The organism is Sphaerotilus sp. (assembly GCF_034519685.1).
In the GTDB taxonomy this organism is placed as follows: domain Bacteria; phylum Pseudomonadota; class Gammaproteobacteria; order Burkholderiales; family Burkholderiaceae_C; genus Sphaerotilus.
Window position 1 is genome coordinate 565,892 of sequence record NZ_JAXHOF010000002.1, and the last position, 54,502, is coordinate 620,393.

56 protein-coding genes, 1 other RNA gene and 1 pseudogene (2 of these 58 cut by a window edge) are annotated in these 54,502 nt (G+C 69.3%); 25 read left to right on the forward strand and 33 right to left on the reverse strand.

Annotation, left to right across the window (positions count from 1 at the left end; translation table 11 throughout):
• The 4 genes in view from hutF to hutC are tightly spaced (at most 13 nt apart) and all read right to left on the reverse strand, a layout consistent with a single transcriptional unit that may run on beyond the window.
• Positions 1–867: the 5' portion of a formimidoylglutamate deiminase gene (hutF, locus tag U5O44_RS03055; RefSeq protein ID WP_322586982.1), read on the reverse strand. Its footprint begins 552 nt before the window's first position; only the first 867 of its 1,419 coding nucleotides appear in the window; its start codon is at positions 865–867; the stop codon falls past the left edge of the window.
• On the reverse strand, positions 864–1,676 hold the full coding sequence (gene hutG / locus U5O44_RS03060; protein ID WP_322587109.1) for an N-formylglutamate deformylase: 813 nt from the start codon (positions 1,674–1,676) through the stop codon (positions 864–866). Before hutG ends, hutF begins: the two co-directional genes overlap by 4 nt.
• A gap of 13 nt (positions 1,677–1,689) precedes the next feature.
• On the reverse strand, positions 1,690–2,952 hold the full coding sequence (hutI, locus tag U5O44_RS03065) for an imidazolonepropionase (RefSeq protein ID WP_322586983.1): 1,263 nt from the start codon (positions 2,950–2,952) through the stop codon (positions 1,690–1,692).
• A complete protein-coding gene (gene hutC, locus U5O44_RS03070) occupies positions 2,949–3,695 on the reverse strand; it encodes a histidine utilization repressor (protein WP_322586984.1) in 747 nt (248 codons plus the stop codon). Before hutC ends, hutI begins: the two co-directional genes overlap by 4 nt.
• A gap of 67 nt (positions 3,696–3,762) precedes the next feature.
• Between hutC and hutU the strand changes: the two genes are divergently transcribed.
• From hutU to U5O44_RS03095, 5 genes are all read left to right on the forward strand, one after another.
• Positions 3,763–5,466 carry a urocanate hydratase gene (gene hutU / locus U5O44_RS03075; RefSeq protein WP_322586985.1) on the forward strand — a complete coding sequence of 568 codons (1,704 nt, stop codon included), beginning with the start codon at positions 3,763–3,765 and terminating at the stop codon, positions 5,464–5,466.
• Positions 5,467–5,474: 8 nt separating this feature from the next.
• Positions 5,475–7,037, forward strand: coding sequence for a histidine ammonia-lyase (gene hutH / locus U5O44_RS03080; RefSeq protein ID WP_322586986.1), 1,563 nt, complete (start codon positions 5,475–5,477; stop codon positions 7,035–7,037).
• Between the two features lie 64 nt (positions 7,038–7,101).
• The gene (locus U5O44_RS03085) at positions 7,102–7,353 is read left to right on the forward strand and encodes a FitA-like ribbon-helix-helix domain-containing protein (RefSeq protein WP_322586987.1); all 252 of its coding nucleotides are present in this window, start codon (positions 7,102–7,104) and stop codon (positions 7,351–7,353) included.
• Positions 7,353–7,793: a type II toxin-antitoxin system VapC family toxin gene (locus U5O44_RS03090; RefSeq protein WP_322586988.1), complete on the forward strand. Its 441-nt coding sequence runs from the start codon at positions 7,353–7,355 to the stop codon at positions 7,791–7,793. The genes U5O44_RS03085 and U5O44_RS03090 overlap by 1 nt, the downstream gene beginning before the upstream one ends.
• A 140-nt stretch (positions 7,794–7,933) precedes the next feature.
• On the forward strand, positions 7,934–8,458 hold the full coding sequence (locus U5O44_RS03095) for a hypothetical protein (RefSeq protein WP_322586989.1): 525 nt from the start codon (positions 7,934–7,936) through the stop codon (positions 8,456–8,458).
• Here the strand turns inward: U5O44_RS03095 and U5O44_RS03100 are convergent.
• From U5O44_RS03100 to U5O44_RS03130, 7 genes are all read right to left on the reverse strand, one after another.
• Complete coding sequence (locus U5O44_RS03100; protein ID WP_322586990.1) at positions 8,436–8,744, reverse strand: copper-binding protein; 309 nt, start codon at positions 8,742–8,744, stop codon at positions 8,436–8,438. The genes U5O44_RS03095 and U5O44_RS03100 overlap by 23 nt on opposite strands.
• Before the next feature lie 30 nt (positions 8,745–8,774).
• Positions 8,775–9,245 carry a DUF411 domain-containing protein gene (locus U5O44_RS03105; protein WP_322586991.1) on the reverse strand — a complete coding sequence of 157 codons (471 nt, stop codon included), beginning with the start codon at positions 9,243–9,245 and terminating at the stop codon, positions 8,775–8,777.
• On the reverse strand, positions 9,242–9,763 hold the full coding sequence (locus tag U5O44_RS03110; RefSeq protein WP_322586992.1) for a cupredoxin domain-containing protein: 522 nt from the start codon (positions 9,761–9,763) through the stop codon (positions 9,242–9,244). Before U5O44_RS03110 ends, U5O44_RS03105 begins: the two co-directional genes overlap by 4 nt.
• A gap of 21 nt (positions 9,764–9,784) precedes the next feature.
• Positions 9,785–11,176 carry a multicopper oxidase family protein gene (locus tag U5O44_RS03115; RefSeq protein ID WP_322586993.1) on the reverse strand — a complete coding sequence of 464 codons (1,392 nt, stop codon included), beginning with the start codon at positions 11,174–11,176 and terminating at the stop codon, positions 9,785–9,787.
• Positions 11,177–11,193: 17 nt separating this feature from the next.
• The gene (locus U5O44_RS03120; RefSeq protein ID WP_322586994.1) at positions 11,194–12,606 is read right to left on the reverse strand and encodes a TolC family protein; all 1,413 of its coding nucleotides are present in this window, start codon (positions 12,604–12,606) and stop codon (positions 11,194–11,196) included.
• Positions 12,603–12,842, reverse strand: coding sequence for a hypothetical protein (locus U5O44_RS03125; protein WP_322586995.1), 240 nt, complete (start codon positions 12,840–12,842; stop codon positions 12,603–12,605). The genes U5O44_RS03120 and U5O44_RS03125 overlap by 4 nt, the downstream gene beginning before the upstream one ends.
• A 79-nt stretch (positions 12,843–12,921) precedes the next feature.
• Positions 12,922–13,287 carry a hypothetical protein gene (locus U5O44_RS03130; RefSeq protein WP_322586996.1) on the reverse strand — a complete coding sequence of 122 codons (366 nt, stop codon included), beginning with the start codon at positions 13,285–13,287 and terminating at the stop codon, positions 12,922–12,924.
• A 74-nt stretch (positions 13,288–13,361) separates the two neighbouring features.
• Between U5O44_RS03130 and argB the strand changes: the two genes are divergently transcribed.
• Genes argB through U5O44_RS03160 form a run of 6 tightly spaced genes read left to right on the forward strand, consistent with a single transcriptional unit; the run spans position 13,362 to position 17,653 of the window.
• Positions 13,362–14,264: an acetylglutamate kinase gene (argB, locus tag U5O44_RS03135; RefSeq protein WP_322586997.1), complete on the forward strand. Its 903-nt coding sequence runs from the start codon at positions 13,362–13,364 to the stop codon at positions 14,262–14,264.
• Positions 14,265–14,284: 20 nt separating this feature from the next.
• Positions 14,285–14,863, forward strand: a complete 579-nt coding sequence (locus U5O44_RS03140; RefSeq protein ID WP_322586998.1) for a Uma2 family endonuclease — start codon at positions 14,285–14,287, stop codon at positions 14,861–14,863.
• On the forward strand, positions 14,860–15,561 hold the full coding sequence (locus U5O44_RS03145; RefSeq protein ID WP_322586999.1) for an HAD-IA family hydrolase: 702 nt from the start codon (positions 14,860–14,862) through the stop codon (positions 15,559–15,561). The genes U5O44_RS03140 and U5O44_RS03145 overlap by 4 nt, the downstream gene beginning before the upstream one ends.
• Positions 15,562–15,606: 45 nt before the next feature.
• On the forward strand, positions 15,607–16,248 hold the full coding sequence (slmA, locus tag U5O44_RS03150; RefSeq protein WP_322587000.1) for a nucleoid occlusion factor SlmA: 642 nt from the start codon (positions 15,607–15,609) through the stop codon (positions 16,246–16,248).
• Positions 16,249–16,269: 21 nt separating this feature from the next.
• The gene (locus tag U5O44_RS03155; RefSeq protein WP_322587001.1) at positions 16,270–17,199 is read left to right on the forward strand and encodes an ATP-binding protein; all 930 of its coding nucleotides are present in this window, start codon (positions 16,270–16,272) and stop codon (positions 17,197–17,199) included.
• On the forward strand, positions 17,192–17,653 hold the full coding sequence (locus U5O44_RS03160; RefSeq protein ID WP_322587002.1) for an NUDIX domain-containing protein: 462 nt from the start codon (positions 17,192–17,194) through the stop codon (positions 17,651–17,653). The genes U5O44_RS03155 and U5O44_RS03160 overlap by 8 nt, the downstream gene beginning before the upstream one ends.
• Positions 17,654–17,669: 16 nt before the next feature.
• Here U5O44_RS03160 and U5O44_RS03165 read toward each other — a convergent pair whose 3' ends face one another.
• From U5O44_RS03165 to pilB, 6 genes are all read right to left on the reverse strand, one after another.
• Positions 17,670–17,873: a DNA gyrase inhibitor YacG gene (locus U5O44_RS03165; protein WP_322587003.1), complete on the reverse strand. Its 204-nt coding sequence runs from the start codon at positions 17,871–17,873 to the stop codon at positions 17,670–17,672.
• 4 nt (positions 17,874–17,877) lie between these two features.
• On the reverse strand, positions 17,878–18,633 hold the full coding sequence (gene zapD / locus U5O44_RS03170; RefSeq protein WP_322587110.1) for a cell division protein ZapD: 756 nt from the start codon (positions 18,631–18,633) through the stop codon (positions 17,878–17,880).
• A 54-nt stretch (positions 18,634–18,687) separates the two neighbouring features.
• Entirely contained in the window at positions 18,688–19,296 is a 609-nt protein-coding gene (gene coaE / locus U5O44_RS03175; RefSeq protein WP_322587004.1) for a dephospho-CoA kinase, read from the reverse strand.
• Positions 19,293–20,168 (reverse strand): prepilin peptidase, encoded by an 876-nt coding sequence (locus U5O44_RS03180; protein ID WP_322587005.1) that lies wholly within the window; start codon positions 20,166–20,168, stop codon positions 19,293–19,295. Before U5O44_RS03180 ends, coaE begins: the two co-directional genes overlap by 4 nt.
• A gap of 4 nt (positions 20,169–20,172) precedes the next feature.
• The gene (locus U5O44_RS03185) at positions 20,173–21,405 is read right to left on the reverse strand and encodes a type II secretion system F family protein (RefSeq protein WP_322587006.1); all 1,233 of its coding nucleotides are present in this window, start codon (positions 21,403–21,405) and stop codon (positions 20,173–20,175) included.
• A gap of 70 nt (positions 21,406–21,475) precedes the next feature.
• Positions 21,476–23,200, reverse strand: coding sequence for a type IV-A pilus assembly ATPase PilB (gene pilB / locus U5O44_RS03190; protein WP_322587007.1), 1,725 nt, complete (start codon positions 23,198–23,200; stop codon positions 21,476–21,478).
• 301 nt (positions 23,201–23,501) lie between these two features.
• Between pilB and htpG the strand changes: the two genes are divergently transcribed.
• Complete coding sequence (gene htpG / locus U5O44_RS03195; RefSeq protein ID WP_322587008.1) at positions 23,502–25,406, forward strand: molecular chaperone HtpG; 1,905 nt, start codon at positions 23,502–23,504, stop codon at positions 25,404–25,406.
• 27 nt (positions 25,407–25,433) lie between these two features.
• Here htpG and U5O44_RS03200 read toward each other — a convergent pair whose 3' ends face one another.
• From U5O44_RS03200 to U5O44_RS03210, 3 genes are all read right to left on the reverse strand, one after another.
• Positions 25,434–26,522 carry a serine/threonine protein kinase gene (locus U5O44_RS03200; RefSeq protein WP_322587009.1) on the reverse strand — a complete coding sequence of 363 codons (1,089 nt, stop codon included), beginning with the start codon at positions 26,520–26,522 and terminating at the stop codon, positions 25,434–25,436.
• A gap of 35 nt (positions 26,523–26,557) precedes the next feature.
• Positions 26,558–27,427 carry a DUF2726 domain-containing protein gene (locus U5O44_RS03205; protein ID WP_322587010.1) on the reverse strand — a complete coding sequence of 290 codons (870 nt, stop codon included), beginning with the start codon at positions 27,425–27,427 and terminating at the stop codon, positions 26,558–26,560.
• A gap of 255 nt (positions 27,428–27,682) precedes the next feature.
• Positions 27,683–28,360 (reverse strand): GNAT family N-acetyltransferase, encoded by a 678-nt coding sequence (locus U5O44_RS03210; RefSeq protein WP_322587011.1) that lies wholly within the window; start codon positions 28,358–28,360, stop codon positions 27,683–27,685.
• Positions 28,361–28,462: 102 nt separating this feature from the next.
• Between U5O44_RS03210 and U5O44_RS03215 the strand changes: the two genes are divergently transcribed.
• On the forward strand, positions 28,463–29,926 hold the full coding sequence (locus U5O44_RS03215) for a DUF1800 domain-containing protein (RefSeq protein WP_322587012.1): 1,464 nt from the start codon (positions 28,463–28,465) through the stop codon (positions 29,924–29,926).
• A gap of 43 nt (positions 29,927–29,969) precedes the next feature.
• Positions 29,970–31,172, forward strand: a complete 1,203-nt coding sequence (locus tag U5O44_RS03220; RefSeq protein ID WP_322587111.1) for a DUF1501 domain-containing protein — start codon at positions 29,970–29,972, stop codon at positions 31,170–31,172.
• Positions 31,173–31,191: 19 nt separating this feature from the next.
• On the opposite strand, the gene U5O44_RS03225 is transcribed toward U5O44_RS03220, so the two are convergent.
• The 3 genes from U5O44_RS03225 to U5O44_RS03235 all read right to left on the reverse strand — a co-directional run bounded on the left by U5O44_RS03225 (position 31,192) and on the right by U5O44_RS03235 (position 35,021).
• Positions 31,192–32,952 (reverse strand): methyl-accepting chemotaxis protein, encoded by a 1,761-nt coding sequence (locus tag U5O44_RS03225; RefSeq protein ID WP_322587013.1) that lies wholly within the window; start codon positions 32,950–32,952, stop codon positions 31,192–31,194.
• Positions 32,953–33,118: 166 nt separating this feature from the next.
• Positions 33,119–34,060 carry a 4,5-DOPA-extradiol-dioxygenase gene (ygiD, locus tag U5O44_RS03230; RefSeq protein ID WP_322587014.1) on the reverse strand — a complete coding sequence of 314 codons (942 nt, stop codon included), beginning with the start codon at positions 34,058–34,060 and terminating at the stop codon, positions 33,119–33,121.
• 25 nt (positions 34,061–34,085) lie between these two features.
• Positions 34,086–35,021 (reverse strand): AraC family transcriptional regulator, encoded by a 936-nt coding sequence (locus U5O44_RS03235; protein ID WP_322587015.1) that lies wholly within the window; start codon positions 35,019–35,021, stop codon positions 34,086–34,088.
• A 132-nt stretch (positions 35,022–35,153) separates the two neighbouring features.
• Here U5O44_RS03235 and U5O44_RS03240 point away from each other — a divergent pair, with 132 nt between their 5' ends.
• Complete coding sequence (locus U5O44_RS03240) at positions 35,154–35,582, forward strand: putative quinol monooxygenase (protein WP_322587016.1); 429 nt, start codon at positions 35,154–35,156, stop codon at positions 35,580–35,582.
• A 58-nt stretch (positions 35,583–35,640) separates the two neighbouring features.
• Here U5O44_RS03240 and U5O44_RS03245 read toward each other — a convergent pair whose 3' ends face one another.
• The 5 genes and pseudogenes from U5O44_RS03245 to U5O44_RS03265 all read right to left on the reverse strand — a co-directional run bounded on the left by U5O44_RS03245 (position 35,641) and on the right by U5O44_RS03265 (position 38,570).
• Positions 35,641–35,913 carry an AAA family ATPase gene (locus U5O44_RS03245; protein ID WP_322587017.1) on the reverse strand — a complete coding sequence of 91 codons (273 nt, stop codon included), beginning with the start codon at positions 35,911–35,913 and terminating at the stop codon, positions 35,641–35,643.
• A 152-nt stretch (positions 35,914–36,065) separates the two neighbouring features.
• Positions 36,066–36,344, reverse strand: a complete 279-nt coding sequence (locus U5O44_RS03250; RefSeq protein ID WP_322587018.1) for a hypothetical protein — start codon at positions 36,342–36,344, stop codon at positions 36,066–36,068.
• A gap of 40 nt (positions 36,345–36,384) precedes the next feature.
• Positions 36,385–37,321, reverse strand: a pseudogene (locus tag U5O44_RS03255) (IS5 family transposase).
• 14 nt (positions 37,322–37,335) lie between these two features.
• Positions 37,336–37,698: a hypothetical protein gene (locus U5O44_RS03260; protein ID WP_322587019.1), complete on the reverse strand. Its 363-nt coding sequence runs from the start codon at positions 37,696–37,698 to the stop codon at positions 37,336–37,338.
• A 296-nt stretch (positions 37,699–37,994) separates the two neighbouring features.
• Positions 37,995–38,570, reverse strand: a complete 576-nt coding sequence (locus U5O44_RS03265; RefSeq protein WP_322587020.1) for a single-stranded DNA-binding protein — start codon at positions 38,568–38,570, stop codon at positions 37,995–37,997.
• 129 nt (positions 38,571–38,699) lie between these two features.
• Here U5O44_RS03265 and U5O44_RS03270 point away from each other — a divergent pair, with 129 nt between their 5' ends.
• Both U5O44_RS03270 and recQ read left to right on the forward strand, forming a co-directional pair.
• Positions 38,700–40,049, forward strand: a complete 1,350-nt coding sequence (locus U5O44_RS03270) for a chloride channel protein (RefSeq protein ID WP_322587021.1) — start codon at positions 38,700–38,702, stop codon at positions 40,047–40,049.
• A gap of 40 nt (positions 40,050–40,089) precedes the next feature.
• The gene (recQ, locus tag U5O44_RS03275) at positions 40,090–42,003 is read left to right on the forward strand and encodes a DNA helicase RecQ (protein WP_322587022.1); all 1,914 of its coding nucleotides are present in this window, start codon (positions 40,090–40,092) and stop codon (positions 42,001–42,003) included.
• On the opposite strand, the gene U5O44_RS03280 is transcribed toward recQ, so the two are convergent.
• From U5O44_RS03280 to U5O44_RS03295, 4 genes are all read right to left on the reverse strand, one after another.
• Positions 41,990–43,327, reverse strand: a complete 1,338-nt coding sequence (locus U5O44_RS03280) for a carboxylate--amine ligase (RefSeq protein WP_322587023.1) — start codon at positions 43,325–43,327, stop codon at positions 41,990–41,992. The two genes, recQ and U5O44_RS03280, sit on opposite strands and share 14 nt — an antisense overlap.
• 117 nt (positions 43,328–43,444) lie before the next feature.
• A complete protein-coding gene (locus U5O44_RS03285; RefSeq protein WP_322587024.1) occupies positions 43,445–43,912 on the reverse strand; it encodes a hypothetical protein in 468 nt (155 codons plus the stop codon).
• Between the two features lie 59 nt (positions 43,913–43,971).
• A complete protein-coding gene (locus U5O44_RS03290) occupies positions 43,972–45,237 on the reverse strand; it encodes an acetate/propionate family kinase (protein ID WP_322587025.1) in 1,266 nt (421 codons plus the stop codon).
• A complete protein-coding gene (locus U5O44_RS03295) occupies positions 45,234–46,676 on the reverse strand; it encodes a bifunctional enoyl-CoA hydratase/phosphate acetyltransferase (protein ID WP_322587026.1) in 1,443 nt (480 codons plus the stop codon). Before U5O44_RS03295 ends, U5O44_RS03290 begins: the two co-directional genes overlap by 4 nt.
• Before the next feature lie 354 nt (positions 46,677–47,030).
• Here U5O44_RS03295 and U5O44_RS03300 point away from each other — a divergent pair, with 354 nt between their 5' ends.
• From U5O44_RS03300 to U5O44_RS03330, 7 genes are all read left to right on the forward strand, one after another.
• Entirely contained in the window at positions 47,031–47,780 is a 750-nt protein-coding gene (locus U5O44_RS03300) for a formylglycine-generating enzyme family protein (protein ID WP_322587027.1), read from the forward strand.
• A gap of 47 nt (positions 47,781–47,827) precedes the next feature.
• Complete coding sequence (locus U5O44_RS03305; protein WP_322587028.1) at positions 47,828–48,361, forward strand: hypothetical protein; 534 nt, start codon at positions 47,828–47,830, stop codon at positions 48,359–48,361.
• Positions 48,362–48,378: 17 nt separating this feature from the next.
• Positions 48,379–48,699 carry an Rz1-like lysis system protein LysC gene (gene lysC, locus U5O44_RS03310; RefSeq protein ID WP_322587029.1) on the forward strand — a complete coding sequence of 107 codons (321 nt, stop codon included), beginning with the start codon at positions 48,379–48,381 and terminating at the stop codon, positions 48,697–48,699.
• 42 nt (positions 48,700–48,741) lie between these two features.
• Entirely contained in the window at positions 48,742–50,004 is a 1,263-nt protein-coding gene (locus U5O44_RS03315; protein WP_322587030.1) for an SUMF1/EgtB/PvdO family nonheme iron enzyme, read from the forward strand.
• Positions 50,005–50,079: 75 nt separating this feature from the next.
• An RNA gene (rnpB, locus tag U5O44_RS03320) (RNase P RNA component class A) lies at positions 50,080–50,397 on the forward strand.
• Between the two features lie 19 nt (positions 50,398–50,416).
• The gene (locus tag U5O44_RS03325) at positions 50,417–51,316 is read left to right on the forward strand and encodes a DMT family transporter (RefSeq protein ID WP_322587031.1); all 900 of its coding nucleotides are present in this window, start codon (positions 50,417–50,419) and stop codon (positions 51,314–51,316) included.
• Positions 51,317–51,493: 177 nt separating this feature from the next.
• The gene (locus tag U5O44_RS03330; RefSeq protein WP_322587032.1) at positions 51,494–53,602 is read left to right on the forward strand and encodes a putative bifunctional diguanylate cyclase/phosphodiesterase; all 2,109 of its coding nucleotides are present in this window, start codon (positions 51,494–51,496) and stop codon (positions 53,600–53,602) included.
• Here the strand turns inward: U5O44_RS03330 and U5O44_RS03335 are convergent.
• Complete coding sequence (locus U5O44_RS03335; protein ID WP_322587033.1) at positions 53,588–54,217, reverse strand: RNA pyrophosphohydrolase; 630 nt, start codon at positions 54,215–54,217, stop codon at positions 53,588–53,590. The genes U5O44_RS03330 and U5O44_RS03335 overlap by 15 nt on opposite strands.
• A gap of 123 nt (positions 54,218–54,340) precedes the next feature.
• On the opposite strand from U5O44_RS03335, the gene U5O44_RS03340 reads away from it, so the two are divergent.
• On the forward strand, positions 54,341–54,502 hold the beginning of the coding sequence (locus U5O44_RS03340) for a proline--tRNA ligase (RefSeq protein ID WP_322587034.1). It continues 1,584 nt past the right edge of the window; the window shows 162 of its 1,746 coding nt (coding positions 1–162); the start codon lies at positions 54,341–54,343; its stop codon lies off the right edge, out of view.

Sequence of the window (54,502 nt, forward strand, 5' to 3'; positions counted from 1 at the left end):
CGGGACCGTGTGGGTCGCGTGGACGAGCTGCCAGCGTGGGTCGAGCAGGCCCTCGGCGGCCAGCCACTCGATCGGGCGCCGGCCGGTGGCGGTCAGGCAGTCCTCGACCTCGGCGGTCTGTTCGGCGACGTGGATGTGGACCGGGCCGTCCATGCCGCGTGCGAGCTGCGCGAGCCGGTGGACCGACGCGGGCGCCGCCGCCCGCAGCGAATGCACGGCCACCCCGGCGTTGAACGTGGCGTGCGACTGCGCAGCCAGCGTTCGGTGCGCAGCCCAGACCCCGTCGGCATCCAGGTGAAAGCGGCGCTGGTCCTCGCGCAGCGCGGGCTGCGTGAACCCGGCGCGCTCGTAGAGCACCGGCAGCAGCGTCAGGCCGATGCCCACCGCCTCGGCGGCGGCCTTCAGCGCGTGGCCCATCGCGAGCGGGTCGGCGTAGGGTGTGCCGTCGGGCTGGTGCTGCAGGTAGTGGAACTCGCAGACCTGCGTGTAGCCGCCGGCCAGCAGCTCGCGGTAGAGGTGCGCGGCGATGGCCTGTACGTCGTCGGGCGTCACGGCGCCGGCCACGCGGTACATGCGGTCGCGCCAGCCCCAGAAGTCGTCGCCCGCGTGTTCACGCCGCTCGGACAGGCCGGCGAAGGCGCGCTGGAAGGCGTGGCTGTGCGCGTTCACCAGCCCTGGCAGCACTGGTCCGGCCAGCCTCTGCGCGTCCAGCGGACACGGCACGCCAGCCTGTACGGTCGCCCAGCGCCCGCCGCTGTCGCTGACCAGCAGCACGTCGTCCTGCCAGCGGCCGTCGAGCCAGGCATGGGGCGCCCACCAGCGATTGGCGCGACCGGCACCGTGGGCGTGGTTCACGGCGGCACTCATTCGGCGGCTCCCGGGGTCCAGTCGCGCAGCGTCTGCAGCAGAGCGTGCAGCACCGGCTGCACCCGCGCCGCGCGGGTGGGGTCGATGGCCGGCGGGGCGCCTGGGGTGTCATCCATGTAGCAGTGCCAGCCCATTTCGAGCTGTACGGCGTGGATTTGCGCGGCCGGCTGGCCGTAGTGGCGCGTGATGTAGCCGCCCTTGAAGCGGCCATCGACCACCTGCGTGAACGCCGACTGGCTCGCCAGCACGCCCGATAGCGCCGCCCGCAGCGACGGCGCACAGCTCGTGCCGCTCGCGGTGCCGAGGTTCAGGTCGGGCAGCCGGCCCTCGAACAGCCACGGCAGCTCGGCCCGGATGCTGTGGCCGTCGAACAGCACGGCGTGGCCGTGCAGGGCGCGCAGCCGGGCGAGTTCGGCGGCCAGCGCATCGTGGTACGGCTGCCAGTACACGGCGCGGCGGCGGTCGATCTCGGCTGCATCGGGCGCGCAGCCGTCGCGGTAGATCAGCTCGCCGGTGAAGCTGCGCGTCGGGCACAGCTCGGTGTTGTTCGCGCCCGGGTACATCGGCGTGTTCTCCGGCGGCCGGTTCAGGTCGATGACGTAGCGCGAGCAGCGTGGCATCAGCAGCCCCGCGCCCAGCTCGCGGGCGAAGTCATAGAGCGCGTCCAGGTGCCAGTCGGTGTCCTCGACCGCCAGCGCGCGCTCGGTGTACGCCGAGCGCAGCGTCTCCGGGATGAAGGTGCCGGCGTGCGGCAGGCTGACCAGCAGCGGCGTGCGGCCGGGCAGCAGGGTGAAGGTGTCGGTGGGCATCACGGTGCAGGACTCAGGCGGAGTAGGGGTGGTGGGTGTCGCCGGCGGGTTGTCCACCCAGCCAGACGCGGCAGCCGGGCCGCTGCCCGAAGGCGTAGGCGAGTTCGTTCGGATGGTCGACCGCCCAGTGGACGAGGTCGGCCCGGCGCCCCGGCGTCAACTGGCCGTGGCGGGCGCCGAGGCCGAGCGCGGTGGCGGCGTGGCGGGTCATGCCGGCGAAGGCTTCCTCGGGCGTCAGCCGCAGCAGCGTGCAGGCCATGTTCAGCATCAGCAGCGGCGACAGCGTCGGCGACGAGCCCGGGTTGTGGTCGGTGGCGATGGCGATCGGCACACCCGCCGCGCGCAGCGCGTCCACCGGCGGCACCCGCGTCTCGCGCAGGAAGTAGAACGCCCCGGGCAGCAGCACCGCCACCGTGCCCGCCGCCGCCATCGCCTGCACGCCTGCGTCCGACAGGTATTCGAGGTGGTCGCAGCTCAGCGCGCCGAAGCGGGCCGCCAGCGCTGCGCCGCCGCTGTCGCTGAGCTGCTCGGCGTGCAGCTTGACGGGCAGGCCGAGCGCGCGGGCGGCGGTGAACACGCGCGCGATCTGCGCCGGCGTGAAGGCGATCGACTCGCAGAAACCGTCCACCGCGTCGACCAGTCCCTGCGCGTGCCAGCCCGGCAGCCACTGGCAGACGGCGTCGATGTAGTCGTCCGGGCGGCCCTCAAATTCGGGTGGCAGCGCGTGGGCGGCCAGCGCGGTGGTGCGCACGGTCTGGCCGGTGGCGGCGCCGACCTCGCGGGCGATGCGCAGGCAGCGTGCCTCGTCCACGTCGCTCAGGCCGTAGCCGGACTTGATCTCCAGCGCCGTCACGCCCTCGGCGAGCAGGGCGCGGGCGCGTTGCACGGCGCGGTGGCGCAGCGTGTCGTCGGAGGCGGCGCGGGTGGCGGCCACGGTCGAGCGGATACCGCCGCCCGCGCGGGCGATCTGCTCATAGCTCGCACCCTGCAGCCGCAGCTCGAACTCGCGGGCGCGGTGGCCGCCGTAGACGAGGTGGGTGTGCGCGTCGATCAGGCCGGGCGTGAGTACCCCGCCGCCGAGGTCGTGTTCCACATCGGCTGTCGCATCGGCCGGCAGGTCGCGCGCCGGGCCGACCCAGGTGATGCGCTCCCCCTCGGCCAGCACGGCGCCGTCGTCGATCCAGCCCCAGGGGCGGTCGGGGGTCATCGTGGCGAGGGCGGCGCCGCGCCAGAGGGTGCGGCGCGTGCGGTGGCTGGTGTGCGTCGGGAGACTCATGGCGTGAACTGCCCGTCGAGCTGGAAGCGGTGGCCGGGGTGGACCAGCCGGGCGGTGGTGATCGGCGCGTCGCGGCTGAAGGTGCGGCGGTGGACGATCAGGCAGGCGTCGGTGCGCGCGATGCCCAGCAGCTTCGCTTCCTGCGCGGTCGGCTGCGCCGCGACGATCGCGTACTGCGCCCGCCACAGGGTGGTGGCCTGGAACAGGTAGTGCGTCGGCGTGGTGCGGGTGAAGTCCTGCGCGAGGTAGTCGGGTGCCTCGGCCGGGTTGACGAACCGGTCTTCGCACTGCAGCGCCACGCCGTTCTCGAAATGCACGATCAGCGTGCGGAACACCGGCGCGCCCGGCGCCAGACCCCACTCGGCGGCGAGTTCGGCGCTGGCCGGCTCGGCGCGCTGCAGGTGGACCTCGGCGCTGTGGCGGTGGCCGCGTTCGGCGATCTCCTCGTGCAGGTCGCGCAGCGTCAGCGTGGCCGAGACGCGGTGCAGTGGCGCGGCGAAGGTGCCCACGCCCTGCACCCGCTGCACCAGCCCGTCCGCCTGCAGCTCGCGCAATGCGCGGTTGGCGGTCATGCGGCTGATGCCGAACTGCGCGACCAGCTCGGCCTCGGAGGGCAGTTGTGCGCCCGGCGCCCATTCGCCGGCGGTGAGGCGCTCCTTGAGGTGCTGCTTGACGCGGGCGTAGGGGGCCATCGCGGCGGGTGAAGACGATGAGGGCGGCTTGGGGGAGGGCGGCGTGGACATGGGTGTGATGCTACTTGCATGAGCTTGTCTAGACAAGTAGAGTGCGCAGCATTCTCAGGAGCCCGACATGACCGACCTGTCCACCCCCCGCGCCACGGCCCAGGCCCGCCCGGTCCACGCCCCGACCGGCACCACGCTGCACTGCCGCAACTGGCTGACCGAGGCGGCGTACCGCATGCTGCAGAACAACCTCGACCCGGCCGTGGCCGAACACCCCGACACGCTGGTCGTCTACGGCGGCATCGGCAAGGCGGCGCGCGACTGGGACTGCTTCGAGCAGATCCTGCAGAGCCTGCGCGAACTGAAGGAGGACGAGACGCTGCTGATCCAGTCTGGCAAGCCGGTCGGCGTGTTCCGCACGCACGCCGACGCGCCGCGCGTGCTGCTGGCCAACTCGAACCTGGTGCCGAAGTGGGCGACGTGGGAGCACTTCCACGCACTCGACCGCAAGGGTTTGATGATGTACGGCCAGATGACCGCAGGCTCGTGGATCTACATCGGCAGCCAGGGCATCGTGCAGGGCACCTACGAGACCTTCGTCGAAGCGGGCCGGCAGCATTTTGGCGGCGACCTGACCGGGCGCTGGATCCTGACCGCCGGGCTGGGCGGCATGGGCGGCGCGCAGCCGCTGGCCGCCACGTTCGCGGGCGCGTGTTCGCTCAACATCGAGTGCCAGCAGAGCCGCATCGACTTCCGCCTGCGCTCGCGCTACCTCGACGAGCAGGCCGATGACCTCGACGACGCGCTCGCCCGCATCGCCCGCCACACCGCCGCCGGGCGCGCGGTGTCGGTCGGGCTGCTGGGCAATGCGGCGGAGGTGCTGCCGGAGCTGGTGCGCCGCGCCCGGGCGGGCGGGCCGCGGCCGGACCTGGTGACCGACCAGACCTCGGCGCACGACCTCGTCCACGGCTACCTGCCGCCGGGCTGGACGGTGGCGCGGTGGCGCGCCGCACAGGCCGATGACACGCAGCACGCGGCCTTGCGCGACGCGGCGGCCAAGGGCTGCGCAGTGCATGTGCAGGCGATGCTCGACTTCCAGGCGATGGGCGTGCCGACGGTGGACTACGGCAACAACATCCGCCAGGTCGCGTTCGACCAGGGCGTGGCGAACGCCTTCGACTTTCCTGGCTTCGTGCCCGCCTACATCCGGCCGCTGTTCTGCCGCGGCAAGGGGCCGTTCCGCTGGGTGGCGCTTTCTGGCGATCCGGAAGACATCCGCAAGACCGACGCCAAGATGAAGGAGCTGTTCCCTGAGGACGCCCACCTGCACCGCTGGCTCGACATGGCCGGCGAGCGCATCGCCTTCCAGGGCCTGCCGGCGCGCATCTGCTGGATCGGCCTGGGCGAGCGGCACCGGGCGGGGCTGGCGTTCAACGAGATGGTCCGCACCGGCGAGCTGAAGGCGCCGATCGTCATCGGCCGCGACCACCTCGACAGCGGCAGCGTCGCCAGCCCGAACCGCGAGACCGAATCGATGCAGGACGGCTCGGACGCGGTCAGCGACTGGCCGTTGCTCAACGCGCTGCTGAACACCGCGGGCGGGGCGACCTGGGTCAGCCTGCACCACGGCGGCGGGGTGGGCATGGGTTACTCGCAGCACAGCGGCGTGGTGATCGTCTGCGATGGCACCGAGGCCGCCGACCGGCGCATCGAGCGCGTGCTGTGGAACGACCCGGCCACCGGCGTGATGCGCCACGCCGACGCCGGCTACGAGATCGCCCGCCAGTGCGCCCGCGACCAGGGCCTGAACCTGCCGATGCTGAAAGACTGAACACCGCCATGACCACGACCATGACGACGACCCTCACCCTGATCCCGGGCGCACTGACGCTGGAGCACCTGCAGGCGATCCACGCCGCTCCGATCTGCCTCGACCTTCACCCCGACGCCCAGCCCGCCATCCTCGCCAGCGCGGCGGTGGTGCAGGCTGCCGCCGCCGGTGACGCGCCCGTCTACGGCGTCAACACCGGCTTCGGCAAGCTCGCCAACCAGCGCATCAGCGCCGACGACCTCGCGACGCTGCAGCTCAACCTGATCCGCTCGCACTCGGTCGGCGTCGGCGCGCCGCTGCAGCCCGAGGTGGTGCGGCTGATGCTGGCGCTGAAGGCGGCGAGTCTGGCGCGGGGCTTTTCCGGCGTGCGCCCGGTGGTGATCGACACGCTGCTGGCGGTCCACAACGCCGGGCTGGTGCCGTATGTGCCGAGCCAGGGCTCGGTCGGCGCGTCGGGCGATCTGGCGCCGCTGTCGCACATGACGCTGGCGCTGCTCGGCGAAGGCGAGATGCTGCACGACGGCCAGCGCGTGCCCGCCGCGCCGCTGCTCGCCGCCCACGGCATCGCGCCGCTGCAGCTCGCCGCGAAGGAGGGCCTCGCGCTCATCAACGGCACGCAGACCTCGACCGCGCTGGCGCTGCATGCCTTCCTGAGCTTCGAGCCGGTGCTGGAGTCGGCGCTGGTGATCGGCGCGCTGACGGTGGACGCCGCGCGTGGCAGCGACGGCCCGTTCGACCCGCGCATCCACGCGCTGCGCGGCCAGCCGGGCCAGATCGACGTGGCGCAGTACTACCGCGCCTTGCTGGCCGGCAGCGCCATCCGTGCCTCGCACACCGACGGCGACGACCGGGTGCAGGATCCCTACTGCCTGCGCTGCCAGCCGCAGGTGGTCGGCGCCTGCCTCGACCAGTTGCGCCACGCCTCGCTCGTGCTGGTGCGCGAGGCCAACGCCGTCACCGACAACCCGCTCGTCTTCGCCGAGGACGGCGCGATGGTGTCGGGCGGCAACTTCCACGCCGAGCCGGTGGCACTCGCCGCTGACGCGATGGCGGTGGCGATCGCCGAAGTAGGCGCCATCGCCGAGCGCCGCATCGCGATGCTGATCGACGCCAGCGTCTCGCGCCTGCCGCCGTTCCTCACCGCCAACGCCGGCCTGAACAGCGGCTTCATGATCGCCCACGTCACGGCGGCGTCCGTCGCCAGCGAGAACAAGTCGCTCGCGCATCCGGCCAGCGTGGACAGCCTGCCGACCTCGGCCAACCAGGAAGACCACGTCTCGATGGCCACCTTCGCTGCGCGCCGGCTGCAGCCGATGATCGCCAATGTGGCCACCATCCTCGGCATCGAGTGGCTGGCGTCGGCGCAGGGCATCGAGTTCCTGCGCCCGCTGACCAGCTCGCCCGCGCTGGAGCAGGCGCACGCGCTGCTGCGCCGCGAATGCCCGGCGATGCCGACTGACCGTTACCTGGCGCCGGACATCGAGCGCGCCACCGAACTGGTGCGCAGCGGGGCGCTGTCGGGGGTGTTCCGGGCGCTGGCGGGGTTGCCGGCGCTGTGGACCTTGGGGTAATTCGAGTTCAGGGAACCGAGGCAGCGTTGCTATCATTGACAGCATTGCCTGCTGAGGAAATGCCATGGCCACGCTCACGATCCGCAACCTCGACGACACCCTGAAAACCCGACTCCGGGTGGTGGCTGCCCTGCACGGGCGTTCGATGGAAGAGGAGGTGCGCCAGATCCTGCGTGGGGCGCTGCTGCCGGAAGAAGGCACTGCGCCGACGCACCTGGCGGACCTCGCCGTGTCGATCTTCGGGCCGGAACACGGGGTTGAACTCGCGATTCCGGCGCGCACCGAGGCGCGGCCTCTGCCGGATTTCAGCGCGTGATGCTGCTCGACACGAACGTGTTGTCGGAGCTGATGCGGCCGGCGCCCTCGTCTGCTGTGCTGCACTGGCTGCAGGCGCAGCGCCATGAGGATCTCTACACCTCGGCCATCACGGTGGCCGAGCTGCGTGCAGGGGTGGCGGTGTTGCCCGAGGGCGCACGGCGTCGCGACCTGAACCAGCGCCTCACGGACCTGCTCCACCGTGGTTTCGGGACGCGGGTCGCTGGGTTCGAGGCAGCGACCGCAGAGGTCTATGCCGAGCTGCGGGCGGGGCGACAGCGCATGGGGCGGCCAGCCGTGGGGCTGGATCTGCTGATCGCGGCCATCGCCAAAGAGCGCGGATGGCCTGTGGTCACGCGGAATGTGGCGGATTTCGAGGGATGTGGTCTGGCATTGGTCAACCCTTGGGAAGCCGACCCGGCGATACCGCCGGTCCAGTGACACGGCACCGAACCCTTGGCATTTGCCTCGGGCGCTCACGCTGCGCAGGATGCGGACTCCTCCACTGACCCCGAGGGGTTCGCGATGACGCTGTCCTTGTCCTTCCTGTCCTCTCCGCGGGACCGCCGACCCTCTGGAACGTGCTGAGCAACCTGCCGTTTGCGCTGGTCGGTGGCTGGGCGCTGTGGCGGTGGCGGCGCACGCCGCCGGTCGGTGCGCGCGCTTGGGTGGTGTTTGCGGTCGCGCTGGTGCTGACGGCATTCGGTTCGTCGCACTACCACTGGGCGCCAGACAACGCGCGGCTCGTGTTCGACCGGCTGCCGATCGCGTGGGCCTGCGCGGCGCTGACCTGCGGGTTTCTGGCGCAGCGGGTCGATGCCCGCTGGGCGGGAGTCGTTCCGCTGTTGACGGCCTGGGGCGTGGCGACCGCGTCGGTGCTGTACTGGTGGTTCACCGAGCAGGGCGGTGTCGGCGACCTGCGGCCTTACCTGCTGGTGCAGTTCCTGCCGATGGTGCTGGTGCCGGCGGCGCTGCTGATGCGGATGGCGCCAGTGGAGTCGGCGCCGTGGCCTTGCGTGTCGGACCGGGCGTGGTGGACGGTACTGGCGCTCTACGGACTCGCCGCCGCAGCGGCGGTCGTGGTCACTTCGCCGGGGCGAGCTTGACCACGGTGTACTGCCCGCCCACCTTGTCGGCGTCGAACTTCACCTTGTCGCCGACCTTCACGCTGTCGAGCATCGCGGCGTCCTGGGCGCGGAACACCATCGTCATCGGGGGCATGTCGAGGTTCTTGATCTCGCCGTGCTTGAGCGTGATCTTCTGCTGGGCCTTGTCGATCTTCATCACCTCGGCATCGCTGCTCTGGGCGTGGGCGGGCAGGCCGACCAGGGCCAGGGTGGCCAGACCGAGGGCTGCGAGGCGGCGGGACAACGTCATCGTCGTGGTGTTCATCAGTGGGGCTCCTTGTAGGGGGTCAACGGTTCACGGGTAACGCTGGTAGACAGACGTGCGGCCATCGGCAGCGACGAGCAGCACGTCGTGCGGATCGCGCCGGCCGCCGTACTCCGGTCCGTCCATCCCCGGCGAGCCGATCGGCATGGCCGGGACCGCCAGCCCGAGCGCCTTGGGCCGCTCGCGCAGCAGGCGGTGGATCTCGCGGGCGGGCACATGGCCTTCGATCACGAACCCCTCGACCCGCGCCGTGTGGCAGGAGCCCAGGCGCTCCGGCATGCCCAGGCGTGCCCGCGCTTCTGCATTGCCGGTGTCGAAGGTGCGGGTGCGAAAACCGTTGCGCTCCAGATACTGGACCCAGTCCTGGCAGCAGCCACAGGTCGGGCTCTTCCAGACCTCGACCAGCGGCGCCGTGCGGGGCGACGCGGCCCGCGCCGGCCAGGCCAGCGCGGCCAGCGCCGCAGCCGCGCCGGTGCGCAACAGCGTGCGGCGGGCGCTCATTTCGCCACCACCCGGAGTGCGCCGACCATGCCGGACTGGAAATGCCCGGCGATCAGGCAGGCGAACTGGAAGTCCCCGGGGCGGTTGAAGGTCCACACGATCGTGCCGGACTGGCCCGGCGGCACATGCGCCATGTAGGGCTCGTCGTGTTCCATGTCGGGGAACTTCTTCATCTGCTCGGCGTGTGCGGCCAGCTCCTCGGGCGTGCCGAGCACGAACTCGTGCATCACGCGGCCGGTGTTGCGGATGACGAGCCGCACCGTCTCGCCCTCGCGCACCTCGATGCGGTCAGGCCGGAAGCGCATGTCGTCGCCCATCGCGACGGTGACCGTGCGGCGCGCGGTGCGCGGCTCGCCGGCGATGCCCCAGGGCTTCTGTTCCTTGCGCACGGGGCCGGCGGCGGCGTGGGCCTTGTCGCCGTGGGCTTGGGCCTCCGGGCTGAGCGCGAGGCCGCTGACGCACAGGGCGCAGCAGGCGGCGATGACATGGCGTCGGGACGGGATGTTCTGCAGGGTCATGGCGTCGGTGCTCCGGGGGGCTCAGTGGTGCTTGTGGTCGCTCGGCTTGCGGGCGCGCACGGTGGTGTCGGTCGGCGCAGGCTGTGCGGGGGCGGCCTTGACGGGCTCCGGCAGCGGTTCGCCCGTCCATTCATAGGCCACGGTGCCCTTGGGATGTTTGAACCAGCCGGGATCGCTGTAGTCGCCAGGCTTCTGGTCATGCCGCACCTTGAGCACGCTGAACATCCCGCCCATCTCCACGCCGCCGAACGGCCCTTCGCCGGTCATCATCGGCGCGGTGTTGTCCGGCAGCGGCATCTCCATCTCGCCCATGTCGGCCATGCCGCGCTCGCCCATGACCATGTAGTCGGGGATGAGCTGGGTGATCTTCCTGGCCAGCCCACTGTGGTCGACGCCGATCATCGTCGGCACGTTGTGGCCCATCGCGTTCATCGTGTGGTGGCTCTTGTGGCAGTGGAAGGCCCAGTCGCCTTCCTCGCTGGCGATGAACTCGACCTGGCGCATCTGCCCGACCGCGATGTCGGTCGTCACCTCCGGCCAGCGCGCCGATTTCGGCACCGGCCCGCCGTCCGTGCCGGTGACCTCGAACTCGTGGCCGTGCAGGTGGATCGGGTGGTTGGTCATCGTCAGGTTGCCCACCCGGATGCGCACCCGGTCGTTCAGTCGCACGTTCAGCGTGTCCAGCCCGGGGAAGATCCTGCTGTTCCAGGCCCACAGGTTGAAGTCGAGCATGGTCATGATCTTGGGTGTCGCGCTGCCCGGCTCGATGTCGAAGGCGTTGAGCAGGAAGCAGAAATCGCGGTCGACGTTCTCGATCAGCGGGTGGCGGCCCCGGGCGTCGAGCTTCGGGTGGGTGATCCACATCCCCATCATCCCCATCGCCATCTGCGTCATCTCGTCGGCGTGCGGGTGGTACATGAAGGTGCCGGGGCGGCGGGCCTCGAACTCGTAGACGAAGGTCTTGCCCGGCGGGATCGGCGGCTGCGTCAGGCCGCTGACGCCGTCCATGCCACACGGCAGGCGCTGGGCGTGCCAGTGGACGGCGTGGTGCTCGGGCAGCTTGTTGGTGACGAAGATGCGCACGCGGTCGCCTTCGACCACCTCGATCGTCGGCCCCGGCGACTGGCCGTTGTAGCCCCACAGGTGGGCGTTGAAGCCGGGCGTCATCTCGCGCACGACCGGCTCGGCGACGAGGTGGAACTCCTTGACGCCGTTGTTCAGGCGCCAGGGTAGGCTCCAGCCGTTGAGCGTCACCACCGGGTGGTACGGGCGACCGTCGGGCGGCATCAGCGGCTTGGCGGTCTGCGCGCTGGTCTGGATCACGGGTTCGGGCAGCGCGGCCATCGCCACGCGGCTCACGGAGGCGGCGGCCACGGCAGCGCCCGCAGAGAAGAAGGTGCGTCGGGAAAGCATGGAAGGAGATTCCTGTGTCAGTGACCGCCGCCGGCGTCGGCGGCGGTGGACGAAGCGGGTGCCGCGCCGGCGGACAGCGTGGGCCGGCCGAGCATGGCCATCTGCAGATCCGCGTCGGCGAGCCAGAACTCGCGCCGTGCGTCGATGGCGCTGTTGACGCTGGCGATCTGGGCGCGCGCATCGGCGAGCAGCTCGAACACGCCGATCAGCATGCCGTTGTAGCGCAGCAGGTTTTCATCGTGGATGCGCTTCTTCAGCGGCACGACGGCGGTCTGCACATGGCGGGCGATGTCCCAGGCGTGGCGCCAGTGGCGGTAGGCCTCGCGGACTTCGGAGCGGGCGTCGATGGCGATGGCGGCGGTGCGGTGCAGGCTGGCGGTGTAGGTCGCCTCGGCGCGTGCCACCTTGGCATCGCCCCAGTCGAACAGTGGCAGCTCCAGCCCGACCTCCCAGGCGCGGCTGCGGTGGCCGTCGTTCGTGACCGAGCGGGTGGCGCCGACTTCCAGCACGTTCAGGAAGCGCGTCGTGCGCGTCAGGCCGAGGGCACGGGCGGTCTGCGCCGTGGCGGTCTTGGCGGCCTGCACGTCCAGCCGCTGCGCGAGGGCGCGGCTTTCGATGTCGGGCTGCTCGGTCGGCGTGGCGGGCAGGTCCGGCAGGCGCTCAGGCAGCGTGTAGCCGAGCTGATCGCCCCAGAGGCCCAGGGCGCGGTTCAGGCGCTCGCGGCTGGCGTCGCGGGCGCGTTCGCCCCGGGCGACGTTGAGCAGCGCGTCGGCCTCGAACGACTGCTCGCGGGCCAGCGCCAGCTTGTTGAAGTTGCCGGCCTGCGCCATGCGCCGCGCCAGCTCGGCCCCGGCCTCGGCGGCGTCGTGGACCTGCCGCAGGTAGCGCAGGCTTTCCTCGGCCGCCACCGCCTCGACCCAGGCGCGGCGCACGCCGGCGATCTGGGTCACCACGGCCAGCGTCGTCTGTGCCTGCTGCTGGGCGAGGCGGTGGTCCTCCAGCGTGCGGGTGAGCGGCATCAGCAGCAGGCGGCCGAGGTTGAGGTGCAGGCCGCGCTCCCACTCGATCTCCTCGCCGCTGGTGGTGCGGCTGAAGGTGAAGCCGGGGTTGGGCAGGCGCGTGACCTGCGCCAGCTCGGCCTGCGTCACGCCGAGGTCGGCCAGCGACGCCTGCAGCCCGCGGTGGTGGAGCAGCGCGACCTCGACCGCGCCGTCCAGCGTCAGCGGCGCCGCGAGCAGGGTGCGCAGGCGCTCCCGGGCCTCGGGGGAGGGCGCCTGTGCGTCGGGCCAGCGGGCCAGCGTGGCGCCGGTGTGCTGGCGGAGCTGCTGCTGCACGGGCGCGATCGCCGTGTCGGGCGAGGAGGTGGCGCAGCCGGCGAGCACGGCGGTGGCCGCGAGCGCCGCCCAGGCCAGTGAACGAGGGGGCCTCATCTTGCGGACTCCCTCAGATACGCCTTCCAGCCGCCGACCGCCCGCACCCGGTCGTTGACGGCGCGCCAGTCGGCGAGTTCAGGGTGGTCGGGTGGGATGCGACCGGCCAGGGTGGCGCGGTGGACCAGCGGGGCGACGGTGGCCTGCGGATCGGCGGGGTCGGCCGGGGTGGCGGGCTGGGCCACTGCCGACAGGGCCACCAGCGCCAGCGCGGTGGCCGTGACAAGACGGAACATGGGGGAACCTCATCGGACGGAACAGGACGGATCGGCACGGCACGCGACCTGCCACGCAGGTCACGCACCACGGCTCGGATCAGGCCTGGTGACGAGGCGGTCGGAAGAGTTCGCCGGGCGGACCGTCGCACACGCCGGTGATCGGCGTGATGGCGGGCGCCGCGTGAGGCAGGTCGGGCAGGTGCAGCCCGTTCACCATCGGCAGGCCCAGGCTGGCGTGGCAGACCTCGCACAGCGAGCAGCCGGCGTGCTGCACGGCGGGCTTGTCGGTGGCGGCAGTGGAGTGGCAGGGCGGCAGCGCGGTGTCCTCGGCCGTGGCCGTGGTTTGCGTGTCGTGCATCGCCACCGCTGGCACGGACACCGCCATCGCCGCCATCGCCCACCCGCGCAGCGGCAGCAGCGCGATCACCAGCCAGAGCAGCCAGTGCAGGGTGGGGCGGGACATCGGGCGGGCCATCGGTCGATTGTAGGGGCACGGGCATTCCCTAGAATCCCCGTATTCATCGACCGGAGTCCCCCATGTCCCATGCGCCCGCTGACCTGTCGCACATCGCCTCGCACGACAAGGCCGAGATCCTCGCCCAGGCCCTGCCCTACATCCGCAAGTTCCATGGCAAGACCATGGTCATCAAGTACGGCGGCAACGCGATGACCGACCCGGCGTTGCAGCAGGCGTTCGCCGAGGACGTGGTGCTGCTCAAGCTGGTCGGCATCAACCCGATCGTCGTCCACGGCGGCGGCCCGCAGATCGACGCCGCGCTGGCCAAGATCGGCAAGAAGGGCACCTTCATCCAGGGCATGCGCGTCACCGACCAGGAGACGATGGACGTGGTCGAGTGGGTGCTCGGCGGCGAGGTGCAGCAGGACATCGTCGGCCTCATCAACGCCGCTGGCGGCAAGGCGGTGGGCCTGACCGGGCGCGACGGCGCGATGATCCGCGCCCGCAAGCTCAAGCTGCTCGACAAGCACGACCCGAGCGTCGAGCACGACGTCGGCCAGGTCGGCGAGATCGAGTCGATCGATCCGAGCGTGGTCAAGGCGCTGCAGGACGACCAGTTCATCCCCGTCATCAGCCCGATCGGCTTCGGTGAGCGCAACGAGAGCTACAACATCAATGCCGACCTGGTGGCGTCCAAGCTGGCCGAGATCCTCAAGGCCGAGAAGCTGATGATGCTGACGAACATCAAGGGCGTGCTCGACAAGGCCGGCAACCTGCTGACCGAGCTGACCTCGCGCCGCATCGACGAGCTGGTCGAGGACGGCACGATCTCGGGCGGGATGCTGCCGAAGATCGCGGGCGCGATCGACGCGGCCAAGTGCGGCGTGAACGCGGTCCACATCATCGACGGCCGCGTGCCGCATGTGCTGCTGCTGGAGATCCTGACGGACCAGGCGTTCGGGACGATGATCCGGGCTCGGTAACCAGCAACGGGGCGCACACCATGGGACTGCCACAACCACAGCCGCGTTTCAGCCGGGCCGAATACTTTGGCTGGGAGGCGCAGCAGCCCGACAAGCACGAGTACCTGACCGGGGAGGTCTTTCCGGTCCAGGCGATGGGCGGGGCGCGGCAGTCCCATGTGCTGGTGTCCGGTGCCCTGTTTGCCCGGTTTCGCGAGCACCTGCGTGGCACGCGCAGCCGGACCTACATCGCTGACATGAAGCTGGAGGTCGAGGCCGCCGACGCGGTGTTCTACCCGGATGTCATGGTCAGTTGTGACGAGGCGGATCGCCAGCAGGAGATGGCGATCCATGTCCCGCTGTTGATCGCCGAGGTGCTGTCGGATTCGACCGCTGGCTTTGACCGGGGCGACAAGTTCGCCGCCTACCGCAAGCTGTCGTCGCTGCAGGAGTACCTGCTGGTCAACGTCAAGGCGCGCCGGCTGGAGCTGTTCCGCCGCGAGCCGGTCGGCTGGGTCTTGCACGAGCCGGTGGGCGAGGGGGAGGCGGCGGTGCTGCGGCTGGACAGCCTCGCGCTGGACCTGACCTTGGCGGACGCTTTTGGTGACCTGAACCCGTGAGCGCGCCACGTCCGCTCCGGGCCCCCGTCTGGCTCTTCGACCTCGACAACACCCTGCACGACGCCGGCCGCGCTGCGTTCGCGCAGATCACCGAGTCGATGACGGTCTACATGGAGCGCGAACTCGCGCTGACCCGCGCCGAGGCCGAGTACCTGCGCGGGCGCTACTGGCAGCGCTACGGCGCCACGCTGCTCGGACTGGTGCGCCACCACGGCGTCAAGGCGTCGCACTTCCTGCATGACACCCACGCGCTGCCGGGGCTCGAAGCGCGCCTGCGCAGCCACCCGCACGACCTCGCCGCGCTGGGTCGGCTGCGTGGCCCCAAGTTCATCCTGACCAACGCGCCGCAGGCCTACGCCGAGCGGGTGATGGCCGCACTCGGCCTCGGCCGCTACTTCGACGGCGTGATCGGCATCGAGCAGATGGCGATGTTCGGCCACCTGCGCCCCAAGCCGGATGCGCGGATGCTGCGGGCGATCGCCGTGCGGCTGAAGGTGCCGGTCCACCGCTGCGTGCTGGTCGAGGACACGGTCGGCCACCAGAAGGCGGCGCGGCGCATCGGCATGCGCACGGTGTGGATGCAGCGCTGGCTGCGCGACGGGATCCATGGACCGGAAGCGGGGCTGGCGCTGGCGCGGCGGCCGGTGTACGTGTGTGCCAGAATCCGCAGCCTTCAGGCGCTGGCCCGCTGGCGCTGAGGCCCGCCGATCCACCTCTGACGCTCCGATCCCGTGCTCGATCCGATGCCCGACACCCCCGATTCCGCCAGCCCGTCCACTGAAGCGCCCGCCGCGGCGCCCGTGCGCAAGCGGCCCAAGCCGGGGGAGCGCCGCGTCCAGATCCTGCACACCCTGGCGCAGATGCTGGAGCAGCCCGGCGGCGAGCGCATCACCACGGCCGCGCTGGCCAGCCGCCTGGACGTGAGCGAGGCGGCGCTCTACCGCCACTTCGCCAGCAAGGCGCAGATGTTCGAGGGCCTGATCGAGTTCATCGAGTCCAGCGTCTTCACCCTCGTCAACCAGATCGTCGAGCGCGAGCCGGACCCGCGGGTGCAGGCCGCGCACAGTGTCGCCGTGCTGCTGCAGTTCGCCGAGAAGAATCCGGGCATGGCGCGGGTGATGGTGGGCGACGCGCTGGTGCTCGAACACGAGCGGCTGCAGGTGCGCATGAACCAGTTCTTCGACCGCATCGAGTCGCTGCTGCGCCAGAGCCTGCGCCAGGCCGCCGACGCCCGCGGCTCGCTCGCCCCGACGGCCGAGGCCGCCGCGCAGGCGTCGATGCTGACCAGCTACTGCCTCGGGCGGCTGCAGCGCTTTGCCCGTTCCGATTTCAAGCGCAGCCCGGTCGAGCACCTCGACGCGTCGCTGCAGATGATGATCCACTGACGCGCCCGCGTCCCCAAGCCCATGAGCGATTTCACCAGCCTGATCCAACGGGCCGAGGCGCTGCTGGCGCGTCTTGAAGCCGTGCTGCCCCACCCGCTGAGCGCGCCCGACTGGAGCGCGTCCATCGCCTTCCGCTACCGCAAGCGCGGCCAGGGCGGCGTGCTGGAGCCGGTGCGCCACATCGCGCCGCTCAAGCTCGCCGACCTCAAGGAAGTGGACACGCAGAAGGAGCGCCTGCTGCGCAACACCGCGCAGTTCGTCGCCGGTCGCCCCGCCAACAACGTGCTGCTCACCGGCGCGCGCGGCACGGGCAAAAGCTCGCTCATCAAGGCCTGCCTGAACACCTTCGCCGACCAGGGCCTGCGCCTGATCGAGGTGGACAAGGCCGATCTCACCGACCTGCCCGACCTCGTGGACCTGATCGCCGAGCGGCCGGAGCGCTTCATCGTCTACTGCGACGACCTGAGCTTCGACGAGGGCGAGTCCGGCTACAAGGCGCTGAAGTCCATCCTCGACGGCACGGTCGCGCAGACCAGCGACAACGTGCTGATCTACGCCACCAGCAACCGCCGCCACCTGCTGCCCGAGCAGATGAAGGACAACCTGAGCGCCACCTACACCGACGAGGGCGAACTGCACCCGGGCGAGGCGGTGGAGGAGAAGGTGTCGCTGTCCGAGCGCTTCGGGCTGTGGGTGAGCTTCTACCCGTTCAGCCAGCGCGAGTACCTGACCATCGTCGGCCAGTGGCTGCGCCATTTTGGCGTGGCCGAGGCGGCGATCGAGGCGGCACGCCAGCCGGCGCTGCTGTGGGCGCTGGAGCGGGGTTCGCGGTCTGGCCGCGTCGCCTACCAGTTTGCCCGCGACTACGCCGGCAGCCATGCGCCGGTCGATCTGGCCATCGCCCCGACCGCCATCAGCGACGACGTGCCGGACGGCCTTGACCATGTCTGAGCGTACGCCCGTGGAAGTCGCCGTCGGCGTGCTGATCGAGCGCGACAGCGCGGGCCACGAAGGCCGTTTCCTGCTCACCTCGCGCCCCGAGGGCAAGGTCTACGCCGGCTACTGGGAATTCCCGGGCGGCAAGCTCGAAGCCGGCGAGTCGGTCGAAGACGCGCTGCGCCGTGAATTGCAAGAGGAGCTTGGCATCACGATCGGCCACGGCCCGGACGTGGTGCAGCCGTGGCAGCAGCTCGTCATGGACTACCCGCACGCGCGGGTGCGGCTGCATTTCTGCAAGGTGTTCGCCTGGACCGGCGCCTTCGAGATGCGCGAGGCGCAGCAGATGGCGTGGCAGACGCTGCCGGTGGCGGTGGTGCCGGTGTTGCCGGGCACGGTTCCGGTGCTGCAGTGGTTCGCCGCAGAGCGCGGCCACAGCGGACCGACCCACCACGAGGCTGGCGCCTGAGCTTGTCCGACCAGGGTCAGGGACTGCCCTGATCGTCCGGCGGCTCGACCGCCGCGACCCGGAACGACTCGCTCGCCCAGGCGCCGAAGTCGCGCTGGCGGCAGCGCTCGCTGCAGAACGGGCGCCACGGGTTGCTGCGCGCAAAGAGGGTCTTCTCGCGGCAGGTCGGGCAGGCGACCTGCGGGACAGGGCGGGCGGCTGGAGGGTCGATCTGGGGCATGGGGTCAGGCGCAGAGCGTCAGCGGGAGCTGGGTGCTTTCGGTCATCGGGCGCAGCTTGCCTTCGTGGTCGGCGCGGGTCAGCCGGATCGCCAGCAGCACCCGGTTGCCGCTGATTTCCGGGATCAGGTGGGTGCCTGGCTCGACCTGCAGCCGGGCCAGCAGCAGCGGGCGGCTGCCCGTCAGGTTCTGCTGGAACAGGCCGCTGCGGAACGGCACCATCTGGGTGATGCCCGCCTCGCGCAGCAGGCCCAGGTTCACCTCCAGCGCTTCTGCCAGCGGATCGAGCACACCGACCCAGCGCAGCAGGTCGTGCCGACGCCGGTTGGCCGGCTCCTGTTGCCAGGCGAAATAGGCGGGCAGGTCGAACTCGCAGGTGCCGCCGGGAATGTTGATCCGGCTGCGCACGCCCATCAGCCATTCGTTGGACGCCAGAGCCTGTTCGGGCTTGGGCGGCGTGGCCTGCAGGCGGCGGTGGGCGCTGCTGATGCGGTCGATGGCGAGGTTGAGGGCGCCTTCCGAGATCGACGGGTTGCCGCGGTAGCCCTCGAAGAGGGTGTGCTGGCGGGCCAGTTCCTGCAGCAGGTCGGAGCGGAAATCGGTGCGCGAGGTCACGTCCATGATCTCGAACAGGGTGGCCAGCGCGTAGTGGTGGTCGGTGGCGGTGTCGCGTGGCACGAGTTGCGCCAGGCGCGTGAACAGGCGCTCCAGCCGCAGCATCGTGCGGACACCTTCAGTGAACGGGTATTCGTAGTAGATCAAGGCCATGCGCTCCCACGGTCCAGGCGCTGGCGCGGCCCGGTCGAGACGATTGTTTCACAGCCAGCCTGACCAGATCCTTTGAACTTCGCTGGCCAATTCTTCCAGTTCAAGGCCGTCGTTGACGATCACGTCATCGGCCACCGCCAGCCGCTGTGCCCGGCTGGCCTGCTGGTCGATGATGCGCTGCACCGCGTCGGCGGTCCAGCCATTGCGCTGCATGACACGGGCGATCTGTGTCTCCACAGCACAGTCGACCACCAGGATCCGGTCCACCTGCGCCCGCCAGCGGCCAGACTCGACCAGCAGCGGCACGTCGAACACCACGATCGCGCCGTCCGGTGCGGCGGCGGCCTCGGCGCGGGTGTCCTCGCCGATCATCGGGTGCAGGATGGCTTCCAGCGCGCGGCGCTGCGCCGGGTCGGCGAAGACCCGCTCGCGCATCCGGGCGCGGTCCATGGCGCCGCTCTCGGCGATCACGTCGGCACCGAACTGCGCGGCGATGGCGGGGATGGCACGTCCGCCGGGGGCGGTCAGGCGGTGGGCGATGGCGTCGGTGTCGACGAGCCAGGCGCCCCGCTCGCGCAGGAAGCGGCCCACGGTGCTCTTGCCGCTGCCGATGCCGCCGGTCAGACCGACCCGGCGCACCGGCTTGGGGGGCGTCATGCCCAGCCCATCCACTGCATCACCCGCTCGCTGCCGGCCAGCAGCACCACCGCGCCGCCGCCCGCCAGGAACGGCCCGAACGGCACATAGCGGCCCTCGCGCAGCTTGGCGCTCAGCTTCATGCCGATGCCCACCACTGCGCCAAGCAGCGATGCGCCCAGCACGATCGGCAGCAGCATCGCCGGCCCCAGCCACGCGCCCAGCGCGGCCAGCAGCTTGAAGTCGCCCGCGCCCATGCCGTCCTTGCCGGTGGCGAGCTTGAAGAGCCAGAAGATGCTCCACAGGCTCAGATACCCCGCCACCGCACCCCATAGCGACTGGCTCAGCGTCAGCGGAATCCAGCCCATCGCCGCGGCGATCAGCCCGGCCCAGGCCAGCGGCTGGGTCATCGAGTCGGGCAGCAGTGTCGTGTCCCAGTCGATCAGCGACATCGCCAGCAGCATGGCCGCGAAGGCGCACCACAGCAGCGTCACCGGCTCGGCCCCGAAGCGCCAGCCGATCGCGGCGAACAGCAGTCCGCAGCCGGCCTCGACCAGCGGATAGCGCTTGCTGATCGGCGCGCGGCAGGCCGAGCAGCGCCCGCCCAGCTTCAGCCAGCCCAGCAGCGGGATGTTCTCGTGCCAGCGCAGCACATGGCCGCAGTGCGGACAGCGCGAGCGCGGACGCGCCAGGCTCAGCGGCGAGCCGTCGTCGCCGGGCGGGTGCGCCGCCTCGACGCCCAGCAGCTCGGCGCTTTCGGCGCGCCACTGGCGCTCCATCATCAGCGGCAGCCGGTGCACCACCACATTGAGAAAGCTGCCGATGCACAGACCGAACAGCCCCAGGGCGACCGGCGACAGCAGCCAGCCCACGGCCACGGGATCGAAGACCATGCGTTCAGACCACCTGACCGAGCTTGAAGATCGGCAGGTACATCGCGACCACGATGCCGCCGATGATGGTGCCCAGGACCACGATGATGATCGGCTCCATCAGCGTGGACAGGCCCTTGACCGCCTCGTCCACTTCCTGCTCGTAGAAGTCGGCGACCTTGCCGAGCATCTGGTCGAGCGAGCCGGACTCCTCGCCGATGGCGCTCATCTGCAGCACCATGCTCGGGAAGATGCCGGCCGACTGCATCGACGAGGTCAGCGCCGCGCCGGTGGCCACATCGCGCTGGATCTGCTCGGTTGCCAGGGCGAACACGGCATTGCCGGACGCGCCGCCCACCGAATCCAGCGCCTCCACCAGCGGCACGCCGGCGGCGAACATGGTGGACAGGGTGCGGCACCAGCGCGCCACCGTCGCCTTGTGGACGAGATCCCCGAACACAGGCAGCTTCAGCAGCAGCCGGTCCATGGCGACCTGCATCTTGGGCGACCGGCGCCAGCTTTCGATGAAAAAGTAGACCGCGCCGATGATGCTGCCGAAGATCAGCCACCAGTAGTCGACGAAGAACTCCGACATCGCGATCACGATCAGCGTCGGCGTGGGCAGGTCGGCGCCGAAGGAGCTGAAGATCTCCTTGAACGACGGGATCACGAAGATCATGATCACCGCGACCACGACGAAGGCGACGACCAGCACCGCCACCGGATACACCAGCGCCGACTTGATCTTCTGCTTCAGCGCCATCGTCTTTTCCTGGTAGGTGGCCAGGCGATCGAGCAGCGTCTCCAGGATGCCGGCGGCTTCACCGGCTTCGACGAGGTTGCAGTAGAGCGCGTCGAAATGCAGCGGATGGCGGCGCAGCGCGGCCGACAGGCTGGTGCCCGTCTCCACGTCGCCGCGGATGTCGTTGAGCATGCGCGTCAGGCGCGGGTTCGGGCTGCCGCGCGCCACGATGTCGAAGGCCTGCAGCAGCGGAACGCCCGACCTCAGCATCGTCGAGAGCTGGCGCGTGAAGATGGCGATGTCCTTGCCCTTGATCGCCTTGCCGCCGGACATGCGGCGCTTCTTGACCTTGTTGACGAGGACACCCTGTCGGCGCAGGCTGGCGTTCACCATGGCCTCGCCGCCGGCGCGCATCTCGCCGCGCACGGCCTTGCCGTTGCGGTCACGCCCTTCCCATTCAAAGACGAAGTCCTTGACCTTCTTCGATGCTGATCTGGATGCAGCCGCTGTGGCCATTGCGTCTCCGTGCGCCGCTCACCGGCTCGTTCGATCGTTCATGGGTTCGTCGGTTCGTCGGTTCGACGGGTCACTGGTTGGTGACCGAGATCACTTCTTCCAGTGTCGTCACCCCCACGCGAACCTTGAGGAGCCCCGAGGTCCGCAGGTCGCGCACGCCATCGCGCTGGGCTTGTGTGGCGATGTCGATCGCGTTGCCCTGGGCCAGGATGATGCGCTGGATCGCCTCGGTGATCGGCATGACCTGGTACAGACCCACACGTCCGCGGTAACCGTTGTTGCAGGCCGAACAGCCGACCGCCTTGTACGGCCGCCAGCTGCCATCGAGTTCCTCGCTCTTGTAGCCCGCGCGCAGCAGGGCTTCGCGTGGGAAGTCGGCGGGTGCCTTGCAGTTCTCGCACAGCCGCCGCGCCAGCCGCTGTGCGGTGATCAGGATCACGCTGGCGGCGATGTTGAACGGTGGCACGCCCATGTTCAGCAGCCGCGTCAGCGTGGTCGGCGCGTCGTTGGTGTGCAGCGTGGACAGCACGAGGTGACCCGTCTGGGCCGCCTTCATGGCGATGTCGGCGGTGTCGAGGTCGCGGATTTCGCCGACCATGATGACGTCCGGATCCTGGCGCAGGAAGGCCTTCAGCGCGGTGGCGAAGTTCATCCCCGCCTTGTCGTTGACGTTGACCTGGTTGACGCCGGGCAGGTTGATTTCGGCCGGGTCTTCCACGGTCGAGATGTTGATGCCGGGCTGGTTCAGGATGTTCAGGCAGGTGTAGAGGGAGACGGTCTTGCCCGAGCCGGTCGGGCCGGTGACCAGGATCATCCCGTACGGCCGCTTGATCGCCGACAGCAGCCGCTCCTTCTCGTCGCGCTCATAGCCCAGCGCATCGACGCCGAGCTTGGCCGAGGACGGGTCGAGGATCCGGATCACGATCTTCTCGCCGAACAGCGTCGGCAGCGTCGAGATCCGGAAGTCGATCGCCTTGTTGCCGAACTTCAGCTTCATGCGGCCGTCCTGCGGCACGCGCTTCTCGGCGATGTCCAGCCGGCTGATGACCTTGATGCGCGAGGCCAGCTTGTCCTTGATGGCGATCGGCGGCTGCGTGATCTCGCGCAACTCGCCGTCGATGCGGAAGCGCACGCGGTAGGTGTTCTCGTAAGGCTCGAAGTGCAGGTCGGAGGCGCGCATGTTGATCGCGTCGATCAGCATCTTCTGCAGGAAGCGCACGACCGGCGCATCCTCGACCTCGGCGGTGACTTCCTCGTCGGGCTTGGCGTTCGGATCCTGTTCCTCGACGTCGAAGTCGAACTCGCCCGAGACGATCGAGTCCAGCGCGTCGTTGGCCGAGGTGGTCTTGGCGTCGACGATGCGGGCGAGCTTGTCGTATTCGACGATGACCCATTCGGGCGTGAGCTGGGTGGCGAACTTGATGCGGTCGACCGCTTCCTGGTCGGTGGGATCGGCGCCGCCGATGAACAGCCGGTTGCCGCGCTTGCCCAGCACCAGCACCTGGTACTGCGACAGGGTGCGCGAGTCGACCAGGTTCTGCGGCAGACGGGTGACGTCGACCACGTCCAGGTCCAGCAGCGGAATGGCCAGCGCCGTCGACAGCGAATGCGCCAGATCGGCCGGGCTCAGCGCCTGTGCGGCCACCGCGGCCGAGACGAAGCTGCGCCGCTGTTCCCTGGCCTTGCTCGCCAGCTCCTCCGCAGTCCGCGAGGTGATCTTTCCTGCATGCACCAGCACGCGCGCGACCCCGGACAGGGTGCTCTGGGGTCCATCGTTGAGGGTGTCGGTTGCCACGGGGTCGGTTGGATCGGCGGAAATTGAAAATCGGACTGTGGATGATCGGTGATCCCGCCCGTGCTGTAAATCACGGCAGGCAAGGGCTGTCGCTGGAGCATGCCACCTGTTCATCCGCGGGTCCGCTTGTAACGCAGGCACCGTGCCTGCGGGAAGCCGCGTGCAAGCCTGCAGGCCTCCTCGTATCAATTTCTTTCAATTCAGCGAGAAAAATCACGTCCTTGAAAACCTGGCATCAGCCCCCATTCTGCTGCCCATCTGACAACCTCTGACCCTCTGCACACAAGAGAACCGACCGACCATGGACAAGCAAACCCTGTCATTCCAGGCCGAAGTGAAGCAGCTGCTGCACCTCGTCACGCATTCGATGTATTCGAACAAGGAGATCTTCCTGCGCGAACTCGTCTCCAATGCGTCGGACGCCTGCGACAAGCTGCGCTTCGAGGCCCTGAACAACACCGCGCTGTTCGAGGACCAGCCCAACCTGGAAGTCCGCGTCAGCTTCGACAAGGCTGCCCGCCGCATCGTCATCAGCGACAACGGCATCGGCCTGTCGGCGCAGGAAGCCATCGAGCACCTCGGCACGATCGCCAAGAGCGGCACCCGCGAGTTCATGGGCAAGCTCGAAGGCGAGCAGGCCAAGGACGCCAACCTGATCGGCCAGTTCGGTGTCGGCTTCTACTCGGGCTACATCGTCGCCGACCGCATCACGGTGGAGTCGCGCCGCGCTGGCGTGGCCATCACCGAAGGCGTGCGCTGGTCGAGCGAAGGCACGGGCGACTTCGAGGTCGAGACCATCACCCGCGAGACGCGCGGCACCGACGTCATCCTGCACCTGCGCGAAGGCGAGGACGAGTTCCTCTCCACCTGGAAGCTCAAGTCCATCATCAGCAAGTACAGCGACCACATCTCGCTGCCCGTGCTGATGCGCAAGGAAAGCTGGGACGCCGAGAAGGGCGAGAACGTCATCGCGGACGAGTGGGAGCCGGTCAACAAGGCGGCGGCCCTGTGGGCGCGCTCGAAGTCGGACATCACCGACGCCGAGTACAAGTCGTTCTACGAGCAGCTCACCTACGACACCACCGCCCCGCTGGCCTACACGCACAACCGCGTCGAAGGCCGCACCGAGTACACCCAGCTCCTCTACATCCCGGCCAAGGCGCCGATGGACCTGTGGAACCGCGACAAGCGCGGCGGCGTGAAGCTCTACGTCAAGCGCGTCTTCATCATGGACGACGCCGAGGCGCTGATGCCGACCTACTTGCGCTTCGTCAAGGGCGTGATCGACTCGGCTGATCTGCCGCTGAACGTCAGCCGCGAGTTGCTGCAGGAAAGCCGCGACGTGAAGGCGATCCGCGAAGGCTCGACCAAGCGCGTGCTGTCGATGCTCGAATCGCTGGCCGACAGCAGCGACGAGCAGACCGCCGCCGAGGACAAGGCCAAGTACGCCGCCTTCTACAAGGAGTTCGGCGCGGTGCTGAAGGAAGGCGTCGGCGAAGACCACGCCAACCAGGAGCGCCTGGCCAAGCTGCTGCGCTTCGCGTCCACGCACGCCGATGAAGGCGTCTCCTTCGCCGACTACGTGGCGCGCATGAAGGACGGCCAGGAGGCGATCTACTACATCACCGCCGACACGCTGGCCGCCGCCAAGAACAGCCCGCAGCTCGAGATCTTCAAGAAGAAGGGCATCGAGGTGCTGCTGTTCACCGACCGTGTGGACGAGTGGATGCTGAGCCACCTCTACGAGTTCGAGGGCAAGAACCTGCAGAGCGTCGCCAAGGGCGCGGTCGACCTGGGTTCGCTCCAGGACGAGGAAGAGAAGAAGCAGGCCGAAGTCGCCGCCGAAGGCTTCAAGCCGACGCTGGACCGCCTGAAGACCGCCCTGGGTGAGCGTGCCAAGGACGTGCGCGTGACGACCCGCCTGGTCGATTCGCCCGCCTGTCTGGTGACCGAGGAAGGCGACATGAGCGGCCACCTGGCGCGCCTGCTCAAGCAGGCCGGTCAGGCCGCGCCGTCGTCCAAGCCGGTGCTGGAGGTCAACGCCGACCACGCGCTGGTGAAGAAGCTCGCTGCGCTGCCCGACGGCTCGGGCACCTTCGACGACCTCGCGCAGGTGCTGTTCGACAACGCGCTGCTGGCCGAAGGCGGTCAGCTCGATGACCCGGCTGCGCATGTCAAGCGCATCCAGGCGCTGATCCTGGGCTGATCCGGACAGCGCCCTTCGGGTGGCAGGTCAGGCGATGAGCGGCTCCTCCGCCATCGCCTCGATCTGCTCGTGCAACTGGGTCGTCTGCTGCGCCCAGTACGACGGGCTCTCGAAGTTCGGGAACGCGATCGGAAAGGCCGGGTCGTTCCAGCGGCGGGCGATCCAGGCGCTGTGCTGGACGATGCGCAGCGTGCGCAGCGGCTCGATCAGCGCCAGCTCGCGGCGATCGAACTCGCGGAAGGTCTCGTAGCCGTCGAGCAGCGCGCCGAGCTGGGCCTGCATCTCGTGGCGCTCGCCGCCGAGCAGCATCCACAGATCCTGCACCGCCGGGCCGTTGACCGCGTCGTCCAGATCGACGAAGTGCGGGCCGTGCGAGGTCCACAGCACATTGCCGGCGTGGCAGTCGCCGTGGATGCGCATCAGCTCCAGCGCGCCGTGCCGCGCAAAGCGCACATCCACCGCATCCAGCGCCCGCAGGCAGGCGCTGTGCCAGCCGCCGAGCGCACCCATCGGCAGCAGGTCGCTGTCCACCAGCCACTGCACTGAGGCGCGCGCCGCGGCACTGCCGTCCAGCGTCACGCGGTGTTCGAAGCGGCGCTGCTGGCCGACCAGGTGCAACCGCGCCAGGAAACGGCCGATCCACTCCAGCGTCAGCGGGTCTTCGAGTTCAGGCGAGCGTCCGCCGCAGCGCGGGCTCACGCCGTAGCGCCAGCCGCCCAGGCGGGCGAGCGTGGGCGGCTGGCCCAGCAGCGTGATGTCGGCGGCTTCCGGGCGCAGATCGGCGGCGATCGTCAGGGCCAGCGCCGGCACCGCCGGCACCTCGGCCTCGGCCAGTTCGCGGGCGAAGGCGTGTTCTTCGAGGATCTGCGCGTCGCTCCAGCGGCCGGCGCGGTAGAACTTGGCGACCACTACCCCCGGCAGCGGTGTCGCCGGGTCGAGGCTTTCCTCCAGATGGACCTGGAAGACGCGGTTCTCGTAGGAGTTGAGCTGCAGGATGCGGCCATCGCCGCGCAGGCCGGCGGCGTCGAGCGCGTCGAGCACCGCGTGCGGGGTCAGCCCCGCATAGGGCTGTTCGTCAGGGGTCGGGGCAACGGCGGGAGCGGGGGATGCGGTCATGCCGCATCCTAGACCAGCCCTGGACCCGCGACCGTTCAGCGCCGCCCGATGATGTCGCCGCCCGCGTCGCCCGGCGGGCCGAAGTCGCCCGGCTGGAACTTGCTGGTGGACGGGCCAGCCCAGTTCTTCGGGCCGGGGGTCGGGGCGGCGGGGCTGCGGACCGGGGTGTCGTCGAAGGGATCGCGCTGGGTTTCCGGGGCGAAGAAGGAATCCTGCGAGAAGCCGGATTCATACCACTGCCCGCTCGCCGCCGCGGCAGCCGCTGCGCCGGGCGTGGTGGGTGCGTCAGGGGCGCCCGGCGTGGCGGTGGGCCGGGCTGTGCGGGACGCTGCGGTCGCATGGCTGGGCGCCGTGCGGGCCGGCGTCTCCGGGACATTGCCCGGCACGGCCGGACGCTGGCCCTGGCCTTCACCGTTGACCGGCACCAGCAGCTGCAGCTCGGTGGCGGTCGGCAGCTGGTCCGAGCGGCAGCGCACATAGCGGATGCGGCAGGCTTCCAGCACCGCCAGCTTGATCGCCGAGACGCGCTTGGCCGGCGGGCGGTTCGGGCGCTCGATGTCGACGGCGGCCAGCACACGGCCATTTTCCGCACACACCACGAAGCTCACATGGATCGGCCCGAGCAGGTTGAACCAGTAGCGCAGCTCTTCGCGGTCCTCCGGCTGGCAGAAGCGCACCAGCGGCAGCTTGGCCAGGATGGTGTGGTGTGGCAGCGCGGTGCGCAGCTGGCGGTAGAGGGCGCGTTCCTCGGGCGAGAAGATCGGACGCTGGGTCAACGGCCATTCGGTCGGCAGGTCGACGGTCTTGGCGGAGGTCGCGCTGCCCGAGCGGCGCAGCACCAGCACCGCCAGTCCGACGATGCCAGCGATCGCGGCGAGGGCAAGGATCCAGACTTGGGTGGGCATGGTGCTTTCCGGCAATGAAGTGAACAACAGGGAACGGGTCAGGTCTGTACGGAATCGGCAGAAGCGGCCAGTACTTGGGCGTCATCCTATGCAATTATGTAAGTTGTTGTGAATACCTTGTCTGAGTGAAACAAAATCCTGAAAAAATCCGGTTCAGGAACCGCAAACGAAATCGGCAGACACCAGGTCTGCCGACGTTCCCTGCCGAGGTCGTTTCCGGACCGGCGGCATGGGCTTTGCGTGGAGATCGCGCCGCTATCGCGGGCCAACGCCCGTCATCCGGAGCACCCGGTGCTGGAAGTGGCGGTAGCGGGCCCAGAGGTACTGCATGTGCCGGATCTGGCCCTTGGCGACGTAGTTGACCTCTGCTGCGTGGTTGGCGAACAACTCCTCCATCTGGCTCAGCACGCTGTCCGGCGGCAGCTGCAGCCAGGCTTCCGATTCGCCGCCATCGCGCTGCATGTCGGCACCGGCCTTGCGCGCGATGCGCAGCATGGCGGTGTTTTCGCTCAGGGCGTGGATGAACAGGCGGTCGACGCCGCGGTTGCGCGCATGGCGCACGGCATAGCCGAACAGCCGTCCGCCATAGCCCTTGCCACGCGCCCGGTGGTCGACCGACACCGCGAATTCCGCCATCCGGCTCAGGCCGTGGTTGGCGCTGGCGAGCTGGCTGTAGGCGAGGTGGGCGATGGCCACCAGCTGCAGGCGCTGGTTGAAGATGCCGACCACATCGTCGTGGGAGAAGTCCAGCGATGTGGCGTACGCACGGATGCGCTCATCATTGGCCGTGTAGCCGAACCGCAGGTAGCGGTCGCGGTCGCTGAGCCCCAGCAAGTGCTGAAGAATCCGTGCCCGATGGGCTTCTCCCAGTGGCCGGATCGGAACCCAGCCCACCGGGGACGGCGCCTTGAGGTGGTTAGTTGCAGTACCCATGGCGCTGAATGTAGGGGTAAACCCTTAACCATTGCCATCCCTAAGTCGAGAGTCCTTCATGTTCGTGTTGCATTGCAGCATTTTTTCTTTTGGAGCCACCCGGTGTCTCAGCGCAGAGCGTTCCTGACCGTCGCTGGCAGCGGCGCGCTCTGGCTGGCGGGCTGTGCGTCCGGTGTCCGGCGCAGTGCGGCGCGGGCGCTGGACCCCGCCGATCTCGCTTGGCTGGACCGCCTCACCTGGGGCGCCAGTGCGGCCAGCGCCGACGACTGGGCCGCGCGCGGGCGCCGCTCTGCCATGCAGACGCTGCTGCACCCGCCCGCGCAGGCGGCGCTGCCCGAGCCCGTGCAGCGTGCTGTCGATGCACTGTCTGTCTCGCGGCTGGCCCATCCGGCGCTGGTGGCCGAGCTGGAGACATTGCGCCGCGGCGACGACCGCCAGGCCTACCGGCAGCGCCTGGTCGCGGTCTCCCGCGAGGCCGCGGTCCGCTCGCTGCTGCACGCCCTCCATTCGCCCCACGGCCTGCGCGAGCAGATGGTCTGGTTCTGGTTCAACCACTTCAATGTCGGGCAGACCAAGGCCAACCTGCGCCTGCTGGTCGGTGACTATGAACAGGCCTTGCGGCCGCATGCGCTGGGCCGCTTCCGCGATCTGCTGGTGGCCAGCGCGACCCATGCCGCCATGCTGCGCTACCTCGACAACGAGCAGAACGCCGTCGGCCGGATCAACGAGAACCATGCCCGCGAACTGCTGGAGCTGCACACGCTGGGGGTGGACGGCGGCTACAGCCAGCGCGACGTGCAGGAACTCGCCCGCGTGCTCACCGGTCTGGGCGTGAACTTCAGCGACACGCCGGCCCGGGTGGCGCCCCGGCTGCAGCCGCTCTACCACCGGGAGGGGTTCACCGAGTTCCACCCCGGCCGCCACGACCTGGGCGACAAGACCGTGCTCGGGCAGTGGGTCAAGGGCGGGCGCGGCTGGGACGAGATCCTGGCGCAGCTCGGCGCACTGGCCCGCCACCCCTCCACCGCGCGCCATGTCTGCCGCCGGCTGGCGGTGTTCCTGGTCGCGGACGAGCCACCGCCTGCGCTGGTCGACCGGCTGAGTCAGCGCTTCCTGGCCACTGATGGCGACATCGCGCAGACGCTGGAGACGCTGATCGCCGCGCCCGAGTTCACGGCCTCGCTGGGGCGCAAGTTCAAGGATCCCGTGCATTACGTGCTCTCGGCGCTGCGCCTGGTGGACGATCCGCAGGCTCCGCTGACCGACATGGCCCCCGTGATGGCCGCGCTCAACCGGCTCGGTCAGCCGCTGTTCGGCCGGACCACACCGGACGGCTATCCGCTCGACGCCAGCGCCTGGAACGGCTCCGGTCAGATGGCGGCCCGCTTCGAGGTGGCGCGCACGCTCAGCCGGCTGCCCGCCACGCCGCCCCGTCCGGCCATCGCCCCGGATGAGCGCCTGCTGCGGCCACTGAGCGAGCGCACCCGCGCGGTGCTCGCCCAGGCCACCACGCCACAGGACCGCCATGCGCTCCTGCTGTCGTCTCCCGAATTCATGTTGCGCTGACCCTGCCGGGCTGGCCGAGGAGCTGCTGATGACGATGCCGACGATGTCGAGACGCGATTTCCTGCAGCGGGCTGCGGCTGCCGTGCCGCTGGTGGGGGGCGCCGGGCGGCTGTGGGCTGCGCCGGCCTCGACGCCTCGGCTGCTGGTGGTCTTCCTGCGGGGGGCCTACGACGCGGCCAGCGTGCTGGTGCCCGTGGGCAGCGACGATTACTACGCCGCCCGTCCGCGCATTGCCATTGCCCGTCCTGGCAGTGGTCCGGATGCTGCGCTGACCCTGCCGGACCAGTCGGACTGGGGCCTGGCGCCCGCCTGGGCCGGGTCGATGCTGCCGCTGTATGAACGCGGCGAGCTGGTGGCGATCCCGTTTGCCGGCACGCATGAACTCTCGCGCAGCCACTTCGAGACGCAGGACCACATCGAGCTTGGCCAGTCCGATGATCCGGCGGCGGGGCGTGATTTCCGCTCCGGCTTCCTGAACCGGCTGGCCGAGGTGCTCGGCGCGCGGGACGCCATCGCGCTGACCAGCGACCTGCCGCTGATCCTGCGCGGCGCGGTGAAGGTGCCGAATCTGGCGCTGGGCTCGGTGGGCCGCAGCGGCGTCGATGCGCGCCAGGCGGCGCTGATCCGCCAGATGTACGCCGGCACGCCGCTGGCTGCGCCGGTCAACGACGGTTTCGATGTGCGCCAGGCCGCGCAGCGCGAGCTGATGGGTGGCATGGAAGCCGCCAGCCGCGACGCCATCACCGCGCGTGGTTTCGAGGGTGAGGCGCGCCGCATCGGCCGCCTGATGCGCGAGCGCTACCGCCTCGGCTTCGTCGATGTCGGTGGCTGGGACACGCATGTGGGGCAGGGCGCTGGTGCCGGCGCGCTGGCCACCCGCGTCGGCGAACTCGGCAACGGGCTGGCCGCGCTGGCGCAGGAGCTGGGTGAGGCCGCGTGGCGCGACACCGTCGTCGTCGTGATGAGCGAGTTCGGCCGCACCTTCCGCGAAAACGGCAACCGCGGCACCGACCACGGGCATGGCTCGACCTGGTGGGTGCTGGGCGGGTCGGTACGGGGCGGGCGGATCGCTGGAGAACAGGTCGCGGTGCGCCTGGACACGCTGCACCAGAAACGCGACTGGCCCGTGCTCAATGAATACCGCGGCGTGTTCGCGGGCTTGTTCCAGGGGATGTACGGGCTGTCGGCGGCGCAGCTCGGGCGGGTGTTCGAGGGGGTGACGCCGCAGGGGCTCGGACTGGTCTGAGTCCGGTGCCGGGACCGCGTCAGAAGCGTTCCCAGTCGTCCGTTCCCGTGCGCGAGGCCGGTGGCTGCGCGGAGGGTGTCGCCGCCGCCGGGGCCTCTGCCGTGGGTGCGGTTCTGGCTGCGCCGAACTTGGGGCGCGTGACGTTGACGGCCCGGTTGGGGCCGCGGCGCTCGACACCGGGTGCCCGCGCCGAGGCGGACGGGCTGGCGGCCGGGCGGTGGCCAGCGGAGCTGCTGTCGATCTTGAACACGGCGACCGCATGGACCAGCTGCAGCGCCTGCTGCTTCAGGCTTTCGGCGGCGGCGGCGCTTTCTTCCACCAGTGCCGCGTTCTGCTGGGTGACCTGGTCCATCTGGCGCACGGCATCGCCCACCTGCGTGACACCCCGGCTCTGTTCGGCGCTGGCGGTGCTGATCTCGCCCATGATGTCGGTGACGCGGCGGATGGAACTCACCACGTCCTGCATCGTCACGCCCGCCTGATCGACCAGCGCGCTGCCCTGCTCGACACGCGCCACGCTGGCCGCGATCAGGGTCTTGATCTGCTTGGCTGCTTCAGCGCTGCGCTGCGCCAGACTGCGCACCTCGCTGGCCACGACGGCAAAGCCGCGGCCCTGTTCCCCCGCACGTGCCGCCTCCACCGCGGCGTTCAACGCCAGGATGTTGGTCTGGAACGCGATGCCGTCGATGACGCTGATGATGTCGACGATCTGCTTGCTGCTGTCGTTGATGTCGCGCATGGTGCCGACCACCTGGCCCACCACCTGGCCTCCCTGCGAGGCCACCGCGCTGGCGCTCAGGGCCAGCGCGTTGGCCTGGCGCGCATGGTCGGCGTTCTGCTTGACGGTGGTGCCCAGCTCCTCCATGGATGAGGCGGTTTCTTCGAGCGCGCTGGCCTGTTCTTCGGTGCGCTGGCTCAGGTCGGTGTTGCCGCTGGCGATCTGCGCCGAGCCGGCGGCGATGCTGTCGCTGCTGGAGCGCACGGTCGAGACGATGCCCACCAGGCTGTCGTTCATCGCCTTCAGGGCGGCCAGCAAGCGGCCGGCTTCATCCTGGCCGCTGGCGTCGATGTGGGAGCTGAGGTCGCCTTCGGCCACCCGCTCGGCCACGCCGATGGCGTCGTGGATCGGGCCGGTGATCGAGCGGGTGATCCACCAGCCCATCAGGGCGCCGATGGCGGCCATGCCGGCCAGCAGGGAAAACATCACCAGCTTGGCTTCGCTGTACTGCGTGCTGCCGTTGTCCACCGCCCGCGTGACGAGCGCAATCTGCAGATCCTTCAGGCTGTCCAGTGACTTGATGTAGGCCAGCTGGGCATCTCGCAGGCGCTCGCTCAACAGCGTTGTGGCCTCTTCCTTCTTGCCGGCCTGCACGAGGTCCACGAACTGCTGCTGCAAGGGCAGGTAGGCCGCCCGCGCGCTGTTCAGCGACGCCAGACGCTCCTTGCCTTCTTCGCTGGTGATGTTGGCGGCCAGGGACTCCAGGTTCCGGTTGGCACGCTCACGTGCTTCGGCGGCGGCGTCCAGGGCCTTCTTGATCTTGTCCTGGTCGTCCCACATCAGCGCGTTGCGCAGCTCTCGGGCGATGAGGTTCACATCGTCGGTGATGTCGGCGGCGAACTGCACCTTGGGCACCCGGTCGCTGCCGATGAGCGCGAGCGAGGTGTTCAGCTCCGACAGGCGGTTGATGCCGATGCTGCCCACCAGCAGGGCCAGCGCGACCAGGGCGCCGAACGCCAGGGCCAGACGGGTTCCGATCTTGAGGTTGCGGAACGTGTTCATGATCGGATCCTTCGGAAAATGGATGGCAGAGCGACGCCTGACCGGCACCGTCAGCTGGGAGGAGGGCTGGTCGCCTTGTGGCGATGCGCCTTGCCCGATGCGCTGGCGAGTTGTTGTCGGCACTGGGTGGACATGCTTGAGGCCATCCCGGCGCGCACGGCCTTCTTCAGGACCACTGCACGCAGCGCATGCTCAACGTCCCGCTCTGGAATCCCTCGAACACATGGCGCGGGCGCTCGTCGGACTGCGCCGCGCCCATCGCGTAGAGCAGCGGAAAGTAGTGGTCGGGGAACGGCACCGCGTGCAGCGCCTCGGCGGTCAGCTGCTCGTAGCCGGCCAGCGCCCGGGTGTCGCCCGCGTCGATCGCCTGCTTGACGCGCTGGTCAAACGCATCGGCCCACGGCGCCAGCCCGCGCGGTGTGGCGGGGGCGCCGCGCACCGTGTCGCCGAGGTTGTGGACCACGTTGCCGCTGCCCAGGATCAGCACACCCTCGTCGCGCAGCGCTGCCAGCGCCCGGCCGATGCCGAGGTGGTAGGCGCCGTCGCGGGTGATGTCGATCGACCACTGGAACACCGGCACGTTCGCCGACGGGTAGAGGTGGCGCAGCACGGTCCACGCGCCGTGGTCCAGCCCGCGCTCGGCCAGCCCGATGCGCTGCGGGCCGAGCCGGGCGGCGGCGCGCTGGGCGATCTCGGGCGCGCCGGCGGCGGGGTAGCGCTGTGCGTGCAGCTCGGCCGGGAAGCCGCCGAAGTCGTGGATCGTTTCCGGCTGCGGCGCCACCGACACCTGGACGCCGCGCTCGGTCAGCCAGTGCGCCGACACCACCAGGATCGCCTTGGGCAAGCCGAGGTCACGGCCCCACTGGCGCAGCGCGCGGGTGAAGTCGTTGTCCTGTATCGCGTTCATCGGGCTGCCGTGGCCGATGAAGATGGCCGGCGCGCGGCCGGTCATCCGCGGGCGGTCGTCGGGCGGCTCGGGCATCACCTGCGCGGCGCTGGCATAGCGCCACCAGCTCGCCAGCCCCGACGCGACGGCCAGCGCCGAGCCGCCGAGGAACACCTGGCGGCGCGTGGCGAGGGACTTGGGGTGGGGGTGGTGGTCGGACATGGGCGGGTTCGGATGTGGATGGCGGTTACCGGCCATCGTAGGAGCGCCCGGGCGCAGGACTGTTCAGGGGGTTTGAATGCAGTGCGGACAGCTCACGCCGCGCAGACGCCGCCCGCTTGTCTTTGGTCGGTGGCCGTCCGTACATCCGCGCGTATTCGCGGCTGAACTGTGATGTGCTCTCGTACCCCACCTCAAACGCGATCTGGCTGAGGATCTTGCCGCTGGAAACGAGCAAGCGACGGGCCTCGATCAAGCGCAGCTGTTTCTGAAACTGCAGTGGCGACAGTGATGTGATGGCACGAAAGTGCTGATGAAAGCCTGAGCGGCTCATGCCGGCTGCTGCCGCCAAGCGCTCGATCGGTACCGGTTTGGCATAGTGGGCACGCAAGATCGCCACCGCGCGGGCGACGCGCCTTGCCTGGCTGTCCGGCGAGCCCAATTGTCGGACGGCCAAGCCCTGATGGCCCAGCAGCAACCAGTGGTGAATTTCCCGGACCAGGCCGTCCTTGAGCACCGCGAGGGAATCCGGGCGATCCAGGAGCAGCACCAGCCGACGCAAGGCGTCGCGCAGTTCATCCTGTGTGTCCTGTCCGGACGGACGCGAATGGACTTCAGGCGCGTTCATGACCAGGTCGGCGATCACGGAGAGATCCAGGTCAAACGCCAACGCCAGATAGGGGTCGGCGACGCTGGCTTTGCTGATGCGACTCACCATCGGCACGTTGCCGGTGACGACCATCGTGTCTCCAGGGGCATAGGTCGATGTGCCGCTGCCCAAGCTGACGTGTTTGCAGCCCTGCAGCACCAAGCACACCAAAGGCTGCACCACCGTGTGCTCCAGTTCGCTTGGCGATGTGCGTCTGACCAGGTAGAGGCCGCGTACCGGCATGACGACGTCAACAGCCGCGTCGTTCTGCCGTTCCGTGTGGCGCTGAACAGTTTGCTTGAGGTCGTGGGCCATGGCGCATTCTGGCGGGTGCGACAGGCAAGACAGCATCGGCTTGGACAATCAGGCAAGGAACATCGACGTTCCCGCATGTGCTGGGCTGGGCTGGAATCCACAGTGGAAAACCTAGATTCAGGAGATGTCCACATGCCCCACATGCCCCACGTTCCCGCGCCGGAAGCCCTGCCGTCGAGCAATCAGCCTCTCACCCTTCACCGAGGGGTACAGGTTCTTGGCGACCAAGGCGTGGAAGGCCGAAAGGCCTTCTTCATCCAGATCGAAGCGCGTCCAGGGCAGGAGGAGGCCGTGGTGCAGATGCTGCAGGACATCCGGGCCAGCGTTGAAATGGAACCCGCGACTGGCCCGTGGTTCGCTGTCAGGTTCTCACAGACAAGCTTCGGCATCTTCGAGGCCTTCCCCGACCTGGCGGGGCGTCAGGCCCATGTCGAGGGCGGTGGTGGCGACATCTTCCGGGATGTTGCGCGCATGAACGCCCTCCTGGCTCACCCTGCAAAGGTGCACCGCGTTGACGTGCTCATGAGCAAAGACCACTTTTCCCATCGACTGGAAGACTGATCCGATGGGCAGGGTTGTGCGGGTCAGTGCTCAGGCTCTGGTTCGGCCATGCAGCCCTTCAAGCACGTGAAGTCACAGGGAACCTTGCGCTGCGTTTGTGTTGACGCAGTGCGCGGTGGCCCTCGAAGAGTTCCTTGAAGGTGTCCACCAGCAGGCTCTTGCCGAAGCGGCGGGGGCGGCTGTGGAAGTAGGCCTTGCCCGACGCGATCAGGTCGATGCACAGCCCCGACTTATCCACGTAGTAATGGCCTTGCTCGCGGATCTCCTCGCGCAGGTTCTGGATGCCGATGGGCAGCTTGCGGCGGGGCTGGGTGATTACGGTGGGGCTCATGGGGCAGTCTGGTGGCGAGCGCGCTGGGGAGTCATTTGATGATCGCCCGGTTCTCGACGCGGGGGGGCTCGTTCTTCGATTCGCTGGAGATTTTTCACTGGTTTAGACCGGATAACCAGATGCGCTGATGAGAGTCCGTTTGATTTTGTTGTTCAGAAAATAACAAGACCATCAGGAGAATTTTGGTTGCGTCGCCAAATGTGCTTTTTGAAGGGTTGAATGGCGCTTTCTGAATTCCCAATGATATGTACCATGGCTTGAGATGCGACTTTGATGTTTAGTTCTGAAGCGATACTCTCATTAATCACATTCTTTCCCGGTGCGAATCGATGCGAGTCGCAGATGATGTAGGCGACTTGTGGCGAGATCGGGTAGTAAAAGTCAGAATTTTGAGGTACGGCGGATTCTGCCTCGGAGAGGCTTTGTTGCACAACTCCGCCGAAGCCGAGTTTCCCCTGACCCCAGACGGAGTTACGCCACAGCCTGCGTCACCGGGGTGCCCAGGTGGGTGAAGCGGTTGAGCACCGCAGCCCGCACCTGCAGCTCCACCACCTGACGCTCGAAGGTGCGCGCCATCACCCGCTCGCCCAGCAGCTTGAAGCAGCGCATCTTCGTCTCCACCAGCGAGCGCCGGTGGTAGCCGCTCCACTTCTTCCAGATCCCCCGGCCCAGCCGGTTCGTCGCCCGCAGTATCTCGTTGCGCGCCGCCGCCCCCGGCCGCTTGGCCTTCCACGGCTGGGCGTTCTTGCGCGTCGGTATCACCGCCTCGGCTCCCCGCTCGGCGATCGCGTCGTGGCAGCCCTGCGTGTCATACGCCCCGTCCCCGCTCACCGACAGCACCGCCTCCTCGTGCCGGAATCTGGCTGAGCAGCTCCGGCAGCATCGGCGCATCCCCCACGCTGTTGTCCGTCACCTCGATCGCCCGGATCTCCAGCGTCTGGGCGTCGATCCCCAGGTGAACCTTGCGCCACTGCCTGCGGTACTCCGCCCCGTGTTTCTTGGTCTTCCACTCGCCCTCGCCCAGCATCTTGATCCCCGTGGAATCCACCAGCAGGTGCAGCCCGCCCCGGCTCGGCCGCGCCGTGATCTCCACCGTCAGCCGCTTCTCGCGCCGGCTCATCGTGCTGTAGTCCGGTGCCTGCCAGTCCAGCCCCGACAGCCCCAGCACGCTCTGCACGAACCCCTGCGTCTGGCGCAGCGCCAGTCCGAACAGCACCTTCATCGTCAGGCAGCACTGCACCGCCGCGTCGCTGTACGTCGCCGGTCGCCCCGGCTTGCCGCTGACCGGCGCAGCCTGCCACGCCATGTCCCGGTCCAGCCACATCGTCAGCGAGCCCCGCGCCCTCAGCGCCTTCGTGTACGGCGCCCAGTTCTTCGTCACGTACTTCTGCTTGGCTGGCTTGCTCATCCTGTCAGCCTACCTCACCGCTCGACCATCGGCCGGCGGGGTGGGTTGTGCAACAAAGCCTTCTGGATGCCAGACTCAATGTAGGCGGTCTCAGCTTGCTGCATCTTCAGGAAGTCATTTAGGTACGACTTGTGAAGTCTTTGGAGATGCTCAGGACTTTGCCGGGAGAAGCCTTTGATGATCTCGATATGTTTACTGGTAAGTACGGTAGTCTTATAGAAATAGTCGTCAGCAACAATGGAGCGCACGCTGTCTTTGGCAATCTTTCCAGTCTTTGTAGTGTAGAAAACATTATTCGTGCCGCTTCCCCAGCGGGTTAGGTATTTTGCCCAAACGTAATGGTGCCGCTTCTTGGCTTCGAGAGTTTTTGGCGACATGGTTGTCTATTCTGTTGAGTGGAGAATAGTAGGTTTTATCTTACTAAAAGCCTCTTTTGCTTTGGATCTTAAGCACTCTACTAGTGCTATGTATCTTTAGTCGTCTCTCCTAATGCCTGCTTATGGTCGATTGCGAGCCATCTGGTTAATAAGTGCATTGTATTGATGTGTAATTTTGAGCAGTTGCCAGAAGATATAAAGGTGCCACTTCGATAAGCATGGGTCAATATAAAAAAGCCCCAAGTGAAAACCACCTGGGGCTTCTTGCTTGCTGACCATCCCGATCCAGCCAGACCTCAGAACGGAATATCGTCATCCATGTCATCAAACCCCGTCGAGGACTTCGGCGCAGGGGCGGGTGCCGGACGCGGGGTCGGGGCCGGAGCGCGCGGCGCCGGGGCAGCCGCCCGCGGGGCCATCGCACGTGGCGCCGGCGCAGGGGCATAACCGCCACCACCACCGCCGCCGCCCATGTCGTCGCCGTACTCGCTGCCGCCACCGCCGCTGCGGCCACTACCACCGCCGCCACCGCCATCCTCGCGGCCACCCAGCATCTTCATCTCTTCCGCGACGATCTCCGTGGTGTAGCGGTCGTTGCCTTCCTTGTCCTGCCACTTGCGGGTCTTCAGGCGCCCTTCGACGTAGACCGGACGGCCCTTGCGCAGGTACTCGCCCGCCACCTCGGCCAGACGGTCGTACATGACCACCGAGTGCCATTCGGTCTCTTCGACGCGCTCGCCGCTGTCCTTGTTTTTCCAGGTGCGTGCTGTGGCGATGCGCAGGCTGCAGATGGCCGAGCCGCTGGGCGTGTAGCGCATTTCGGGATCGCGCCCGAGGTTGCCAATGAGGATGACTTTGTTGACGGAGGCCATGGCCGCTCGCTCCTGTGGGAATGCTGTGCTGTTCGCGGCGCGGGCAGGGCGCCCGGGCCGGAATGTGAGACAAGTTGGGGGACAATTGTGCCGCACCGCCCGCCCCTGGCGCTCTCCCCCCGACTGGTGATGCCGACCCCCGATCGATCTCCCTCCTGGCGCGTCCTGTTCCAGGCCCTGCGCGAAGGCCACCGCTGGAGGGACCAGACCGTCGTGCTGGTCTACGCGGTGCTGACCGGCCTGACGGTGGTCGGCTTCACGATGCTGACCGAGGTCGCCACCGACACCTACATGCAGTTGCGCGGCGCCGGCACGTTCGGCGCGCTGCTGGCGCTGGTCTGGACGCCGCTGCTGACGGTGGCGATCCTGATGTGGACCCGCCGCTTCGCCCCGACCGCCGCCGGCTCGGGCATTCCGCAGGTCATCGCCGCCTTGCACGACGAGATCCCGCCCGCCCAGGCGTCGGCGCTGGTGTCGCTGCGGCTGGCGCTGCACAAGGTGGTGCTGACGAGCGCGGGCATGCTCGGCGGCCTGTCGATCGGGCGCGAGGGGCCGACGGTGCAGGTCGGCGCTGGGGTGATGCAGCACGCGCGGCGCTGGCTGTCGCCGGGCAGTGGCATCGACGCCCATGACCTGATGGTGGCGGGCGCGGCGGCCGGGGTCGCCGCCGCCTTCAACACGCCGCTCGGCGGCATCGTCTTCGCCATCGAGCAGCTCACCCGCCGACGCCACCTCCAGCACAGCCACCTCACCATCGCCGCCATCGTGCTGGCCGGTCTGGTGTCGATCTCGGTGTTCGGCAACCACAGCTACTTCGGCGCGCTGGTCGTGCCGCGGCTGGACTGGGCGCTGCTCGGGCCGGGGCTGGTGGTGGCGCTGGTCGCGGGGCTGGCGGGGGGACTGTTCGCCACGCTGATGGTCGTCTGCGCCCAGGGCGGCGACCGCATCAGCCAGTGGCGCAGCCGCCACCCGCTGCGCTTCGCGGCGGCGTGCGGGCTGGCGGTCGCGGTGATCGGCGCGGTGACCGGCGGCGCCACGGCCGGCGCGGGCTACCACCCGACCCGCGCGCTGCTCGAACACGGCGAGGACGGCCTGCCGCCGCTCTACACGCTGCTGAAGTTCGTCGCGACCTGGCTGTCGGCGTGGAGCGGCGTGCCGGCGGGGGTGTTCGCGCCGTCGCTGGCCATCGGCGCGGGGCTGGGGCATGACGTGGCGCGGCTGGTCGGGCTGGCCGGGCGGCCCGAGGCGGTGGCGCTGGTGGCGCTGGGCATGGTCGGCTTCCTGTCCGCTTCGACGCAGGGGCCGATCACCGCCTTCATCATCGTGATGGAGATGGTGTCCGGACAGGCGATGGTGCTGAGCCTGATGGCGTGTGCGCTGCTGTCGGGCGGGGTGGCGCGGCTGGTGAGCCCGCCGATGTACACCGAGCTGGCGCTGCGCTGGGGCATGCCGCCGGCCACACGTCCCCCTTCCGGGTGAGATCGCGGCGGACGGGCCTCGCGTACCATCGGCGCCACCCATGAACGCCACCGCCGCCCCCTCCGCCACCACAACCGCCACCGCCCGCCAGGTGCTCGCCGAGGTCTTCGGCTACTCCGCCTTCCGTGGCCAGCAGCAGGCCATCGTCGAGCAGCTCATCGGCGGCGGAGACGCGCTGGTGCTGATGCCGACCGGCGGGGGAAAGAGCCTGTGCTACCAGATCCCCGCCATCGTCCGCCACCGCGGGGGGCAGGGCGTCGCGGTCGTCGTCAGCCCGCTGATCGCGTTGATGCAGGACCAGGTCGGCGCGCTCGACGAGGTCGGCGTCGAAGCGGCGTTCCTGAACTCGACCCTCAGCGCGCAGCAGGCCGCCTCGGTCGAGCAGGGCCTGCTGTCCGGCCGGCTGACCATGCTCTATGCCGCGCCCGAGCGGCTGCTGACGCCGCGTTTTCTGGCGATGCTGGAGTCGCTGCACGAGCGCGGTCAGCTCTCGCTGTTCGCCATCGACGAGGCGCACTGCGTCAGCCAGTGGGGCCACGATTTCCGCGAGGAATACCTGGGGCTGTCGGCGCTGCACGAGCGCTTCCCCGACGTGCCGCGCATCGCGCTGACCGCCACCGCCGACGACCACACCCGCGCCGACATCATCGAGCGGCTGCAGCTGCAGGACGCGAAGCTCTTCATCAGCAGCTTCGACCGCCCGAACATCCGCTACACCATCGTCGAGCGCGACAACGCCCGCACCCAACTGCTGCGCTTCCTGCGCGACGAGCACGAGGGCGATGCGGGTGTCGTCTACTGCGGCAGCCGCAAGAAGGTCGAGGAAACGGCAGCGTGGCTGCAGGACGAGGGCATCCCGGCGCTCCCGTACCACGCGGGTCTGGACGCCGGGGTGCGCAAGCGCCACCAGGACCGCTTCCTGCGCGAAGAGGGGCTGGTGATGGTGGCGACGATCGCCTTCGGCATGGGCATCGACAAGCCGGACGTGCGCTTCGTCGCCCACCTCGACCTGCCCAAGAACATCGAAGGCTATTACCAGGAGACCGGGCGCGGCGGGCGCGACGGGGCGCCGGCCGATGCGTGGATGACCTACGGGCTGGCCGACGTGGTGAACCAGCGCCGCATGATCGACGAGAGCCCGGCGACCGAGGACTTCAAGCGCGTGCAGCGCGGCAAGCTCGACGCGCTGCTGGCGCTGGCCGAGGCGCACGACTGCCGGCGCGTGCGGCTGCTGGCCTACTTCGGCGAGGACAGCCAGCCCTGCGGCAACTGCGACAACTGCCTGCACCCGCCCGTCACCTGGGACAGCACCGACGCGGCGCGCAAGGCGCTGTCGTGCATCTACCGCTTCGCCCAGCACGGCCGCGAGACCCACGGCGCGCGCAGCTTCGGCGTGGCCTACCTGATCGACGTGCTGCGCGGCAAGCGCACCGAGAAGGTCGAGCAGTACGGCCACGCGACGCTCAGCACCTTCGGCATCGGCGCTGACCTGAGCGAGCAGCAGTGGCGCGCGGTGCTGCGGCAACTGGTGGCGCTCGGGCATGTCGTGACCGAGGGCGAGTACGGCACGCTGGCGCTGACCGACACGGCGCGCACGGTGCTGCGCGGCGAAGTGCAGTTGCGCATGCGCACGCCGGCCGAGGCGCCGCGCCGCAGCCGTTCGCGCAGCCGCGCCGCGCCGGGTGCGGAGGCCGGGGCGCGGGTGCCGAAGGTGGCGCCGGCCGATCTGGACGCGCCGCAGGTGGCGCTGTTCGAGGCGCTGCGCCAGTGGCGCGCCGGGGTGGCGCGGGAGCACAACCTGCCCGCCTACGTCGTCTTCCATGACGCGACGCTGGCCGAGATGGCGCGCCGCCAGCCCGCGTCGCTGCGCGAACTGGGCGAGATCACCGGGGTCGGGGCGAAGAAGCTGGAAGCCTACGGGCAGGCGATCCTGGACGTGCTCAGCGCAGCTTGACGGGGGCGTGGTCCAGCGCGTTGGCCGGTCGCGCACGGTGTTCCGCCGCCGCTGCACCGGCCGCAGGGCGCGCCTCGCCCGGCGGGCGTCGCCACCACTGTCCCAGCCGCTTCAGCCGGCGTGCCAGCCATGTGCCGACCTCCGCCCGCGCCGGGCCGAGGTCGTCCAGCGCCAGCAACTGCAGCACCAGCCCTGGCCGCAGCACCGAGCGCAGGTAGGCGCCCAGCGGCCAAGCGCCCTCGCGGCGGTACTGGCGCATCGCGCGCAGGTCGTTTTTCTCGCTCAGGTAATGCACGCCAGTGCGCCGCGCCGGCAGCGGCTCGGGTGCCAGACCGCAGGCGTCGCGGTAGGCCAGCCACGGCAGGTTGCGACCGCAGCGCGTGGCCAGGATGTGCCACTGGCTCAGGCGCGGGTTGATTTCCAGCAGACGGTAGTCGCCGGTCACGGCGTGGCGCTTGAAGTCGAGGTTGGCGAGGCCGCGGTAGCCGATGTCCTGCAGCAGCCGCGCAGCCAGCGCCTCCAGTTCGGGCCGCTCGACGCCTTCGCAGTAGCAGCCGCTGCCCAGGTGCGCCGGGTAGTGCCGGCGCTTGATGCCGCTGCAGGTGGCGCGCACGCGGTCCTGCGCGTCGATGTAGACGTCGACGGTGAAATGGGTGTCGTCGTCGCCGGGCACGTAGTCCTGCACGATCAGGTGCAAGCCATGGGGCGCGAGCTGGCGGGCGACGTGCATCAGCGCGTCGGCGTCGGGGAGCACGATCGCCTTGGCCTGTGCGATGTCCGGTGCGATGGCCGGGTGCATCCATGCGGTGGGCTGCGCCGGCTTGGCGATCATCGGGAAGGGGCGGGTCGCGGCGAGTTGCGCGACCTCGTCGAGGCTGCGCGGCGCGGCGGTGCAGGGCACGGGCATGCCATGCGCCTGCGCCAGTCGGTCGAAGCGGGACTTGTCGGCCATCGCGTCGACCAGGTGGGCGTCGGCCAGCGTCGAGCGCACGCGGTCGCCCAGCCCCGGTGCGACCTGCTGCAGCGCCGCGAGGTCCGGGTCGGCGGTGGGGAAGACGACAGGGGCTGCGCCGTGGCGGTCGTGGATGTCGCGCAGCGCCGTCGCCAGCAGTGCCGCGTTCTGCGTGTAGCCGGGCAGCAGGATGAACTCGCGGCAGTGGCGCGAGTGGCGGGAGGGCGGATCGTCGTACTCGCTGATGACGATGACGGGCACGCCACGCTCGCCGAGCGAGCGCACGGCGTTGAGGTCACCCTCCGGGGCGCCCATGCAGGACAGCACGACAGCGGGAATGTGGAGCTTGGCTGGTGTCGGGGCGGCGGACATGGGCGAATCCCGGAGTGGGCCGGGTGGGATGGTACTTCGGCGTTTCAATTGCCGAAAGCGTGCGAAATTAGCACATCCGGGTGACCGTCCGCATCCGGGTTTCCCGGTGTCGGACGCTCAGCGCACGCTCAGGCCGATCCACGGGCTGACGCCCGACTGGCCCGCGTCGTCCCAGGCGCGGGCGCGCAGCTGCAGCACGCTGCCGCCGGTGCCGGCCGGCAGCACCATGTCGATCTGCCAGGGCGGGCGGCGCACGCTGCCGAGCGAGACGATGCGGCCGTCGGGGTAGGCCAGATCGAAATCCACCTGCGTGATGCCGTAGTCATCGTCTGGCTGGGCGTTCAGGCGCACCGTGGTGCCCGAGCCCGCCGACTGGGTGCTCAGCGACAGCCGCACGGTCGGGGCTTCGTCGTACTGGCCGTAGTCGTCGTAGCCGTCGTAGTCGTAGCCATAGCCGATGCCCACCGAGATTCCGCCGCCGCAGCCCGCCAGCCCCAGCGTCGCGGCGAGCAGCAGGGCGGCGGCGGTCTGGCGCGCGGTGCGCCCAGTGCGGCGGTGAGAAGCGGAGGCGGGCAGGGCGGGCATGGTGCGATCCTGTGGAACACGGGTGACCCTGTGCTGAACGCCCCGCAGGGCGTGCGGGTTTACGGCGACCCGCTGTCGGCGTGGCCGTGGCCCGCGCCGTCACCCGCGCAGGCGCCCGCCGCGCCGAGCAGTGCCCACGCGGCCTGCGCCGCCACCCGGCCCTCGTCGGTCGGCACCACCCAGACCTCGACGGCGCTGCCCGCCGCGTGGACCGGCGCGATGCCGTCGCCACGGGCCGCCGCGTTGGCCGTGTCGTCCAGCGTCACGCCCAGGTACTGCAGCGCCTGCGCCAGCGCGGCGCGCGTGGCGGCGTCGTGCTCGCCGATGCCGCCGGTGCAGACCAGCACGTCCACGCCGCCCAGCACGGCCGCCAGCGCGCCGGCCTCGCGGGTCAGGCGGTAGGTGAACAGGTCGATCGCGGTGCGGGCCTGCGGGTTGCCGTCGTCGGCGGCGCGGCGCAGCAGGCGCATGTCGGCGGACAGGCCCGAGACGCCGAGCAGGCCGCTTTCCTTGTAAAGCAGGTGCTCGACCTGCGCCTCGGTCCAGCCCTCGCGCCACAGGTGCAGCACGACGCCGGGGTCGAGCTGCCCGCAGCGGCTGCCCATCATCAGCCCGTCCAGCGCCGAGAAGCCCATCGAGGTCGCCACGCTGCGCCCCGCACGCGCGCCGCACAGGCTGGCGCCGCTGCCCAGGTGCGCCATCAGCACGCGGCCCCCGGCGCGTGCGCTGCAGTCGCGCAGCACCTGCATCACGTAGTCGTAGGACAGCCCGTGGAAGCCGTAGCGCCGCACGCCCTCGTCGTGCAGCGCCTGCGGCAGCGCGAAGCGGGTTTCCAGCGCGGGCAGGTCGGCGTGGAAGGCGGTGTCGAAGCAGCCGATCTGCGGCAGCGCCGGAAACACCTTGCGCAATGCCCGCACGCCGGCGAGGTTGTGCGGCTGGTGCAGCGGCGCCAGCGGCACCAGGCTGGTCAGCAGCATCATGGCCGTGTCGTCGAGCCGGGTCGGGGCGCGGTAGTAGCGCCCCCCATGCACGATCCGGTGTGCCACGGCGGCGATCTGCGCATCCGGCGCGGCGGCGGCGATGTAAGCCTGCACGGCCTGCAGCGCCACGCCGAAGCGCTGCGCCTCGTCCGCTGGTTCGTCCAGATCGACCGGGTCCGCCCCCGCCGGACACAGCCGCAGCCGCCCGCCGGGCTGCAGACCGTCGATCTGGCCGGCGGCGAAGGACGGGTGGGCGGCGATCTCGCCCGGCGTGTCGCCGCAGCGCGGGTAGAGCGCGAACTTCAGGGTGGAGGAGCCGGCGTTGATGACGAGGATGGTGTTCATGGCCGCTGTGTCCTCCACGCCAGTGCCAGCCGGGCCGCCAGTGCTGCCGAGGCCAGCCGCGAGGCTTCGCCATCGGCGCGGCTGGTCAGCGCGATCGGCACCCGCACGCCGAGCACGATGCCGCAGCCGGCCGCGCCGGCCAGGTAGTCGAGCTGCTTGGCCAGCATGTTGCCGGCCTCCAGGTCCGGCACCAGCAGGATGTCGGCGTCACCGGCCACCTCGGAGCGGATGCCCTTGATGCGCGCGGCCTCGGCCGAGATGGCGTTGTCGAAGGCCAGCGGCCCGTCGAGCAGGCCGCCGCTGATCTGGCCCCGGTCGGCCATCTTGCAGAGTGCGGCGGCGTCCAGCGTCGAGGCCATCTTCGTGCTCACCGTCTCGACCGCCGCCAGGATCGCCACCTTCGGCCGCGCCACGCCCAGCACCCGTGCCAGGTCGATGGCGTTGCTGACGATGTCGGCCTTTTCTTCGAGCGTCGGGGCGATGTTGATGGCGGCGTCCGTGATGAGCAGCGGCTTGGGATAGGCGGGCACGTCGAAGCGGAAGACGTGCGAGATGCGGCGCTTGGTGCGCAGCGCGGGGGTGGCGATGACGGCGTGCATCAGCTCGTCGGTGTGCAGGCTGCCCTTGATGAGCAGCTCGACCGTGCCGGCGGCGGCCAGCGCGGCGGCGCGGGCGGCGGCGGCGTGGCTGTGCTCGACCGCCTCGATGCGGACGCCGGTCAGGTCCAGCCCGAGTTCGGCCGCGACCGCCCGGATGCGCGCCTCCGGCCCGATCAGCCATGGCTCGATCAGCCCGCGCCGCGCCGCCGCCATCGCCCCGGCCAGCGAAGCCTCGTCACACGGGTGCACGACGCCGCACGGGATCGGCGGCTGCCCGGCCAGATCGGCCGCCCAGCCGTCGACCCACTCGGCCAGCCGCGCTGCGGGGTCGAACAGGTGCATGGTCGGCAGCGCGGCGCGCGGGCGGCTGATCTTCTGCAGCGGCGCCCGCACCATCGCCTCGCCGCTGACCACCACCGCGCCCGCCTGGTTGGTGACCACGCAGTCGAGCGTCAGGCGGTGGCGCTCGTCGTCGCGGGCGGTGACGGTGGCCTGGATGGTCAGCGTGTCGCCCGCGCGCACCGGCAGGTGGAAGCGCAGCATCTGCGCCTCGTAGACCGTGCCGGGGCCGGGGAAGTCGGTGCCCAGCAGGGTCGAGATCAGTGCGCCGGCCCACATGCCGTGGGCGATGGTGCCGTGGAAGCGGGTGCCGCTGGCGTAGTCGGTGTCGACGTGGGTCGGGTTCACATCGCCCGAGACCAGCGCGAAGGCGAGGATGTCGTCCTGCGTCAGCGTGCGCACCAGGCGGGCGCTGGCCCCGAGGGGCATCTCGTCGTAGGTGCGGTTGGTGATCAGGGCTGCGTCGGGGCCGGGCGTGGCCCGCAGGGTCGGGGTCGTCATGCTGAAATTCTCCTGCGCAAGAGCATGCACGCAGGGTGCTGGAACGCCGTGACCCGGTCATGGCGCACAACACCATTCTTGATGTGGCGCAATCTTCGGACCAGCCGACACCCTGTTTTCCGCTCCGGATAGTCTCCAAGGTGAAAAACCCCCTCGAACAGGGGGGGTGTGATGGGTGTGGCGTGCAGTGTCTTGTCGTTGTCAGTGGTTCAATCCGGTTCCCTGGAAGGGCCTGGATCGGGGGAGCGGGGGCTCCTGGATCCTGGTCATCTCGCGGGGACAGGGAGTATTCACGACATGGCTGTAGAGGGTCAGGGAAAAAGCTGTGCAAGCCTTGACGACGGGTCTTGCAGTTTGGACTGGGCGTCGGCGCAGGGCCGCGATCTGTACGGTGACTGGGCCGAGCTGACGGTGGGCGGGGTGACGCAGCGGCTGCGCTGCCTGCCGGCGGGGGCGTTCTGGATGGGATCGCCTGCCCGGGAGCCGGGCCGCCGGCAGGACGAGCCGCGGCGCTGGGCCACCGTGGCGGCGCCGTTCTGGCTGGCCGACACCGCCTGCACCCAGGCGCTGTGGCAGGCCGTCACCGGGCAGCAGCCCAGCCGGTTCCGCGGTGAGGAGCTGCCGGTCGAGCAGGTGAGCTGGGATGCGGTGACCGCGCGTTTCCTGAGCGAACTCAACCGCCGCGTGCCGGGGCTGCATGCCACGCTGCCGACTGAAATGCAGTGGGAATATGCCTGCCGTGCTGGCACGCAGACCGCATTCCACTGGGGCGACGGGCCGGTGCCGCCGGACTGCGCCCAGCATGCGGGCTGCCTGCCGCGCCAGACGGTGCCGGTGCGCACCTTCGCGCCGAACCCCTGGGGGCTGTGGCAGATGCATGGCAATGTGCAGGAGTGGTGCGAGCAGGCGGACGGTGCCGGCCACCGCAGCGATCTGCGCGTGGCGCGCGGCGGCTCGTGGAACAGCAGCGCCCGCCTGCTGCGGGCCGCCTGCCGGGACCAGCACAGCCGCACCGCGGCGCGCCATGACCTGGGCTTTCGCCTGCTGGTGCCCCTGAGCGGCGGATCACCAATCCTCACCGATTCGCTCGACGTTCCTTCGTAACATCAGGTCTCCACTCCGCACAGACTGCACAGCCCGGGACTCACCCCATGCAACACCAGATCCGCCTTGTCGTGTCCACGATCGCCCTGCTGGTGGCGGGCTGGATCGGCCATGGCATCGGTTCGGCCAGGCTGGAGAACGCCCAGGCCCAGATCACCGCGCTGGAACGATCCGGCCAGGCGGCGCTGGCCGAGCAGACCGCCGCCCGCCAGCAACTCGCCGAGGCCCTCCAGGCCCAGCAAGCCGAACACGAAGCCCGCCTGGCCGCGCAGCGCAAGACCTTCGACGATCAGAAGGTCGAGATGGCCGAAGCCTTCGACGAGGTGCAGGAGCGACTGACCGTGCTCAGCGGCCAGCGCCAGGCCAACGAGGCGGAACTGCGGCGGGTGCGGCTGCAGCTCGCCTCGGCCAGCATCGGGCCGGCGCGCGAGGAACTCAACCGCCGCGAGGCCCGGCTCGTGCGGCTGCAGAACCAGCTCCAGCGTCTCCAGGCGGGTCTGAACTGCCTGCAGGCGCCGGTGCCGGACGAAGCGCTGAAGACGCTCAACCGGGTCAGCACCAGCCGCTCCGCGTCCCGGTGACCAGTAGGATGACGACCATGAAGACGAGGACACGCACAGGCCTGCTGGTGACTGCGCCGCTGCTGCTGACGGCCTGTGCCACGCAGTACGTCGCACAGGTGCCGCCTTCGCTCAAGTGCGAACCCCCGGCGGTGCTGATGGCCCCATGCCCCGCCCCGGCCGCCTTGAAGAGCGGGCTGACCTACCGCGAGCTGCTGGAGGTCCACCTGGCAGACCGCCAGCAGCTCCAGCGCTGTGCTGCGCAGCAGGACGATCTGCGCCGGACGATCAACACCTGCAACGCCCGGATCGAAGCGCACAACGCGGAGCTGGCAAAGGCGGCAGGCAAGAAGCCTTGACGCCGGCGAGGACAATCTCGCCTTGATGGCGAGGTGCGACACATGACAGGGACGATTTTCATCAGCTACCGGCGCAGCGAGACGGCGTGGGCGGCACGGGCGCTGTTCGAGCGGCTGTGGCAGGATTTTGGCGAACAGGTGTGCATCGACCTCGACGGGCCTCCTGAGGACTGCGTGCTGGTGCTGGCGGTGATCGGGCCGACGTGGTTTGACGAGATCCGCCCGTGGCGGGACGACGGCGGCGAGCCGGATCGTGTGCGTGGCGAACTGGCGCGGGCGCTTCAGCGTGGCTTGCCGGTGCTGCCGGTACAGGTGGACGGGGCGGCGCTGCCGAGTCGGGCCGAACTGCCGCAGGACCTGAAGAACGTGTCCCTGCGCAGCGGGATGGCGCTGCAGGCGGCGCATTTCGATGACCAGGTGACGGACCTGGTGCAGGCGATGCAGGACGTGCTGTCGGGGCGGGAAAAACCGGTGCCTGGGCCTGGACCTGTGACCGGACCTGCCGTGGTGCGTTCATGGCCCTCCTGGCTGCATGACGAAGGGGTGGACCTGTTCGGGCGGTGGTGTGAATTCCAGGTGGGCAGCGTGGTGCAGCGGATGCGCTGGATCGAGCCGGGGGAGTTCTGGATGGGGTCACCCTTGAACAAGGCTGAGCGCCAAAGCAACGAACTGCGCCACCGTGTCGTGTTGACGAGGGGCTTCTGGCTGGCGGACACGACCTGCACGCAGGCGCTGTGGCGCGAGGTGGTGGGATCCAACCCGAGCCACTTCCAGGGTGATCTGCAGTTGCCGGTCGAACGGGTGAGCTGGAACGACATCACCGGCGTGTTCCTGCCGAAGCTCCATGCGCGAGTGCCAGGGCTGAACCTGGAACTGCCGAGCGAGGCGCAATGGGAATACGCTTGCCGGGCGGGGACGACGACACCGTTCTCGTTTGGCGCGCAGGTCACGTCGGAGCAGGTGAACTTTGACGGCAACTATCCGTACAACGGCGGCGAGAAGAGCCAGTACCGCGAGAAGACGGTGCCAGTGAAGTCCCTGCCTGCCAATCCGTGGGGACTGCACGAGATGCACGGCAATGTGTGGGAATGGTGTGCCGACCAGTTCAGGGCCTATCCGCCTGGGCCGGTCACGGACCCTGTGGTGCGCCAGGACCACCAGGGCACACGCTTGCGGGTGCTGCGTGGCGGGAGCTGGATCGACTACGGGCGGTACTGCCGCTGCGCCAACCGCGACGCGAGCGTGCCGAATGAGCGGTACCCGTATTTCGGCTTCCGTCTGGCCCGAGCGTCTGCGGACCTGTGAGCGGGCCAGATCCCCGACGTCCATCTGCCATGCGGCATCCGTCTGCGTGGCCCGCTGTGTGACAATCCGCCCCGTGGAGCCAGCCAGACCGCCGCTGGTGCTAGTTGCCGAAAGGCCGCACTGGAGGAAGGTCCGGACTGCACAGAGCAGCGTAGGAGGTAACACCTCTCCGCCGTGAGGCGAGGATCAGAGCAACAGAGACGAGCCGGTTCAGTCCGGGTGAAACGGGCAATCTCTACGCGCAGCAACACCAAATAGGCCAGCATTGAGGCGGCTCGCTGAGCTGGCGGGTAGGTGGCACCGAGCCGGGTGGGCGACCCTCGGCCCAGATGAATGGCGGTCACGATGGGGCAACCCATCGCACAGAATCCGGCCTATCGGCTGACTCCACACTTTTATTCCACCTTCGACCATGTCCACCACGGCCCCCGTGCGCCACGCGCACCTCGACACCACTGCGGTTCTCAGCCTGCTGCTGTGCTGCTTCCTGTGGGGCCTGAACCAGGTCTCCATCAAGGCCGCGATGCCCGACGTGCATGTGCTGGTGCAGCTGGCGATCCGCAGCGTGGTGGCCTTCGTGCTGCTGCTGGGCTGGATGCGCTGGCGCGGCATCCGCTGGTCGTTCACCGACGGGACGGGGTGGCCGGGGCTGCTGTGCGGGCTGCTGTTCGCGGTGGAGTTCGGGCTGGCGTTTGTCGGCCTGCAGTACACGACGGCTGCGCGCGGGGTCGTGTTCATCAACACCTCGCCGTTCATCGTCGCGCTCGTGCTGGCCGCGGCGCACCAGGGGGAGCGTCTCTCGCCGCTGCAGTTCGGCGGGCTGCTGGTGGCGTTCGGCTCCATCGCGCTGGCCTTTGGCGAAGGGGCCGCTGGCGGCTCCTGGAAAGGGGATCTGATGATCCTGGGGGCTGCGCTGCTGTGGGGGCTGACGACGGTGACGATCCGCCTGTCGGCGCTGCGCAGTGCCGCGTCCGAGGTGACGCTGGCCTACCAGCTCGGCGTGGCGGCCGTGCTGTCGCCGATCGCGGCGGTGGTGGGTGGCGCGGCCTGGCCGACGCACTGGAGCGGTCTGGCGCTGGGCGCGCTGTTCTACCAGGGCGTGATCGTCACCTTCGCCAGTTACCTGCTCTGGTTCTGGCTGCTGACCCGCTACCCGGCGACCAAGGTGCAGGCCTTCGTCTTCCTGACGCCGGTGTTCGGCACACTGTGCGCGGGCTGGCTGCTGGACGAGGCCATCACCCCGGCGCTGGTGCTGGCGCTGGTCGGGGTGGGGGCGGGACTGGCGATGCTCAACCGCCGTCCGGCGGCCTGACGGTCCGCCGCCACAGGTCGACTGTCTGCACGGGAGCGTGCCCCGTGTGAAATTGACTCATTGGCCTGCAAGGCCCGCCATGTCGGTGCCGGCCGGTGCCCGAAGTGCGGAAAATGCGCACCGCAGTTCCGCAGTTCCCCACCCGCCTCTCTGTCGATTGCCCACCCGCGCTCCTGCATGTTGCCTACCGAATTCCGCGATCTTGCGCCGGCCCGCAGCCAGTTCCTTGCCGCGTCCGCGCGGCTGTCCACGATCCTGGACAAGCTGCACTCGGGCTTGCTGGTGCTGGATTGCCATGGCCATGTCGAGTTCACCAACCTGGCTTTCTGCGAGCAGTTCCATCTGCAGCGGACACCGGCGTCGCTGCAGGGCTTGTCGGGGCAGCAGATGCTGTCGCTGCTGGGGGGCGGATTTGCCGATCCGCCAGCGGCGCTGCTGCGCTTGCAGGCCATCATGGCCGCGGACCAGCCTGTGGATGCCGAGGAGGTGGTGCTGCGGGGGGGCGCGGTGGCCGAGCGCGATTTCATCCCGATGCGGGTCGATGGCCGGTCGGCCGGGCACCTGTGGGTCTACCGCGATGTCACGCGCCAGCGACAGGCCGAGGCCCAGATGCGGCTCACCGCCCGGCTGTTCGACCGGACCGGCGAGAGTGTCGTCATCACCGATGCCGACCATGTGATCCAGGTCGTCAACGCCGCCTTCGAGCGCGACACCGGCTACGCTGGCCATGAGGTGGTCGGCCAGCGCACGGCCCTGCTGGCGTCCGGGCAGCATGCCCCCGCGTTCTTCGAGGAGATGCGCCGTGCGCTGGCCAGCCGCGGCTGGTGGCAAGGCGAGATCTGGAACCGCCACCGCGATGGCGCGCTCCATCTGGCCTTCCTGTCGATCAATGCTGTCCAGGATGGGCAAGGCACGCTGCAGCACTACATCGGCGTCTACAGCGACCCGGGCCGCTACGACGCATCGCAGCGCCGCATCGAGTACCTGGCGACCCACGATGAACTGACCGGACTGCCCAACCGCTTCCTGTTCAACGACCGGGTGCGCCAGGCGATCTGCCGGGCCGCTGAGCGCAAGGAGTCGCTGGCGGTGATGTTCGTCGATCTGGACGAGTTCAAGCTCATCAACGACACGCTGGGCCACGCAGTCGGGGATGAACTGCTGCAGGTGATCGCGCAGCGTCTGAGCGGCTGCCTGCGCGGCTGCGACACGGTGGCGCGGCTGGGGGGGGACGAGTTTGCCGTGCTGGTCGAGCACACCAGCACGGCCGAGGCCGAGGCGCTGGCGCAGCGGGTGGTGCAGTTGCTGGGTGCACCGCTGGCCATGTCCGACCGGGTGCTCTATGTCGGCGCCAGTCTGGGGGTCGGCATGTACCCGACCAACGGCCGCGACAGCGCCACGCTGCTGCAGGTGGCCGATGTGGCGATGTACGCCGCCAAGGCCAAGGGCAAGCGGACCTACCATTTCTACACCAGCGAGCTGCAGCGCGCGATGGACCAGCAGCTGCACCTGGAGATGGGGCTGCGCTGGGCCATCGAGCGCGATGAGCTGCGCTTGCTCTACCAGCCGCAGGTGGATGTCGTGACGGGCGAGGTGGTCGGTGTGGAGCCGCTGGTGCGCTGGCAGCGGCCTGGGGGCGCCTGGCTGATGCCGGCGGCGTTCATCCCGGTGGCCGAGAAGAATGGCCTGATCGACGGCATCGGGCTGTGGGTGGCGCGGGAGGCTTGCCGACAGGTGCTGGCGTGGCAGGCGGATGGCTACCGGGTACCACGCATGTCCATCAATGTGTCTGCTGCCCAGTTCCGGCATCCGGGGCTGGCGGGTCTGATGGCCCGCTTGCTGGCCGAGCACGGGCTGGATCCGGCACGCTTCGTCATCGAGTTGACCGAGAGCGCGCTCATGGCCGATCCGGAGAGTGCCCACCAGCAGCTGCGCCAGATCCGACAGGCCGGGCTGCGGGTGTCGATCGACGATTTTGGCACCGGGCATTCCTCGCTGGCGTGTCTGCGGCGCTACCCGATCGACGAGCTGAAGATCGACCGCAGCTTCATCGCCGATCTGGAGCACTCGAGCCGGGATGTCGAGGTGCTGCGCTCGGTCCTGAACCTGTCGCGGGCGCTGGATCTGAGCGTCGTGGTCGAGGGGGTGGAGACCCGCGGTCAGCTCGCGCTGCTGCGCGAGCTGGGCTGCACGCTGGCGCAGGGATTCCTGTTCAGCCGGCCGGTCAGCGCCGAGGCGGCGCGGCGCTGGCTGCCCCGTGACTTGGCGGGCTCAGACGCTGCCTGAGAGCTTGACGGCCAGACCTTCCGCGTCGGGGCGTGGATGGTCGCCCTCCGCGGCGCCCACCTCCACACCGTCCTGGTCTTGACCGTCCCTGCGCTGCGCCCGCATGCCACCCCGCAGGAAGCGGTTGACGTGGCCGCTGGGCCTGGGCGGCAGGAAGCGTGCAAGTTCCGTGAGCGCCATCTGGTAGACGTCGCGCTTGAACTCGATCACCACGTCCAGCGGCACCCAGTAGTCGTGCCAGCGCCAGGCGTCGAACTCCGGGTGCGTGGAGGCGCGCAGGTTCATGTCGCTGTCGCGGCCGGTGAGTTGCAGCAGGAACCAGATCTGCTTCTGTCCTCGGTAATGGCCGCGGGCGTCGCGGCGGATGAAATGCTCTGGTACCTCGTAGCGCAGCCAATCGCGTGTGCGCGCCAGGATGCGCACATGTTCAGGAAACAAGCCCACCTCTTCGTGGAGCTCTCGGAACATCGCCTGCTCGGGCGATTCACCATATTTGATGCCACCTTGCGGGAACTGCCAGGAGTGGGTGCGGATGCGTTTGCCCCAGAACACCTGGTTCCGCTGGTTGAGCAGGACGATGCCGACGTTGGGCCGGAAGCCTTCACGGTCAAGCATAATCAGACCCCAATTTTCACGTTGGATTCATTATTGCACTGGGCTTGGTGATCGCAACCCCGCGTATCACCCGACAAGAACAGTGATATCTCCCCAGTCTGTCCCGAGTCTGCTGCCCGCCCCATGAAAGCCTCCCAGTTCTTCATCGCCACCCAGAAGGAAGCCCCCGCCGACGCCGAGGTGGTCAGCCACCAGCTCATGATGCGTGCGGGCATGATCAAGCGCCTCGGCGCTGGCATCTACAACTACATGCCGATGGGCCTGCGCGTGATCCGCAAGGTCGAG

Excerpts from the sequence above, each read along its gene's own strand:
- hutG (WP_322587109.1), bottom strand. The coding sequence starts at position 1,676 with ATGCCCACCGACACCTTCACCCTGCTGCCCGGCCGCACGCCGCTGCTG.
- U5O44_RS03245 (WP_322587017.1), bottom strand. The coding sequence starts at position 35,913 with ATGAGCCCCACCGTAATCACCCAGCCCCGCCGCAAGCTGCCCATCGGC.
- U5O44_RS03100 (WP_322586990.1), bottom strand. The coding sequence starts at position 8,744 with ATGAACACCACGACGATGACGTTGTCCCGCCGCCTCGCAGCCCTCGGT.
- U5O44_RS03125 (WP_322586995.1), bottom strand. The coding sequence starts at position 12,842 with ATGTTCCGTCTTGTCACGGCCACCGCGCTGGCGCTGGTGGCCCTGTCG.
- argB (WP_322586997.1), top strand. The coding sequence starts at position 13,362 with ATGTCCCATGCGCCCGCTGACCTGTCGCACATCGCCTCGCACGACAAG.
- U5O44_RS03105 (WP_322586991.1), bottom strand. The coding sequence starts at position 9,245 with ATGAGCGCCCGCCGCACGCTGTTGCGCACCGGCGCGGCTGCGGCGCTG.
- U5O44_RS03115 (WP_322586993.1), bottom strand. The coding sequence starts at position 11,176 with ATGCTTTCCCGACGCACCTTCTTCTCTGCGGGCGCTGCCGTGGCCGCC.
- U5O44_RS03240 (WP_322587016.1), top strand. The coding sequence starts at position 35,154 with ATGCCCCACATGCCCCACGTTCCCGCGCCGGAAGCCCTGCCGTCGAGC.
- U5O44_RS03160 (WP_322587002.1), top strand. The coding sequence starts at position 17,192 with ATGTCTGAGCGTACGCCCGTGGAAGTCGCCGTCGGCGTGCTGATCGAG.
- U5O44_RS03285 (WP_322587024.1), bottom strand. The coding sequence starts at position 43,912 with ATGCCCGCCCTGCCCGCCTCCGCTTCTCACCGCCGCACTGGGCGCACC.
- lysC (WP_322587029.1), top strand. The coding sequence starts at position 48,379 with ATGAAGACGAGGACACGCACAGGCCTGCTGGTGACTGCGCCGCTGCTG.
- U5O44_RS03330 (WP_322587032.1), top strand. The coding sequence starts at position 51,494 with ATGTTGCCTACCGAATTCCGCGATCTTGCGCCGGCCCGCAGCCAGTTC.
- U5O44_RS03200 (WP_322587009.1), bottom strand. The coding sequence starts at position 26,522 with ATGACCGCATCCCCCGCTCCCGCCGTTGCCCCGACCCCTGACGAACAG.
- U5O44_RS03305 (WP_322587028.1), top strand. The coding sequence starts at position 47,828 with ATGCAACACCAGATCCGCCTTGTCGTGTCCACGATCGCCCTGCTGGTG.
- U5O44_RS03220 (WP_322587111.1), top strand. The coding sequence starts at position 29,970 with ATGTCGAGACGCGATTTCCTGCAGCGGGCTGCGGCTGCCGTGCCGCTG.
- hutI (WP_322586983.1), bottom strand. The coding sequence starts at position 2,952 with ATGAGTCTCCCGACGCACACCAGCCACCGCACGCGCCGCACCCTCTGG.
- U5O44_RS03315 (WP_322587030.1), top strand. The coding sequence starts at position 48,742 with ATGACAGGGACGATTTTCATCAGCTACCGGCGCAGCGAGACGGCGTGG.
- hutC (WP_322586984.1), bottom strand. The coding sequence starts at position 3,695 with ATGTCCACGCCGCCCTCCCCCAAGCCGCCCTCATCGTCTTCACCCGCC.
- U5O44_RS03155 (WP_322587001.1), top strand. The coding sequence starts at position 16,270 with ATGAGCGATTTCACCAGCCTGATCCAACGGGCCGAGGCGCTGCTGGCG.
- U5O44_RS03265 (WP_322587020.1), bottom strand. The coding sequence starts at position 38,570 with ATGGCCTCCGTCAACAAAGTCATCCTCATTGGCAACCTCGGGCGCGAT.
- U5O44_RS03090 (WP_322586988.1), top strand. The coding sequence starts at position 7,353 with ATGCTGCTCGACACGAACGTGTTGTCGGAGCTGATGCGGCCGGCGCCC.
- U5O44_RS03280 (WP_322587023.1), bottom strand. The coding sequence starts at position 43,327 with ATGTCCGCCGCCCCGACACCAGCCAAGCTCCACATTCCCGCTGTCGTG.
- U5O44_RS03120 (WP_322586994.1), bottom strand. The coding sequence starts at position 12,606 with ATGAGGCCCCCTCGTTCACTGGCCTGGGCGGCGCTCGCGGCCACCGCC.
- U5O44_RS03335 (WP_322587033.1), bottom strand. The coding sequence starts at position 54,217 with ATGCTTGACCGTGAAGGCTTCCGGCCCAACGTCGGCATCGTCCTGCTC.
- U5O44_RS03165 (WP_322587003.1), bottom strand. The coding sequence starts at position 17,873 with ATGCCCCAGATCGACCCTCCAGCCGCCCGCCCTGTCCCGCAGGTCGCC.
- U5O44_RS03205 (WP_322587010.1), bottom strand. The coding sequence starts at position 27,427 with ATGCCCACCCAAGTCTGGATCCTTGCCCTCGCCGCGATCGCTGGCATC.
- U5O44_RS03140 (WP_322586998.1), top strand. The coding sequence starts at position 14,285 with ATGGGACTGCCACAACCACAGCCGCGTTTCAGCCGGGCCGAATACTTT.
- slmA (WP_322587000.1), top strand. The coding sequence starts at position 15,607 with ATGCCCGACACCCCCGATTCCGCCAGCCCGTCCACTGAAGCGCCCGCC.
- U5O44_RS03110 (WP_322586992.1), bottom strand. The coding sequence starts at position 9,763 with ATGACCCTGCAGAACATCCCGTCCCGACGCCATGTCATCGCCGCCTGC.
- U5O44_RS03295 (WP_322587026.1), bottom strand. The coding sequence starts at position 46,676 with ATGACGACCCCGACCCTGCGGGCCACGCCCGGCCCCGACGCAGCCCTG.
- U5O44_RS03290 (WP_322587025.1), bottom strand. The coding sequence starts at position 45,237 with ATGAACACCATCCTCGTCATCAACGCCGGCTCCTCCACCCTGAAGTTC.
- U5O44_RS03325 (WP_322587031.1), top strand. The coding sequence starts at position 50,417 with ATGTCCACCACGGCCCCCGTGCGCCACGCGCACCTCGACACCACTGCG.
- U5O44_RS03235 (WP_322587015.1), bottom strand. The coding sequence starts at position 35,021 with ATGGCCCACGACCTCAAGCAAACTGTTCAGCGCCACACGGAACGGCAG.
- htpG (WP_322587008.1), top strand. The coding sequence starts at position 23,502 with ATGGACAAGCAAACCCTGTCATTCCAGGCCGAAGTGAAGCAGCTGCTG.
- U5O44_RS03185 (WP_322587006.1), bottom strand. The coding sequence starts at position 21,405 with ATGGCCACAGCGGCTGCATCCAGATCAGCATCGAAGAAGGTCAAGGAC.
- hutH (WP_322586986.1), top strand. The coding sequence starts at position 5,475 with ATGACCACGACCATGACGACGACCCTCACCCTGATCCCGGGCGCACTG.
- U5O44_RS03085 (WP_322586987.1), top strand. The coding sequence starts at position 7,102 with ATGGCCACGCTCACGATCCGCAACCTCGACGACACCCTGAAAACCCGA.
- ygiD (WP_322587014.1), bottom strand. The coding sequence starts at position 34,060 with ATGTCCGACCACCACCCCCACCCCAAGTCCCTCGCCACGCGCCGCCAG.
- U5O44_RS03270 (WP_322587021.1), top strand. The coding sequence starts at position 38,700 with ATGCCGACCCCCGATCGATCTCCCTCCTGGCGCGTCCTGTTCCAGGCC.
- hutU (WP_322586985.1), top strand. The coding sequence starts at position 3,763 with ATGACCGACCTGTCCACCCCCCGCGCCACGGCCCAGGCCCGCCCGGTC.
- U5O44_RS03210 (WP_322587011.1), bottom strand. The coding sequence starts at position 28,360 with ATGGGTACTGCAACTAACCACCTCAAGGCGCCGTCCCCGGTGGGCTGG.
- U5O44_RS03180 (WP_322587005.1), bottom strand. The coding sequence starts at position 20,168 with ATGGTCTTCGATCCCGTGGCCGTGGGCTGGCTGCTGTCGCCGGTCGCC.
- U5O44_RS03130 (WP_322586996.1), bottom strand. The coding sequence starts at position 13,287 with ATGTCCCGCCCCACCCTGCACTGGCTGCTCTGGCTGGTGATCGCGCTG.
- coaE (WP_322587004.1), bottom strand. The coding sequence starts at position 19,296 with ATGACGCCCCCCAAGCCGGTGCGCCGGGTCGGTCTGACCGGCGGCATC.
- U5O44_RS03260 (WP_322587019.1), bottom strand. The coding sequence starts at position 37,698 with ATGTCGCCAAAAACTCTCGAAGCCAAGAAGCGGCACCATTACGTTTGG.
- U5O44_RS03225 (WP_322587013.1), bottom strand. The coding sequence starts at position 32,952 with ATGAACACGTTCCGCAACCTCAAGATCGGAACCCGTCTGGCCCTGGCG.
- recQ (WP_322587022.1), top strand. The coding sequence starts at position 40,090 with ATGAACGCCACCGCCGCCCCCTCCGCCACCACAACCGCCACCGCCCGC.